The following is a 57671-nucleotide window of genomic DNA, read 5'->3' as shown; positions in this document are numbered from 1 at the left end:
TCACCGTGGTGGCGCGATTGGTCGCGGGCCCGCGCGTGGCGGTCAAGCGCCTGCAGGATGAGGCGCTCGCCACGCTCTACCGGCACTTCGACCCGATCCGGGGCGGCAACGACGGCAACGGATGGCCCTTCGGACGCCCGGTGCTCGCCGGCGAGGTCTACGCGGTGCTCCAGTCGCTGCCCGGCGCCGAGCTGGTCGACGACGTCCTGCTGTTCGAGGCCGATCCGGCCACGGGCGAACGCGGCGAACCGGTGCAGCGGATCGGGCTCGCGCCGTCCGCGCTCGTGTACAGCTTCGCGCACAGCGTCCGCGTGACCTCGGGGGTGTGACCATGCGCGGGATCGTGCACGAGCGGATCAACCGGCAGCCGCTCGCCAACCCGGTGCCGCTCGGCATGCGGCTGCCCGGGATCCTCCAGGAGGACGGGTTCCTCATGCGGTGGACCAGCGCATTCGACGACTCCATCGCGCCCGTCTACGCAGTGCTCGACAACCTCGAGGCCTACGTCCGACCGGCCTCCGCCCCGGCCGACTTCCTCGAGTGGCTCGCCGGCTGGGTCGACGTCGCGCTCGACGACGCCTGGTCGGAGGAGCAGCGACGCTCGATCGTCGCGGGCGCCGCGGCGTTGCACCGGCGCGCCGGCACGCCGGGCGGCATCCGCGATGCGGTGCGACTCGCTGCCGGGCCGGACGCCGAGGTCGACGTCGAGGACTCCGGGGCGTGCGCGTGGTCGCCGACGTCGGGTGCGCCGCTGCCCGGATCGGCCGAGGCGCGGCTGGAGATCACCGTCACCGTGCCGAAGGGCGACCGGGCCGAACTCGAACGTCGATTCGAGCGCGTCGCCGCAGCCGTGGTCCCCGCGCACCTGCCGGTGGGCGTGACGGTCGTGGTCGCGGGCTGAACGGAACGGCGTGCCGGTCTCGGCGCGGTGCCTGCGCCGGGTCCACCGCCGTCCTCCTCAGTCGACGCCGAGCTCGACGCGCATGCGCCGGTAGCCCTCCGCGGCGCGCTCGGCCGCCAGCACGTCGCCCGAGCGGCGCTGCACCTCGACGAGCGTGCGCCAGGCTTCGTCCAGCCATGGGTTGATGTCCACGGCGCGGGTCGCGGTCGCGACCGCGGTGCGAGCCGAGCCGAGGCGCAGTTCGAGGTGCGCGAGGGACGCCGCGGCCTCAGAGGCGCGCAACCGATACCGCTCGCGGGCACCCGTCACCCACTCGGCCGGCCCGTCCTCGGGGAGCACCTCGCCGGTGTAGCGGTCGAGGGCGGAGCGAAGGCCGTGCGCCGTCGACTCCGCATCGCCTCGGCGCTTGGCCGCCGCCGCATCGGCGAGGTGGTCGTCGAAGTCGGCGAGGTCGCAGTCGCGTCGATCGAGGACCCCGAGACGGTAGGCCTCGCCGACGCGCTCGACGATCGAGCTGTCGTCGTCGGCGCGGGGGCGGGGGAGCGCGCGCCGGAGGCTCGACACGCTCACGTGCAGCGCGTGCACCGCGGACTCCGTGCCGAGGTCGCCCCAGAGGATCCCCGCGATGAGCTCGCGATGGACCGGGGCGCCCGAGTTCAGTGCCAGCATCCGCAGGAGGGCACGGGCCTGCGGCCGCACCGTGCGGAGGTCGATCTCGGTGCCGTCGGCGCGCAGGTGGAACCCGCCGAAGCACTCCACCGTGAGCCGCGGCAGACGCGACGCGGTGGTCCCCGGCCAGTCCGACGGCGTCCCGTGAGGCTGCCGCGCGAAGGCATCGGTGACGAGCGACGGCAGCCGGGGCAGCCCGGTCTCGAGGGCGCGTCGCCGCCAGGTGGTGCGCGTGCCCGACCCGGCTCCGGGGCGGTCGGGCGCCAGCGACTGCGCGACCTCGAGCACCGCTCGCGCCCCGTCCGCACCCGAGGACCGGACGGACCCGTCCGCCCGGACGATGAGTTCGCGGGCCTGCTCCGACCCGGATGCCGCCGCGGCGAGCGCCCCGCACGACCGGGCCCAGGCCGCGACGTCGGCGTATCCGATGCGGTCGAAGCGGTCGGCGACGGCCGCCGCCCGAGCGCTGGTGACCTGCCCGCGCCGAAGCCGGACGACGAGGTCCACGCCGGCGACCGACGCCGCGGCCAGTGCCTGCTGCTCCGTGTCGCACGAGTCGACGATGCCGCGCACCGCGGAGGACGGAAGGCCCGCGATCGCTGCGATCGCACCCTGGCAGACCCGTGCGGGCAGGGCGTCCGCCGCCTCGACGCACTCGCGTTCGAGGGCCGCGAGCGCGTCCAGCGTCGTATCGCGAGGGGTCAGCGGTTCGCGGATCACGAGCAGGGCCAGACGTGCCGACCTGGCCTGCGCGGGCGTGCCGCCGTCGACGATGCGGCGGAGGAGCGGGATCGCGCCCACGATGTCGCCGCGGCGCAGCCGCGCGATGGCCGCGCCGACCGGGTCGCCGACGGGTGCCGGAGCGCGGTCGGGTGCGTTCGCGACGTCGGCCGGCGACGGCGTCGGGGACATCACGGGGGGCGAGCTCGCTGCGGCCGATCCGGAGGTCGCGCCCTCGAGCGTCCGGCACTCGCCGAGGTGCCGCCGGAGCACCGGCGGCACGACCCGATGCCCGAGCACGACCTCGTGCATCACCGATCCGGAATCGACCGCGCCGAGCAGGCGGCCCGCGCCCGTCGCTCCGAGCACACGGGCGCAGGCGGTGAAGTCGAGGCGCGGCAGTTCGCTCGTCCGCTCGAGCGCGTGGCGGACCTCGGACGGCAGTGCCTCGAGTGCCGTCTCCAGGCAGCCGGCGGCGAAGTCGGATGCCAGGTCGGCCTCCACCATCGACTCGACGGCGTCCGGGTCGACCCGTCGCGCGCGCCGAGCGAGCAGCTCGATGAGCGCCGGCCATCCCGCGGTCTCCTGCGCGACGCGCGACGCGCAGCCGAGGCCGAGCGGCCGGCCGGCGACCTCGCCGAAGAGGAGGGAGATCTCGTCGATGCGGAGGCCGAGTTCGGGTGCGGTGATCGTCGTGGACCGTTCGGCGGCGGCGTGGACGATCGACGAGGGCAAGGGGAGGCGGGAAGCGAGCACGAGCCGTGGCATCCGCTGCGCACTGCCGAGCACGCGCTCGAGGGCGGCCTCGGCGGGCGTCCCGGCCACGCACCCGGCATCGTCGACCGCGACGGTCTCCACCCCGTCGGCGGCCGCGCCCTCGATCGCCGATCGAAGCCGGTCGGGGTCTTCCTGCGCCGTGGTTGCGGAGACGACGGACGTCCTTCCGAGGGCGGATTCGAGGCGGCCGATCAGCGTCGACTTGCCGGCACCGGCGGGTGCGACGACGAACACGAGCCGCGCCTGCAGACGCGTGACCAACCGACCCGGGATCGTCCCCCCGGGCGGCCGTGCTTCGCGTCCCCAGATCGCCATGGTGCACTGCCGGTTCCCTCGCCATGCTCCCGCACCCGATGCCGGGTGCGCAATCACCGCATCGTCGATGTTCCGGTACCTGCCTACCGAGGGGCCCGATCGCTCGCATCCGTGCAGTCCCTGAGGTGAGGCCGGAGTCGCGCGCATGGCGCTCCTGCCGCGGCTCCGAGCGATAGCATTCAGGCCTGACCTGCCCCCACGTGCCCGACCCGACCCGAACCGGAGCAGCCCCGCCATGAGCGCCCAGACGCCCCCGCCCGTCCCGCCCGCACCGCCGGTCCCGCCCGCGGCGGCGTCGGACGCCGCGACGCTGCCGTACGGGAGCGCGCCGCTCGCCGCGCCTGCGGCACCCGGGCCCGTGGCATCCGCCCCGGCCGTCACCGCGTACGCTCCTCCCGCCTACGGCACGGCGCCCGCTCCCTGGACCCCGCCCGTCACGGCGCCGCACAACGTGCTCGCCTGGGTCGCGTTCGGGCTGGGGCTCGGTGCGCTGGTGGTCGGTCCGATCAGCTCGATCGCCGCGATCGTGTGCGGGCACATCGCCCGCGCGCAGATCCGCCGCACGGGCGAGCAGGGCGCCGGCGCGGCGCTCACCGGACTGATCTTCGGCTACGTCCTGACCATCGGAATGGGCCTCGCGATCGTGCTCTACGTGCTGCTCATCGTGACGATCTTCGCCGGCACGGCGTACTCCTCCGGCGTCCCGACGAGCCTCTGACCGCGCACCCGGCCTACGATTTAACGCACGCGCGCCGAGGTGATATTCTCGTGTGGTTGCCGCGACAGCGGCACGCGCCCCGATAGCTCAGTGGTAGAGCACTTCCATGGTAAGGAAGGGGTCGTCAGTTCAATCCTGACTCGGGGCTCTGGTTCCTCCGGTTTCGCCGGAGAAGCCTCGCGGCGGGGTAGCTCAGGTGGTTAGAGCACACGGCTCATAATCGTGGTGTCGCGGGTTCGAGTCCCGCCCTCGCTACAATGAAACCCCCGGTCGGCCGGGGGTTTTGTCGTTTCTTGATGCGCCGAGTCTTGATTGTCGTCTCGGCGGTGTCGTGGGGTCGAGTGTCGTGCGTGCTCCCAGAATTGCTCGCTGATCTGGAGATTCTCTCGTGTGGGGCGATGTCTGGGGGTCACGCTTTATTCAACGCTTATTCGAATGTCGACCGAGGATTTCCCGAGCTTAGTTTGTCGCGGCGTGGACCCGTGGCCTGGCCCGTGGTCAGGTCGCTATGAAACGCAAACGCGACGGCCGCCTGGTCGCATCGGTCGATGGCGGCTTGAAATGGCCTGCTCAGGCCGATCTTCGGTCCTCGGGTAACTGATTCGCGACGGTTGTGTGCCCTGTTGTGACACCCGAACTTCTGGCCGCGGAGCGTGAGCGCTCATGGCCATGGAGGCCTCTGAGCGCACGGATGACTCTCGCGCGAACTCCCAGTAGAATTGCGTATCCGCAATCGGTTAGGAGGGGCGCTATGGATGCGGCGACCATCGTCAAGCGCATTCGCGCACTGAGCGGCATCAGCCGGAAGGAGCTCGCGGAGCTTGCTGACCTTTCGCCGTCGTCCGTGGGCCGGATCGAACGCGGCGAGATGGACCCCACCTGGGGAACGCTCTCCCGCATCCTGTCAGCAACCGGCTACCGGATCAGCGGCGACACCATCGTCTCGGCGGGTGACCCCTCCGCCGTCGCGGCCGCACGCCCCTGGATCGATGCGGTTCTGACGGCGCTGGAGTCGACCTCCCGCACGCTCACGCCCGGGTTGGTGGGTTCGGCGACAGATCTTGCTGTCGCTGCGATCAGGGACAGTGGGAAGAGTTGGTCCGATGTCTGGAGTTCAACGCTGCAGAATCTCATGTTCCCGCTCAACCCGTTGTCGGCGGTGACGAGCGAGTGGTGGGGGCGCTGGCAGCGCGCGGGCTGGCTCGACGATCAGGCCGACATTGAAGACCTGGTGACGCTCGCGATCTCGGCCGGCAACGCCGCCAAGATCAGCCGGCGAAACAGCGTCCAACGCTCGGTCGGAGCCCCGGAAGGATGGCAGGCGCTCGCTCGCCGACTTGGCGAAGCAAACGTCGACTATGCCGTGTCCGGCCTAGTGGCCGCTCGCGAGGATCGCCCCGTGGCGGATGCGAACATGCCCGTGTTCTACGTTGACGACCCGATCGGCATCGCGAATAGATTCGCGCTTGCACCCGCTCCTCCAGGTCATGGTGTTCTGCTGGTGGAAGCTAGCAATGGTGAGCTCGACGATGTTGAGACCGAGGACGGGATCCGGTTCGTGTCGCGTGCCCAGGCGATCCTCGATGCGTTCGCTGGCTCCGGGCGCGAGCCGGACAAGGCAGAGAACGAACTCCGAAAGCTTCTGGCCACGGCATGAGTGGCCTGTTTCACAACCAGATCGACCCGGATCGCGCGCCGCTCGAACCCGAGATCGTCACCTCGCGTCGCGCCCTGATCGAGGTGATCATCGGTCTTTCGGATCACCGCGAGGCCCTGACCGTGCTCGGCGGCCATGCGGTCATCGAGGTCACCCAGCACCTACCCGCGCTTCCGCCGGACGACACGACCCGTGACGGTGACCTCGGTATCATCCCGCAGCTCCTCGGAGATGACCCGATCCTCGAGCAGCGAATGATTGAGCTCGGCTATGAGACGGCACGAGTGGAGCGTCCGGGAGTCTGGTCGCCCCTCTCACAACGAGATCGCGACATCCACGATCGTGACAGCGTGGACCTGATCGCGCCGATGAGCCTCTCCCGCGGCGAGCTCGAGTCCACGCGGACGATCCGCGCAGCACGAGTCGGCCCGCACGGCGACCGAGTGGTCTCGGCGACGGAAGGCACCGAGCTCAGCCTCGTCGACCGCCATCTCCGCACGCTCCGCGCATTCGACGACGGGCCAGAAGTTGACGTCTACATTGCCGGCCCGACCGCGCTGCTGTGCGCCAAGGCCTACAAGCTGCATGACCGAATGGACCCGAACCAACTCCAACGCAATCCGGACCGGCTCCGCGCGAAGGACTTCGCCGACCTCTACAGGCTGCTGCTCGCCGTGACACCGGAAGACGCCTCGGCGATCTTCACCGCGGGAGCCCAGCGCGAGGAACTTCGGGCGGCTGTGCTTCTGGGCGAAACCTACTTGCTCGAGATCCTGGACGACGCGGCAAATGTCGCGGTGATGGTTGCCGACGCCTGGGGCGACTCGTCGCGTGAGCTCGAGTTCCGCGCCGTCGTTGCCCGTTGGCGCCGTGATTATCCAACTCGATCCGACCAAAGCTAAGCGATGCAGAGCGCCGCGATCCTGTAGGGTCCGGAACGGGATCCGACGAGCGAATCTTTGTTGCTCGACAGCCATCGCACGCCGCGTTCTAAGGCTCGAGTTGCCGTGTGGCGAAGCGGGTCACGTCACAGCTGTGGAACTCGCGGCACCCAGTTTCGCTCCAGCGCGACTGCGGCAAGCGGAGACGGGGCCTCTCGCACCATCGTCGTCTCCGCATGAAGAATCCACTCCGTCGGATACCGTCCCGGTTCCTGCAGGAGGGCTTCCGCCGTTGCCTGATCGAGACGACGTGCGTTGCCCGAGAGCCCGACCAACGAGTCGGTTCCAAGCTTTGCAAGTCCCTCTAACAGAACAGTATCGAGCCTGCCGAGGAGGCGAGAAGCCAGAGCTTCGGCGACTGGCCAGGCGGCGGGTTCCGGGCAGGCTATCTCGACGAGATCGACGTCCGGCACGCCGCCGAGATCGTCTAACCGGTGCCTCTGGTGCTGCCAATGCGCGAGCAGGAGTCTCACCCGCGTGTCGAGTCCCGTTTGTTCGAGGTTCCACGACGAAGGCAGTTTGCGGGCGGAGCCGTTCAGCGCGATGCGACTCGAACTCCCTGCCATCTCCCAGAACTCGTCGTTCGACAGCTCCGATACGACCTGCTCCAGCCGGTCGAGGTTGGACTCGAGAACCTCAATGCTCGCCGTTGCAAGCAGCGCGACCGCCCAAGTGCGGCGGGACAAGGCATCGAGGTATGCGTCGAAGGTCTCTCCCCACCACTCCGTGCCAGGCCGTCTACGGAGCTTGGCAACGAGCGTGCCGTAGTCGACGTTCGCACCCAGCGCTTGCCCGTCAGGGTCGATGGTGCCCGAGCCGCGGAGTCCGACCGCTGCGGCTCCTGTCAGCGCGATCTCGGCAGCGAGCCATGACGGCTCGTGGATCTGCGTCAGCACGCGAGCGGGCTGCTGCCACGGTTCGGTCGTGCCAACCTGCGACTGCTGTCGCCGACGCACTGCGGATCGCAGTTCGGCGTACGCGGGGTTTATCCCGATCAACTTGTCCCAGGCCGAGTTCCGCGCACCTTGGTCCGCTTCACGGAACACCACGTGGGTTTCTTCGTAATTTCGCTGATCGTTGTAGGCGGGCAAACCGCGATGGAACCACTGTGGCTGCATCGCGACGAGAAGGGCCCCAGCCTCGCTCGTCGCGCGACCCCGCACATCGGAGGCTTCTCCGTCCAGAACGCTTCGCAGGAGCGCACGCGCGACAGGCGACTCACCGGCTTCCGCACCCACGGTCAAGGCCGCCACCCTGACCCTGCTAGATGCACAATTGAGTCGTTGCCCGAGGTCAGCCTTCAGCTTTTGGATGCCGAAACGTGCACCGATGGCGAGCCACGCGGCCTCGTTCGGCGAGCCGAGCGCATCCTCGAGCTGTTCGGTCCACCATGCGGTGAACTCCGCTTTGGTCAGGGTGCTCTGATCTCGGAGCATGTCGACTCGAGCGGTAGTCATGGGTTCCGCCGGCGCGCTTGCGATATCCGTTCGCAGCACTTGGCTCAATTGCGTGCCCCCCGCATCCGGCGTCAGCTTGGCGAAGTCCGGCTTGTACTGGTAGTCGCGTGCAAGATGTAGGGTCACGTCGTCAGTGAGAAGGCGGACGACGTCGCGCTGGACTGGCGTGTTCCCCATGAAGACCGCGTCCATGAGCAGCGCCCATGCAGCGACGCGATTCTCAGTCGCACTCCCCGGAGACCGCAGGGCGTCTTCTACCCCGTAGCGCATCCCGGCGAGTTCGTTGGGCGACGCGAATCCGGCATAGAACCGAGCGGTGTTGAGCCAATATGGTCGCCCGAGCAACTCACGAAGCACAGCCTGCTTGGAAAGCGGCTGGATCATGGTGCGACCGCCCCATTCCGCGAGAAACCGCGCCGCGAAGTACTCGCGGACTGGTTGCACAGCGAATCGGAAGAGTCCTTCCGTCTCGCTGGTCAATGCCCAGAACCGGTCGGAGGCCAGGCGGAAGATCTCCGGAGCGCGTTCGTGGTCCGCTTCGATCTCGCGCAGGTAGAGCAGAAGGGTGGTTTCGAGGTCTTTCCGCGCCAACGCTCCGGCGGTCGGCTTCGTTTCCACGCCCGACTGCATGTGCCACCCGATGAACGCGGTGACTTCCTGAACCTGGGGAACGGCGTTGCGATCGATCTGGCCTCGCGCAACCTCCCGGTCCAGCAGGGTCGACATGTAGTCGCTGTACAGCGGCGTCCTCGAAACTGGAACAGCGTCGCCTTTCTTGCTGATGAGGTACAGAAGGATCGCCAGCTGCATCGGGTTGTCAGCAAGCTTCGACACGTGGTCGAGGGTCGTTCGGTCGCGGAAGATGCGCCGAAGCTCATGCCGCTGCGCCCCGTCGATGTGCCGTGCGTCGCACCATTTCACGACAAATTCCGATTGCAGGGCGTCGTTCATCGGTTCCAGCCGCATCCGCTGGAACCGCTCGGAGCTGGGCTCCGGAAGGTTCGTGGCGTTGGGTCGGGCCGTCACGACGATCTGGAACGACCTGAGCCGCCGCTGCGTGCGCCCCATCCGCACCGCCAAGAGCTCGATCTCGTCGACCACGATCCGGCGCAACGACGGGTCCGCGACCTCGTCGAGGCCGTCAAACACGATGAGACACGGGTACCGCTCGAGCAGACTCTGAACGTCCTCGACACTGACGGCTCGGCCGCCGCTCGCAGCCTCGCAGAGTTCGGCGATGTAAGCCTCGGCGCTTCGGGCACCCTGCTTGCGGCGACCTTGGACCTTCGGTCGCAAGTCGTCGAAGGTGTCGAATCCGTCGACCCATGCCGCGTACTCCTTGACATCGATGCGCAACGGAAGCTTGGGCTCACCGATCGGAATCCTGGGCCACGCCGTGTCCTGCGCCGCCTCCGGCAAAATCACCGCGCGATGCACCTGGCAAAGGTACTGGGTCAGCGTCGACTTCCCTTGGCCGGGGACCCCGACGAGGAACGTGAGCGGCGCCGGCGTCCCTAAGAGCGTCTCCACGGCGCCTCGCGGCGGCCCGGTCAGCAGCTTGGGCGTCTGGCGCAGCGCCTCCGCCGCGTTGCGCGGGGGCGCGATTAGCCCGGCCTGGACGTCGACGAAGAGTTCAGCGAGACTGACCCCATCGAGCTCGACCTGGGAGAAGCGCACGCGCGCATCCTCCTCCCATTGCGTCGCCAGGACGCGCAGCATGGTCTCCCGGGTGGCGGCAGCAACTGCTTCCACGTCCGCGCCGAAGATGAGATATCGAATCGCATCGGTCCCGGCGAGCATGGCCTGGTATGACCACTTGATGTTGTCACCCGCGTCGTCGACTTCCGCATCGATCTCGGCCTGCCACCAGCACTCGACAGGGATGCCAAACTCCTCGCCATACGCATCGAGCTCCTGCTGGAGCTTCTCAAGCGTTCCGGCCCCTGTGGAACTCGAGGTACTAGCGACCGAAGTCATCAAGATGTAACGGCTCGCACGTCCTTCCTCGATGAGCTTCTTGATATTCGCCCGTTCACCTTCGATGGTCTGCTTCAGCCAGGTGACGGGATCGCGCTCGAACTTACTCGTCCACTTGACCTGATAGATGATGCTGCCCTGGGCGATGTCTATGCCGCCATCGGACATACCAACAGGGAAGCACTGCACCGGGTCGAACTTCTTCCGGAGCAGGGCCGCGCACAGGCGCTGAAAGTCCTTCTCCGAAAGCCGCCAATACAGGTACCTGAACGTATTGCCCGGCTGTTGCTCGGGTCCCTTGCTTGCGGACGGACGAGGGGCGCGTCGGCCTGCCTGGCTTGTTCGGGTCACGAAACCTCCGAGTCACGATCGCCAATCACGTTAGCGTCAGCCTTCGACATTCAACGGATGGGGCCGCTGCACCGATCGGTGACACCTCATCCGTGATGTCGAGACCGCTGAGAAAATCCCATCGCCGCTCGACCTGCCAGACATGGCGGAGCGGGGCGAGACTGAGCCTAGCTGGGGTACCGATTGGGCAGGCGGGCGAGACCGCGGAGACTTGATGCGCACACGCTTATTCAACGAATATGCACGCGAGCTCACCCGATATGTTCCCAGCTCATCCGAGTAGCATCACTCCCGCAGCATCCGTTCTCTCAAGGAATCCCGGGTCAGTCCGAGATCATTCGAGATTTCCGCATCGCGAGGAAAGACGTCGAGGACGTCCGCGTCACCATCGTGGTGTCGCTGGTTCGAGTCCCGCCCTCGCTACTGAAACCCTCGGTTCGCCGGGGGTTTCGCGTATCCGGTCGGCTGCAATCTTCGACGCGCCGGGCGCGACGATGACGCAGACCGCGGCGCCCGGTCCCGCGAGGTTGACCGCACGACCGCGGGGGCCGCGCCCATCGGCACGACCCCCGCGGCATCGTCGGGCGATGCGTCAGACGCGCGCCGTGCGCCGCACCACGTCGCCGAGCGCGTCGGCGTCGAGCGCGAACAGGTCGCGAGACCCGGCCGTCGCCGGGCCGACGAGGCCGGAGGCCGCCGGGAGCAGCTGCTCGGCGTAGAAGCGGGCCAGCGGCAGCTGCGTCGCGGCGATGGCGTCGCCGTCGAGCTCGCGCGCGGCGAGCGCGGACTTCGCGAGGAGCCATCCGCCGACCACCAGCCCCCAGATGCGCAGGTACGGGCTGGAGCCCGCGAGCACCGAGTTCGGGTCGGAGGCGCCGGTGCTCAGCATCCACGCGGTCGTCTGCTCGAGTTCGTCGAGACCCGTGTTCAGCTGCGCACGGATGGACGAGAACTCGTCGCCGGCGGCCGCCAGCTCGCCGTCGAGCTCGCGCATGGTCGCGATGAACTCGAGGGCGGATGCCCCGCCGCGGACGCCGAGCTTGCGCCCCACGAGGTCGGCGGCCTGGATGCCGTTCGTGCCCTCGTAGATCGCGGCGATGCGCACGTCGCGGTAGTGCTGGGCGGCGCCGGTCTCCTCGATGAAGCCCATGCCGCCGTGGACCTGCAGCGCGAGCGACGTGAGCTCGTTGCCGAGGTCGGTTCCGAACGACTTGCAGATGGGGGTGAGCAGGCCCACGATCTCGTCGGCGCGGGCTCGGGTCGCGTCATCCGGGTGGTGGGTGGAGATGTCCACGTACACGGCGTTCAGCAGCATCATGCGGCGGAGCGCGGCGATGTACGACTTCTGCGTCATGAGCATGCGGCGCACGTCGGGGAAGTCGATGATCGGCGAGTCCTGCGTCGCGCCGATCGCGCGGCCCTGGATGCGCTCCTTCGCGTAGTCGAGCGACTGCTGGTACGCGCGCTCGGCCACGGCGAGTCCCTGCGTGCCCACCGAGAGGCGAGCGCTGTTCATCATCACGAACATGATGCGCATGCCGAGGTTCTCGTCGCCGATGAGGTACCCCGTGGCGTCCTCGTACGACAGCACGCAGGTGGGCGAGCCGTGGATGCCCATCTTGTGCTCGACGCCGAGCGTGTGCACGCCGTTGCGCTCGCCGAGCGAGCCGTCGTCGTTCACGAGGAACTTCGGCACGATGAAGCACGAGATGCCCTTGGTGCCGGCGGGCGCGTCGGGCGTGCGGGCCAGCACCAGGTGCACGATCTGCTCGCTCAGGTCGTGGTCGCCGAACGTGATGTAGATCTTCTGGCCGGTGATGCCGTACGTGCCGTCGGGACGTCTGACGGCCTTCGTGGTGAGGGCGCCCACGTCGGAGCCGGCGTGCGGCTCCGTGAGGTTCATCGTGCCGGCCCACTCGCCGCTGACCATCTTGGGCAGCCAGGCCTGCTTCTGCTCGTCGCTGCCGTAGTGCAGGAGGGCCTCGATCGCGCCCTGCGTGAGCAGGGGCGCGAGCGAGAAGGCCATGTTGGCCTCCATCGTCAGCTCCTGGATGGCGAGTCCGATCGAGCGCGGGAAGTCGCCGCCGCCGTACGCCTCGGGCAGCGGGACCGAGCCCCAGCCGGCCTCGACGTAGGCGGCGTAGGCCTCCCGGAACCCGGTCGGCGTCGTCACCGTGCCGTCGGGGTTCAGGCGGGCACCCTCCACGTCGCCGGCGCGGTTGGTGGGGGCGACGACCTCGGCCATGAAGCCGCCGACCTCCTCGAGGATCTCGGTGACCATGTCGAGGTCTGCGTGTTCGAAGCCCGGAAGCTCGGCGACCCGGTCGTAGCCCACGACGTGCGTGAGCGCGTACGCCAGGTCGGCGACGGGCGGACGGAAATCAGTCATCTTCGGACTGTAGGCGCGGGACTCCGCGTACGGGCCGAATCTGTCGCCATCGACGAAGCAGGTCGGTCGAAGCGGCGCCGCACTTGTGGCACCCGGCAATCGGACGCGTCCACCCGACGTCGTCGGCTTCTGCCGCGCGAGGCATGGATGCCTGCCCATTGGGGCATGGCACTGGCCACGCGGGCTCGAGGTTCCCTAACATCGGTCTCAGGCATCGTGTGCGGTGCGCCGCCGCGACGTCGTGAGCGGGGGGACGGGATGGCCGATCGCATCTGCTGGAACTGCGGTGCGAAGAACGCGCCGGATGCGCGCTTCTGCACCAACTGCCAGTCCTACCTCGGTTGGGACACGGGCTCCGGGGACTCCGGCGGCGATTCCGGCGGCGGCGCGGGCGACGAGGCGAAGACGGCGACGGGGAGCGATACCAGGCCCGGCGGCGAAGCGGCCGGCGCGGGAGTCGGGTCGGGCTCGACCGCGACCGAGGGTGTGCCCGACGTTCACGTTGGGGGCGACGACCGCAGCGGGGATGCGGGCGGCGACGACGATGCCGGCGGGTCCGCCGGGGAGGCCGCCGCGATCGGGACCGCACCCGCGCCCGGCTCGCCCGACGTGACCGTCGCGACGCCCGAGGTCACGCTCAGGCCGGACGGGCCCGCGCGGGTCGAGCTCGCGATCGAGAACCCGACCAAGGTCGTCGACGGCTACGACGTCGAGATGGTCGATCCGCCGGACTGGCTCGAACTGGTCGGCCCGGAGGTCCACCTCATGCCGGGCGCATCGGACGACGTCGAGCTGTCGCTCGTCATGCGACCTGGACCGATGGTCGTGGCGCAGCGGGCCGAGCTGACCCTGCGGATCAGCTCGCAGGAGGACGCGAGGCGATACGCGGTCGCCGACCTCGTGGTCCACGTTCCGGCGTACGGGCCGCGGGTCGGCATCACGGCGAGCCCGGCGCTCATCAGGCTCGAGGACGCCGGCGACGGCTCGTTCACGCTGACGCTGGACAATCGGTCCGCGAACCATCCGCAGCGCCTCACCCTGGCCGGGAAGGATCCCGAGGACGTCGTCGACTTCCGCTTCTCCACGTCGACGATCGAGGTCGGGCCGGGTTCGACCGCCGACGTGCGCGTCGAGTTCTCGGCGCCCCAACCTCCGCCCGGACAGCAGCGGAACCGGCAACTCGCCGTGGCGGCCACGGACGACGAGGGGCCGATCCCGGCGACGATCACCCTCGTCCAGAGCACCGCGGCGGCGCCGGTCGATGCACCGATCACGCTGCGGATCCAGCCGAGCACCATCCGACTGGACGATGCTCAGGATGCCGAGTTCGACGTCCTCGTCGACAACCGCGGCGGGCACTCGGGCGTGACGGTCGCGCTGACCGGGGTCGACCCGGAACAGCGGCTCTCGTTCGCCTTCATCCCCGCGCGGTTCGTCGCCGCGCCCGGGAAGGTGACGAAGGCCAGGGGCCTGGTCCGCGCGGAACCGCCGCCGCCCGGATCGCAGGCGACCCACCCGTTCACCGTCGTGGCCACCGACGGCGCCTCGGATGCCTCCGGCGACGCGATGCTCGAGATGACGAGTTCCGCGGCGGCGATCGCGACCGCGGAACTGCGAGCGAACCCCGAACGCCTCGACCTCGGGCATCACCGTCAGGGGCAGTTCACGGTCGAGATCGACAACCGCCGCGGCGTTCGGCCGCTCAACGTGGCGATCTCCGGACGATCGGACGACGGTGCGGTGCGTGCGATGTTCGCCCCGGCCTCGGTCGTCGTCGCTCCGGGTGCGATCGGGTATTCGAGGGTGTCCCTGACGAGCCCGCATCCGCCGTCCGGGCAGCAGGCCACCCGGAGGTTGCACGTGACCGCGTCCGATGGAAGCCAGGATCTCGAGACGAGCGTCGAGATCGCGCAGGTGCGGCCCAATCGCCGTCCGACCGTCGGCAGATGGCTGATCGCCCTCGGGGCCGCGCTCGTCATCGTCGGAGCCCTGCTGCTGCCCTGGTTCATCGACCTCCCCAGGCCCGAGCTCAACCCGATCGCGATCGCGCAGGACATCCTCACGTCGACCGGACTCCAGTCCGAGTTCGTCGAGGGGCCGCTGCGCATCCTCCTCGTCGTGCTCGCCGTGCTCATGCTCTTCGGCATCGCGGGCAAGGACGGGGGACTGTCGCGCAAGACCGCCGTGCTCATCGTGCTCCTCGCTGCCGGGTACCTCGTCTTCCTCGCCGCCACGCCGGAGATGACGCTCTCCGCGCTCGACATCGGGTTGCCCTTCGTCTGGATCGGAGCCGCGCTCGCCTACGCCGGCGGCATCCTCGTCCGCATGAAGGACTGACGGAGTCCCTCCCGGCGGGAATGCGCAGCGCTCCATCGCGTTGGGCCTCAGTGGGATCGGTCGCGCCTGCGCCGGGCCCGTGAGGAGGAGCGCGTGACCGAACAGACCGCCGTCGGACTGCGCTCCGAGCGCGGGCCCGTGCTGGCCGCCCTGATGCTGTGCACCGGGCTCGTGGCGATCGAGGCGACCATCCTCGCCACGGCGGTGCCGTCGATCGTGGCGGACATCGGGGGGTTCGCCCAGTTCCCGTGGCTGTTCTCGATCTACCTGCTCGCCCAGGCCGTCTCCGTGCCGGTCTACGCCAAGCTCGCCGACACCGTCGGGCGGAAGCCCATCATGCTCGTGGGCATCGGCGCCTTCCTCGTCGGCTCGATCCTCGCCGGCTTCGCGTGGGACATGACCTCGCTCATCGTCTTCCGGGCGATCCAGGGCCTCGGTGCGGGCGCGGTGCTGCCCGTCTCGATCACGATCACGGGCGACATCTACAGCGTGCGGGAACGCGCGCGCGTGCAGGGGTACATCGCGAGCGTGTGGGCCGCGTCATCCGTCATCGGACCCTCGCTCGGCGGCCTGTTCGCCGAGTTCCTCTCGTGGCGATGGATCTTCTTCGTGAACATCCCGCTGAGCCTCATCGCGGCGTGGATGCTGATCCGCAACTACCACGAGACCGTCGAGCGGAAGAAGCACCGCATCGACGTCGCCGGGGCCGCGGTGCTCACGGTCGGGCTCACGCTCCTCATCCTCGCGGTGCTCGAGGGCGGCCAGGCCTGGGCGTGGAACTCGTGGCAGAGCATCGGCGCGTTCGGCATCGCCGCACTGCTCATCGTGGTGTTCGTCCTCATCGAGCGGCGGGCTGCCGAGCCGATCCTCCCGCTCTGGGTCTTCTCGCGGCGACTCATCGTCACGACGTCGCTGATCTCGCTCGGCGTCGGCGCGGTGCTCATCGGGCTGACGTCGTACGTGCCGACCTTCCTCGAGGTCTCGGCGGGAGCGACCCCGATCGTCTCGGGACTCGCGGTCGCGGCCCTCACGCTCGGCTGGCCCATCTCGGCCTCCCAGTCCGGCCGCCTCTACCTGCGCGTCGGATTCAGGAACACTGCATTCCTCGGGCTCGGCATCACCGTGCTCGGGGCGGCCGGGCTCGTCGCCGCCACGTTCGTTCCCAACCCCGTCACGACCGCCCTGGCCTGCTTCGTGGTCGGGCTCGGGCTCGGCCTCGTGGCGTCGCCGACGCTCATCGCCGCGCAGTCCTCGGTGCCGTGGTCGGAGCGAGGGGTCGTGACCGGCGCCAACATGTTCCTGCGCTCGATGGGCAGCGCCGTCGGCGTCGCGATCTTCGGCGCGGTGGCCAACGGCGTGATCGCCGACTCGGGGCTCGGCGCCCATTCGGCCGACGCGATCCGGGCGGCGTCGGCGGCCGTGTTCATCGGGGTGGTGATCGCCGCCGTCGCGACGATCGCCGGCGCCGTGGCAATGCCGCGCGCCCACGTCGACGACATCGAGCACCGACCGGCCGAGGCCGCGGAGGTCGTGGAGCCCACGACGGCGGCCTGACCCGGGTCCCGACACGCCGTGGGCCGGAGGTCCCGACCGGCCCGACCCCGTTCGTGGTCTGATACGCCCGACGAGGGGGTGCGTCGATGGCCAAGACGAGCGCGGCTGCCGCGGAGCGGTGGCGTGAACGCCGGACACCGCGCCGCCCGGTCTCCCGCCTCCTGGAGCGGTGGACCGTGGTCGACGGCGTCGACGTGTTCTACCGGGAATCGCCGGACCCTCCGCCCGACGCCCGGGTCATGTTGCACGTGCACGGGTTCGGCATGTCGGGCCGGTACCTCGTCCCGACCGCCGAACTGCTCGCCGACGAGTTCCACACCCTCGTGCCCGACCTTCCGGGGTTCGGCAGAAGCGGCCGGCATCCCCAGGGGCTCGACATCCCGGACCTCGCCCGAGCGGCCGCCCGGTTCCTCGACGATCGAGGGGTCGAGAAGGCGACGCTCGTCGGGAACTCGATGGGATGCCCCGTGATCCTCGAGTTCGCCACCAGCTTCCCGGACCGCATCGACCGCGCCGTGCTCGTCTCGCCCGCGGGCGGGGTGTTCAACCGCCCCCTGTCGCGGGCGATGCGGCAGCTCGCGCAGGACGGCACGCGCGAGCCGCCGCGGATGGCGCGCGTCGCCGTCCCGGACTACGCGCGGTTCGGCGTGCCGAGCACGCTGAAGCTCTTCCGGGCGCTCACGCAGTACCCGTCGCTCGACCGCCTGCTCGAGCTCCAGCTCCCGTCGCTCGTCGTCCTCGGCGATCGCGACCCGCTGATGCCCGGCCCCGCGCGCGTCCAGGAGGTGGCCGGGCAGATCGACAACCACGTGCTGGCCGTGACGATCGAGGGCGCCGCCCACGCGATCAACTTCAGTCACGCGCGCGCGCTCGCGCACATCATCCGGCGCTTCATGGACGACCTCCCGATCATCGACGACCCGACCCTGACCGACGGCACCCGCGTGGTCGAGATCCACCGCGGCGTGCACCATCCGCCGGCGAAGCGCGCCGAGTCGGGGGACGCCGGGTCGGGGGACTGACGCCATGACCGAGGCGAGCACGTCCGACCGGCTCGACCGGAGCGCCATCGTCACCCTCGTCGCGCTGTCCCTCGGGATCCTCGTCGTCGCGAACGACTTCACCGCCCTCACGGTCGCGGTGCCGAGCATCGAGCACGACCTCGATACGACCCTCAACCGCGCGCAGTGGGTCATCAACGGGTACACCGTCGTGTTCGGCGTGCTCATCGTCACGGGCGGCCGGCTCGCGGACCTCTTCGGGCGGCGTCGCGTGTTCGTGATCGGCGCGCTCGTCTTCGGCGCGTTCTCGCTCCTCGGCGGCCTCGCGCCGAACATCGGACTGCTCATCGCGGCGCGGGCGCTCATGGGCATCGGCGGGGCGATGATGTGGCCATCGGTGCTCGGCATGGTCTACGACATCATCCCGAAAGCCCGGAGCGGGCTCGCGGGCGGCCTGATCATCGGCGTCGCGGGGCTCGGCAACTCGATCGGGCCGCTGCTCGGCGGGATCCTCACCGACACCCTCGGCTGGCGGTGGATCTTCTTCGTCAACGTGCCCGTCGCGCTGCTCGCGGTGCTCGTCGTCATGCGCAACGTGCCGGAGTCGACGCGCGGCGGCGGCGTCCGCGTCGACTACGCCGGCATCGCCAGCCTGTCGGCGGCCGTGGTCCTCGTGCTCGTCGCGCTCGACATCGGCAGCGCGAACACGTTCTCCTCCCCGTGGGTGCTGGGCATGATCGCGGTGGGGGTGCTGCTGCTCCCCGTCTTCGTGCTCATCCAGCGAGGGCAGGGCGACGATGCGCTCGTGCCGCGCCGCGTGGTCGCGAGCCGGCAGTTCAGCGGCGCGCTGATCTCGATCCTGCTCCTCGGCTCGGTCTTCTTCGGCGTGCTCGTCTACGTCCCCCAGTACCTCGAGAAGGAACTGGGCTGGAGCGCCTTCGCGGCGGGCGCCGGCCTGCTGCCGATGATGCTCGTCTTCGCGACGGTCTCGTTCGCGGCAGGGCCGCTCTACCACCGCATCGGGAGTCGCCTCGTGGTCGGCATCGGCGCGGCGTGCCTCACGGGCGGCGTGCTCGTGATCGCCCTGGTCATCGGCACCGGTTACCTGCCGCTCGTGCCCGGGCTCGTGCTCTGCGGGATCGGCGTCGGCCTGTACTTCTCCGCGGTCACGACCGCCGCCGTCACGGCCGTGCGGCCGGAGGACTCGAGCCTGGCCGGCGGCATCGTCTACATGGGCAACGTCGCGGGCGGGTCCCTCGGACTGGGCGTGAACACGGCGATCGTGCTCGCCGCCGCCGCGTTCACGGTCGGCATCCGCAACGCGTTCCTCGTCGACGCGGCGCTCGGCGTCGTGGGCACGATCGTGGCGGTCTCGCTCATCCGCTCGGAGGGCTCGACGACGCGCACGCCGTCGTAGCGGCGCACGATCCGACCGACGATCACGGCGAGCGAGTCGAGCGGGGACCCCGGAACGGCGAAGACGGGTCGGTCCCGCCGAACCGGAGTAAGGCGGGACCGACCCGTCGTCTGCGGCGCCCCGGGGGGCGCGGCGTCAGAGCGCCTGCGGCAGGATGTCGAAGGACACGCGTCCGTCCTCCGCGACGCTGGCGTCGAGCGTCTTGTCGTCGAGCGCGATGGTCGCGCGCTCGCCGAGGTACACCCGGGCGCCCGACTGCTCGACCACGGCGTCGCCCGATTCCGGGGCTGGCGTGATCGAGACGCCGAACTGGGTGGCGTCCTTGTCCTCGGCCTCGATGCGCAGCCCCGATCCCTCGGGCGCACCGTTGCCGGCGACGATCTCCTTCACGACGGTGGCCGCGGTGTCGGTCAGTGTGAGCATGTCGTCCTCCTCTGATCGCGAGTCGGCCACGATTCCAGATCGGGCGGAGGACCGCCACCCCGAGACGCGCGTTTCGCTCGTCGCGTACCCTCGCGCCCGCGCGCGTCGCCTCAGGCCGACGGCCGCGGCTCGCTCGTGCCGCGGAGCAGCACGGGCAGGGTGCGCATCGCGTACGGGGACGCGTCGAAGTCCTCCTCGCGGTTGCCCATCAGCAGCCAGCTCTCGAAGGACCGCTCGTAGGTGTCGACGACGACGCGCACGGCGAGCGTCGGCGACCAGGTGAACCGCCGGTCGAGCTTGGCCATGAGGTCCTCGAAGACGGGGACGAGCCGCTCGACGAACGACCGCTCGGCCGCCGCCGCGGCGTCGCCGCCTCCGCCCTGCGAGGTCAGCGCTCGCAGCCGGCGCTGGGCGCGGATGATCAGGCCGCCGCGATCGAGCGGCCACGAGTCGGCGAGCATCCGCGCGGCGATGCCGACGGGATCGGCGGAGTCGGGGCTCGCCGGGTCGGCGCCGCCCGCCTCGGCGTCGGCCCCGGCATCCGCGAGGTCGATCGCGTCGAACGCGTCGACCGCCGAACGGAGCCGGCTCACGCAGTCGTGCACCAGCTGCTCGTTCACCGCATCGAGCAGCGCGTCGTCGGTGGCGAAGAACCGGCGGAACGCGGTCGGGTGCACGCCGTTCTGCTCGCAGATGTCGGCGATCAGCCGGTCGTCGAGCGCCCGCCCCGATCCGAGCGCGACGCGCGCCGCGCGCGTCAGCCGGTCGATGGTCACCTGACGCTGCTCGCTCCCTCGGCTCACGCCCGGCCTCCGCTTCCGTCTCGTCCCGATCCTCGACGAGCGTACTCCCCGCTGCTGCGCCGCTCGGCGGCTCCGCGTAGGCTCACGGTTCGTGCAGGAACCCTCGGCTCACGACCCGGCGGCGCCGACGGCGCCGGCCCCGCTCGGCCTCGGTCTCGCCGCGCTCGGCCGACCCGCGTACATCACGGCCGGCCGCGACGCCTCGTTCGGCGACGACCGCGGCATCGACGCGATGCGGGGGCGTGCGCACGAGATGCTCGACGTGGCGTGGGCCCGAGGCATCCGCTTCATCGACGCCGCCCGGTCGTACGGGCGCGCCGAGGAGTTCCTCGGGTCGTGGCTCGCCGCGCATCCCGAGCGCCGTGCCGAGCTCGCGATCGAGTCGAAGTGGGGCTACGCCTACGTCGGCGGTTGGCGCATGGACGCCGAGGTGCACGAGCGCAAGGAGCACTCGCTCGCCATGCTCGACACGCAGTGGCCCGAGTCCCTCGCCGCGCTGGGCGGCGCACCCGACCGGTACCTCGTGCACTCGCTGACCCCGGAGAGCCCGGCGCTCGCCGACGACGCGCTCCTCGACCGGCTGCGCGAGCTCGCGGCATCCGGCATCGCGGTCGGCATCTCGACGAGCGGACCGCACCAGGCCGACGCGCTCGACGCGGCCCGAGTCCTGCCCGACTCGCCCTTCGCCACCGTGCAGGCGACGTGGAACCTGCTCGAACCCTCGGTCGGCCCCGCGCTCGCCCGGGCGCACGCCGACGGCTGGTTCGTCGTCGTGAAGGAGGCGGTCGCGAACGGCCGGCTGACGGCCGCGGGCGATGAGGCGGATGCCGCCGCGCTCGCCGCGGCCGACGGCCAGGCGCTCGACGCGCTCGCGATCGGCGCCGCGCGCGCCCAGCCGTGGGCCGACGTCGTGCTCTCCGGGGCGGTGGAGCCCGCGCAGCTCGACGCGAACCTCGCCTCCCGCGCTCCCGCGTCCGATGCCGCGGCGCTCGCTTCGCTGGCCGAGGATCCCACGGCGTACTGGGCCGCGCGGAGCGCGCGCGCCTGGTCGTAGTCGCTCCGGCGCGCCATCCGTCACCGCATGGGGCGGTTGCACAGGGCCGAGGTCTACCCTGAAGCGTGACTTCCGACGACATCGCCATCGAGGCAGAGGCTCCCCAGGAGCCCACGACGCCCACCTTCGCCGACCTCGGACTCGAGGGGGCGGTGCTGCGGGCGCTCGACGACGTCGGCTACGAGACGCCTTCGGCGATCCAGGCCGCGACCATCCCGACGCTTCTCGAGGGGCGCGACGTCGTCGGCCTGGCGCAGACCGGCACCGGCAAGACGGCCGCGTTCGCGCTGCCGATCCTGGCCCGCCTCGACACCTCCGATCGCAGCCCGCAGGCGCTCGTGCTCGCCCCGACCCGCGAGCTCGCCCTCCAGGTCTGCGAGGCGTTCGAGAAGTACGCGGCGCACCTGCCCGACCTGCACATCCTGCCCGTCTACGGCGGCCAGGGCTACGGCGTGCAGCTGTCGGCGCTCCGCCGCGGCGTCCACATCGTCGTCGGCACGCCCGGACGCGTGATCGACCACCTCGACAAGGGCACGCTCGACCTCTCGGGCCTCAAGTACCTCGTGCTCGACGAGGCCGACGAGATGCTCAAGATGGGCTTCGCCGAGGACGTCGAGACGATCCTCGCCGACACCCCGGAGGAGAAGCAGGTCGCGCTGTTCTCGGCGACCATGCCCGCCGCCATCCGGCGCATGTCGGAGCAGTACCTCACCGACCCCGAGCAGATCACGGTCAAGACGAAGACGCAGACCTCGGCGAACATCACCCAGCGCGTGCTCGTCGTCGCGCACGCCCGCAAGGTCGACGCGCTCACCCGCATCCTCGAGGTCGAGGACTTCGGGGGCGTCATCATCTTCGTCCGCACCAAGAACGCGACCGAGGAGCTCGCCGAGAAGCTCCGCGCGCGCGGGTACGAGGCGGCGGCGATCAACGGCGACATCGCCCAGGTGCAGCGCGAGCGGACCGTCGAGCAGTTGAAGAGCGGCAAGCTCGACATCCTGGTGGCGACGGATGTCGCGGCCCGCGGCCTCGACGTCGAGCGCATCACGCACGTGGTCAACTACGACATCCCGACCGACCCCGAGCCCTACGTGCACCGCATCGGCCGCACGGGTCGTGCGGGGCGCACCGGTGACGCGATCAGCTTCGTGACGCCGCGCGAGCGCGGCCTGCTGGCCCGCATCGAGAAGACCACCAAGCAGCGCATGACGCCCATGGACCTGCCGAGCGTCGACGAGATCAACGAGTCGCGGCTCAGCCGCTTCGACGACCGCATCTCGGCCGCGCTCGAGCAGGCGGAGCGCATCAGCGGGTTCCGCGACATCATCGCCCACTACGTGCGTCACCACGACGTGCCCGAGACGGATGTCGCCGCGGCCCTCGCCGTCGTCGCGCAGGGCGATTCGCCGCTGCTCATGGAGCCCGAGCCGGAGCCGGCGCCGCGCGAGCGCGGCCGCGACCGGTTCGACCGCGACGACCGCGGCCGCGACCGGTTCGACCGCGACGACCGCGGCGGCCGCGACCGGTCCGACCGCCAGCCGCGCGCGGGCATGGCGATGTACCGCCTCGACGTCGGCAAGCGTCATCGCGTGATGCCCGGGCAGATCGTCGGCGCGCTCGCCAACGAGGGCGGACTCGCGCGCGACGACTTCGGCGCCATCCGCATCCAGGCCGACTTCTCGCTCGTCGAGCTGCCCGCGAACCTGCCGAAGGACGTGTTCGATCGGCTCGCCGACACGCGGATCTCCGGGCGCCTCATCGACCTCCGGCTCGACACCGGTGGGCGGCCGCGCCGCCAGTACGACGACCGTCGCGGCGGCGGGCGCGGGTACGACCGCGACCGCGGCTCCGACCGTGGGCACGGCGGCGGCCGCGGGTACGACCGCGACCGCGGATCGGGCGGCGGTCGTGGGTACGACGACCGCGGTCACGGCAGCGACGCGGGGGACGGGCGCAAGCCGCGCAAGCCGCGGCACGGCAAGTCCTGAGCGCTCACGAGCGGCGGGCGAGTTCCTCGCTCCGCCAGCGGTCGTAGCGGTTCCACGGGTCCTCGCCGCCTGCGGCGAGCTCGGCGACGTGCCGGACGAGCGGCTCGTCGAAGCGGAACCACTCACGTCCGGGCCAGCGGGATGCCGCGAACTCCGCGTGGCGGCGCTGCTCGAGGGCTCGCCCGCCGCGCTCGAACGCGAGCACCTCGTCGTGCGGGATCGTCGCGAGCCGCCGCCTGGGGTTCGATGACGTGCCGATCTTGACGCGCTCGCGCCAGCGGACGTAGTACACGACGTCGACGCGCGGCGGCGGCAGCTCGGCATCCGGCACGTCGCCCAGCCGCCATTCGCAGATCGCGCACACCCACCCCGACGGATACCGCACGCCGACCCGCGAGCCGCAGGCGAGGCACGCTCCGGGAAGCACGTCGGTCGCCCCGTGCGAGCTCGTGACCCACTCGTGGGCCGCCAGCAGGTGCATGGTGCACAGGCGGAGCGGCGCGCCGGGTTCGGCGGGAGCGGCGCACGGCCCGCGCTCGTCGACGGCCGTGCAGGCCGCGGCATCCGTCGTCATGCGTCGCACGCTACGCCGGCCGTCCGACAGGCCGTCCGAGTGCGACTCCTGCGGTGGAGTGCGATTCGAGATCGACCTCCACCGCAGAAACGGTACTTCGACGGGGGAGGCGGGATCCGGCGCGCGCCCGCGGCTCAGCGCCGCGGCGTCGTGCTCGCTCGCACGACCAGTTCGGGCTGGAAGACCGTCTGGCGCGGGATCAGCTCGGGGTCGGCCGTCTCCTCGAGGAGGATCCGGAGTGCGGTGCGTCCGATCATCCGGCTCGGCTGGCGCATCGACGACAGCGGCACGGCCGCCGCGGCGGCGAACGAGATGTCGTCGAACCCGATGAGGGCGATGTCGTGCGGGACGAGCATCCGACCGTCGACGATGAGCGCCTGCAGCAGCCCGAGCGCGAGCAGGTCGTTCGCCGCGAAGATCGCGTCGGGTCGCTCGGAGCGCGGACGGGCGATGATCCGCGCGCCGGCGGCCGCCCCGTCGGCGACGGTGAGCGCATCGGTGGCGACGACCTCGAGGTCGACGTGCTCCCGAGCGTTCTCGGCTGCGGCCCGGGCCCCGGCGAGGCGGTCCGTGACCTGGCGGATCTCGAACGGCCCGCCCACGAACGCGATCCGGCGGCGACCGGTCGCGATCAGGTGCTCCACGGCCATACGCCCGCCCGCGACGCTGTCGACCGAGACCGAGCTGAACCGCCCGTCGCCGCTGAACCGGTCGACGAGCACGGCCGCGATCCCTCGGGCGCGCAGCCGCTCGAGTCGCGGGTTGATGTCGCCGTACGGGGAGATGAGCACGCCGCGGACCTGCTGCTCCTCGAAGAGGTCGAGGTACGTGCGCTCGCGCTTCGGGTCCTCGTCGGTGTTGCCGTAGAGGATCGCGATGCCCGACTTGGACCCCTCGTCCTCGGCTCCGCGCACGACGTCGCCGAAGAAGGGGTTCTGCCCGTCGAGCACCACGAAGCCGACCGTCGTGCTCACCCCGGCGCGGAGCTTCCTCGCCGCGTCGTTGCGCACGTAGCCGAGGGCCTCGATCGCCTCCTGCACGCGGCGCACCGACTCGGCGGACACCTCGCCGGGCCGGTTGAGGACGTTGGAGACCGTGCCCACCGAGACGCCCGCGTGCTGGGCGACGTCGCGAATGCTGACCGCGGCCATCCTGCTCCTTCGCAATCGAACTTCGAGGTCATCCGTCCGGGTCGGACTTGACCCTCGCCGATGTCCTCCATAGAGTATGCCTGAATCGAGCCTGAATCGATTCATAAAGTTTTCACCTCAAGGAGGAGGACGTGACCGTGGAGCAGACCACCACGACCCCCGCGCCCCCGGCGCTCGAACTCGCGAAGGTCGTGAAGTCGTTCGGCGCCGTCGTCGCCCTCCGATCGGGCACCATCACCCTCGAGCAGGGATCGATCCACGCACTGATCGGCGAGAACGGCGCGGGCAAGTCGACCCTCGTCAAGATCATCGCCGGCCTCTACCGACGCGATGCCGGCACGTTCCGGCTCCGCGGTGAGGAGGTCGACTTCCACTCGACCGCGCAGTCGAAGGCCGCGGGCATCGCCGTCATCTACCAGGAGCCGACGCTCTTCCCCGACCTCTCGGTCACCGAGAACATCTTCATGGGTCGCCAGCCCACCAACCGGTTCGGCCGCATCGACCGGAAGGCCATGCGCACCGAGGCCGAGGAGATCTTCGCGCGGCTCGGCGTCTCGATCGACCCCGACCGCATCACCGACGGCCTGTCGATCGCCGACCAGCAGATCATCGAGATCGCCAAGGCGATCTCGCTCGACGCGCGAGTGCTCATCATGGACGAGCCGACGGCCGCCCTCTCCGGCGTCGAGGTCGAGCGCCTCTTCGCCGTCGCGCGGAGCCTCCGCGACGAGGGCCGGGCGCTCATGTTCATCTCGCACCGGTTCGACGAGGTCTTCGCACTGTGCGACACCGTCACGGTCATGCGCGACGGCAGCTACATCGCCACCGAGCCGATCGCCGAGACGAGCGTCGACGAACTCGTCCGCCAGATGGTCGGCCGCGACGTCGCCGAGCTCTTCCCGAAGCTGCCCGCCGAGATCGGCGACGACGTGCTCGTCGTCGAGGGGCTCACCCGGCCCGGCGTCTTCCACGACATCAGCTTCACGGTCCGAGCCGGCGAGATCGTCGGCCTCGCGGGGCTCGTCGGTGCGGGCCGCAGCGAGGTCGCCCGCGCGATCTTCGGCGTCGACCCGTACTCCTCCGGTTCGGTCCGGGTCTCCGGCACGGCGCTGCCGAAGGGCAACCCGAACGCCGCGATGACGAGGGGCCTCGCGCTCGTGCCCGAGGACCGGCGCAAGCAGGGCCTCGTGCTCGACGAGTCCGTCTCGCGCAACATCACCCTCGCCATCCGCTCGACCCTCACCAAGGGCGGGCTCCTGACCGACCGGGCCCAGAACACCGCGGCCGCGGTGTGGGCGAGTCGGCTCGAGGTCAAGACGGCCGCACTCGACGCCGAGACGGGCACCCTGTCGGGCGGCAACCAGCAGAAGGTCGTGCTCGGCAAGTGGCTCGCGACGGAGCCGACCGTGCTCATCGTCGACGAGCCGACCCGAGGCATCGACGTCGGCACCAAGTCCGAGGTGCACCGCCTGCTCTCCGTGCTCGCCCAGCAGGGCATCGCGATCCTCATGATCAGCTCCGAGCTGCCCGAGGTGCTCGGCATGGCGGATCGCGTGCTGGTGATGCGCGAGGGTTCGCTCACCGGGGAGTTCCCCCGATCCGAGGCCACGCCCGAGGCCGTCATGTTCGCCGCCACCGCCGACAAGGAGGACGCGAAGTGACCGCGACCACCGCCCCGCCCGCCAAGCCCGCCCAGCCGGGCTCGTCAGCCGCGACGCGAATCGTCTCGCACATCTTCAAGGCCCGCGAGACCGGCATCCTCATCGCCCTGCTCGCGGTGATCGTCGTCGCGACCGCCGTCAACCCGAACTTCCTGTTCTCCTCCGACGGGTTCCGCGACCTGCTCCTGACGCCGTCGCTGCTGCTGCTCGTCGCCGTCGGCCAGGCGATCGTGATCATCACGCGCAACGTCGACCTCTCGGTCGGCTCGGTCCTCGGGCTGACCGCCTACCTGACCGGCCGGCTCTTCATCGACATCCCCGGCATCCCGGTCATCGCGGTGTTCCTCGCCGGCATCGCCTTCGGCGCGATCCTCGGCCTGATCAACGGCGCGCTGGTCGCATTCGCGCGGGTGCCCGCGCTCGTCATCACGCTGGGCACGCTGTACATCTACCGCGGCATCAACGTCGCGTGGACGGGCAGCGACCGGATCAACGCGTCCGACCTCCCCGCGGCGTTCCGCGGGCTCGGCACCGGCCAGATCCTGTTCATCCCGATCCTCACGATCATCGCCGTGATCGTGCTCGTCATGGCCGCATGGGTGCTCCGCAACCTGCGCAGCGGCCGCGAGTTCTACGCGATCGGCTCCGACCCCGACGCCGCGCACCTCTACGGCCTTCGCGTGACCCGACGCATCCTCACCGCGTTCGTGCTCAGCGGCGCGCTCGCCGGCCTCTCCGGCGTGCTCTACGCCGCGCGCTACGGAACCGTGAGCTCGGGTGCGGGCACCGGCCTCGAACTCCAGGCCATCGGCGCCGCCGTCATCGGCGGCGTGGCGATCTCGGGCGGCGTCGGCACGGTCTGGGGCGCCGCGATCGGCGCCTACCTGCTGCTCACCATCAACCGGGCGCTGCCCATCGTCGGCATCCAGGACTTCTGGCAGCGCGCCGTGGTCGGCGCGCTCATCATCGGGGCGATCGTGCTCGACCGGGTGCTCGCGCTCCGACAACACCGCAAGCTCATCGAGGCCAGGGAGGACGTGCGATGACCGCCACGGCACCGGCATCCGTTCCGGACACCCGTTCCGCCCGCACCTACGCGGCGTACTCGCGGCCGCTCTGGCGCCGCGTGCTCCTCACACGCGAGTCCGCCATCATCGGGCTGCTCATCGTGGTCATCGCGGTGTCGCTCGCGGTCGTCCCGAACTTCGACAGCCCGCTCACGGTGACCTACCTGCTGCGCGACATCGCGCCGATCCTGCTGATCGCCCTCCCGATGACGCTCATCATCATCACCGAGGAGATCGACCTGTCGGTGGCGAGCGTCGTGGGCCTCTCCAGCGTGATGACCGGCATCCTCACGCAGGCGGGCTGGCCCTTCGCCCTCGCCGCGATCACCGCGATCCTCGTCGGCACGATCGCCGGCGTGGTCAACGGGTTCCTCGTCACCGTCGTCGGCCTGCCGTCGCTCGCCGTCACGATCGGCACGCTCGCGCTGTTCCGCGGCATCGCCGTCGGGCTGCTCGGCACCACCGCGGTCACCGACTTCCCCGAGTTCTGGTCCGACCTCGCGAAGGACAACATCCCGGGGACCCCGATCCCGGGCATCATGATCCCGTTCGTCGTGCTCGCGATCGCGTTCGCGATCCTGCTGCACTTCACGCCGTTCGGCCGATCGCTCTACGCCATCGGCCTGAACAAGGAGGCCGCGTCGTTCTCGGGCATCAACGTCGGGCGCACGAAGTTCTGGCTGTTCGTCATGAGCGGCGCCATCTCCGGCTTCGCCGGCGTCTACTTCACGCTGCTCTACAGCAACGCCCGCGGCGACAACGCGACCGGCCTCGAACTGCAGGTCATCGCGGCGGTCCTGCTCGGCGGCGTCTCGATCTTCGGCGGTCGCGGCGCCCTGCACGGGGTGATCGCCGGCGTCCTGCTCATCGGCGTGCTCGGCAGCGCGCTCCGGCTCGCCGGGGTGACCTCCGACATCATCAACGTCATCACGGGCGTGCTGCTCGTGCTCTCCGTGGTGTCCGCAAGCCTCCTCGCCTGGCTCCGCCGTCGGCGGATCTCGGCGATCGGGAAGAAGAAGGAGCGAGAGCTGGCGGCATCGTCGTCCTGATCGCTCCACCTGGAATCACACACAGTCGCCTCACCGGCACCAAGGAAGGAAACAACGATGTTCACCAAGCAGCGTTCGCGCCGTTTCGGCGTGGCGATCACCGCGGCGGCTGCCGCGACGGTCCTGGCCCTGACGGGCTGTGCCTCGAGCGGGGATGGCGGGGGTGATTCCGGGGGTGATGGCGGTGACGCGAACCTGTCGGTGACGTTCCTGCCGAAGAACCTGGGCAACCCGTACTTCGACACCTCGTCCGCGGGTGGGCAGGAGGCGGTCGAGGAGTTCGGCGGCGAGTTCGCCGAGGTCGGCCCGACCGAGGCGTCGCCGACGTCGCAGGTCTCGTTCATCCAGACCGCGGCGCAGCAGGGCGTGGGCGCCCTGGTGGTGTCCGCGAACGACCCGGAGGCGATCTGCGATGCCCTGGACGAGGCATCCGGTGCCGGGGTGAAGGTCGTCACGTTCGACTCGGACACGAACCCGGAGTGCCGCGACCTGTTCATCAACCAGGCCACCGCCGAGGGCATCGCGAAGGTCCAGGTCGACCTGATCGCGGAGCAGATCGGCGACGAGGGCCAGGTCGCGGTGCTGTCCGCGTCGGCGAACGCGACGAACCAGAACGCGTGGATCGAGATGATGGAGGAGGAGCTGGCCGCCAGCCACCCCGACATCGAGCTGGTCGAGGTCGTCTACGGTGACGACGACGACCAGACCTCGTTCGACAAGACCGCGGCGCTGCTGCAGACCTACCCGGAGCTGAAGGGCATCATCTCGCCGACCACGGTCGGCATCGCGGCCGCGGCACGCTACCTGTCGACCTCGGAGTACCAGGGCCAGGTCGCGCTGACCGGCCTGGGCACCCCGAACCAGATGCGGGAGTACGTCGAGGACGGCACCGTGACCGCGTTCGCGCTGTGGAACCCGGCCGACCTGGGCTACCTGGCCGCGTACGCGGCGCAGGCGCTGATCACGGGCGAGATCACCGGTGAGGAGGGCGACACGTTCGAGGCCGGCAAGCTCGGCTCGTACGAGGTCGGCGCCGACGGCACCGTCCTGCTCGGCGACCCCTACGTCTTCGACGCCGACAACATCGGCGACTTCGACTTCTAGGGAGTCACCGCGTCAGGGGCCATCGCCTGGACGCGAACGGGCCCGGGGCGTCCGCCCCGGGCCCGTTCCGCGCGCGGCGGTTCAGGCGTCGCCGTGCGAACGCCGCTCCATCTGGTAGATCGCGGCCTGCGTGCGCCGCTCGAAGCCGAGCTTCGAGAGCAGGCCCGACACGTAGTTCTTCACGGTCTTCTCCGCGAGGCCGAGCTGTTCGCCGATCTGGCGGTTCGTCAGGCCGTCGGCGATGAGCGCGAGCACCTGCCGCTCACGGAGGTTCAGCGCGCTGAAGCGCGGGTCGTCGTGCTCGTCGGCCTTCGCCTGCTGCGACACGCGGGCCGCGATGGACCGGTCGATGAGCGAGCGGCCGGACGCGACCTTCCGCACGTCCTCCACGATGGTCGTGCCGCGGACGTTCTTCAGCACGTACCCGGCGGCGCCGGCCAGCACGGCCGACATCGCGGCCTGGTCGTCGTCGTAGGCCGTGAGGATCAGGCAGGCGAGCTCGGGATGCCGCGACCGGAGTTCCCGACAGAGGTCGATGCCGTCGCCGTCGGGGAGTCGCATGTCGAGCACCGCCACGTCCGGACCGGTCGCCTCGATCCGGGCGAGCGCCTGGGCCACGGTGCCGGCCTCGCCCACGACCTCGAGGTCGTGCTCGCGGTCGAGGAGCTGCGCGACGCCGCGCCGGACGATCTCGTGGTCGTCGACGAGGAACACACGGGTCATGTCGTCGGGTCTCCTTCCGGGGTGATGATGGGGGCCGTCCACCGGGCTCGGGTCCCGGCCGGGCTGCTGTCGAGGTCGAATGCGCCCCCGAGCCGCTCGGCCCGGACCCGGAGGTTCTCGAGGCCGCTGCGCCTGGCCGCATCGCCGATGCCGCGTCCGTCGTCGGACACCTCGGCGGTGACGCGTGCGTCGGCCGCGGTGATGGAGAGGGTGACGGATGCCGCACCCGAGTGCTTCACGGCGTTCGAGAGCAGTTCGCGGACCGACGCCGTGAGCTCGTCGGCGAGCGCCCCCTCGGAGAGGAGGTCGACCGGGCCCGCGAACGAGACCGCGACGGGCTGGGGGAGGTGCCGTGAGGCGCCGCCCGCGAGGTCGAGCACGCGGTGTCGCAGCGTCGGCGCTCCGCCGTCCTGGGGCGTCAGCGCGAACACGATCGTGCGCACCTGGGCGATGGCCTCGTCGATCGCCTCCACGGCCGATCCGAGTCGTTCGGCGACGGCGCCGGGATGGTCCGCCGCTGCGGCCTCGAGGTCGAGCCCGGCGCCGTAGAGCTGCTGCACCACGTGGTCGTGCAGGTCGCGCGCGATGCGCGCCCGGTCCTCGAGCAGGAGGCCGCGCTGCTGGGCCTCACGGGCCGTGGCGAGCTCGCGGGCGAGGGAGACGCGGTCGGCGAGGTCTTCCGCGATGCGCATCTCGGCGGTGGTGAAGTGCGGCGCCCCGGGCTGGCGGGCGGCGGCGATCACGGCGCGCGGAGTCCCGGCCGACCGGAGCGCCGCGAACAGGACCGGGCCGCAGGACCCGTCGTGGCTGAGCGCGAGGGCGTCGGGCGGCTCGACGCGCCCGCCCGGGGTCGCGCGTGTCTCACCGCCCTCGAGCACCACGGCGCCGAGCGTCCGATCCGCGTCGATCACGGTCCCGGCGAGGCAGTCGTCCGCGTCCTCGCCGCGCACCTCGAGGACGCGCACCGACGTGCGGTCGTCGCCGACGAGGATGGCGACGCGATCTGCGGCGCCGCGGTCGACGAGCTCGTCGGCGAGGAGTGCCGCCGACCCCTCGACGGAGGAGGTCAGCAGGGCCGAGACGACCTGGGCGGATGCCGCGGCCCACGCCTCGCGGGTCCGGGCCTCCGCGTATCGACGGGCGTTGTCGATCGCGAGGCCGGCCGCGGTCGCCAGTGCGGAGATGAGCTCGACGTCCTCGTCGCTGAACGTGCCGCCGCGGCGATTCGTCAGGTAGAGGTTGCCGAAGACCTCGTCGCGGACCCGCACGGGGACGCCGATGAAGTCGGCCATCGGCGGGTGGCCCTCGGGGAATCCGACCGATCGCGGGTCGTCGGCGATCGTGTCGAGGCGGATGGGGTCGGGGTGGTCGATGAGCGCGCCGAGCAGCCCGCGCCCCTCGGGCAGGTGCCCGATCCGCTGGACCGTGTCCTCGGGCATCCCGACGTGGACGAACTCCTCGAGCCCGCCCTGCGGGGCGAGCACCCCGAGCGCGCCGTACTCCGCGTCGACGAGTTCCACGGCCGACGTGACGATGCTCCGCAGCACCTCGTCGAGCTCGATCTCGCCGATCACCGACCGCGTCGCATTCAGGAGCGCGCGCAGCCTGCCCTGCGTGCGCATGACCTCGCCCGCGCGCTCCACGAGGTCGCTGAGGGCGCGGTCCAACTCGGATCGCGGTCCCTCGGGGAACGACAGCGGCGCGGGGTGCGGCATGCCACCTCCATCAGGCGGATGGTGCGAATCTACCACCCGGCGTGTCGCGGTCGGGCGAGGGACCAAAGGCCCCGGTACGGGGGCCACCGGCGCGGATGCTGGACCCATGACGATCGTGGTCGGCGCCGACGGGAGTGTCGCGAGCCGTGCCGCCGTCGAATGGGCGGCCCGGCGTGCGCAGCGCACCCGTGACGCGCTCGTCCTCGTCACCGTCGTCGACGACGGCTGGGGCAGCCTCGGGGGGTCGGCCCTCGTCGAGCTCCGGGCGACCGCGGAGGATCGAGCCGAGCGCGAGGTGGACGTCGCGCGGCGGACCGCGCCCGAACTCGAGGTCCGCGGCGTCGTCGCGGTCGGGAGCCCGATCCTGACCCTCGCCGAGGCATCCCGCGACGCCGACCTCGTCGTGGTCGGCACGCACAAGGTCGGGTACTTCCACGGCCGTGCGATGGGCTCGCGGAGCCTGCAGCTCGCCGCGGTCGCCGCGTCGCCGAGTGCGGTGGTCCCGGTCACGTCGTGGCGCGGCCGTTCGGGCGTCGCCGTCGGGGTGTCGGAGGGGCCCGACAGCGACGACGCCGTCCGCTTCGCGGCGGAGGAGGCCGGCCGGCTGGGGGAGCCGATCGTGCTGCTGCGCGCGGCGGACGGCGACGAGGTCGACGAGCGGGCGCTCGAGCGGGCGGCGGAGATCGTCGCGGAGCGTGCGCCCGACGTCCAGGTCGATGTCCGCAGCACGGGCGGGGACGCCGCCGAGGCGCTCATCGCGGTGTCCCGCAGGGCGGTGCTCACCGTGACCGGGCGCCGCGTCGCGAGCCGGGGGTTCCTGCCGCTCGGCCGCACGAACGCCGACCTGCTCATGAACCTCGCCGGGCCCGTCGTCGTCGTGCCCCAGGTGGCGGTCGAGGCGTACCTCGTCGGCTGGGCGGTCGCCTGACCGGTTCGTCGATCAGCGGATGCCGCATCCGGCAGCGCAGGTCGAGACCCCCCGTTCGGGAGGTGCCGACGCCGTTCCGCAGGTATGCTGCTGCACTGCGACAGTACGACGGACGAGGCGATGGACGGCATGGAAGACCCGGGGGCGGGCCAAGGTGCAGGGCGGCGAGGCCGTCACGCGGCCCCACCCGTCGGAGCGACCGGTCCGCTGAGCCGGGCCGTCGCCGCGGTGGGCGCCGCCGCGGCGGCCGCACTCGCAGCTGTGGGCGACGCGGTCGCACGGTTCCGGGCCGGCCCGGTCCTCCCGTGGATCTCCGCGCATCGCCTGCTCGTGCTCATCGCCGGCGCGCTCCTCGTCTCCGGCACGGCGTTCGCCACGACCGCCGCGGTGATCTCCATGCCTCCGGTCGCGGAGGGCGGCGGAACGGTCGACGACGAGGCCACGCCGCGACCGAGCTCGGGGTTCGTGATGCCGAGCCCCGTGACCGACCGTCCGACGGCGACGACCGCACCGCCGACCACGCCCGCGACCCCGACCACGCCCGCGCCGACCGTTCCGGCCGACGATGCGCCGATCGAGTCGGAGCCGACGACGGGCGTCGAGCCGACGACCGCCCCGGAGCCGACCGAGGAGTCGAACGGCAACGGCCGGCCGGATCCGCCCGGCGCCGAGAACCGCCCCGACAAGACGAAGGACTGACCGCCGGAGCTCCGTCGCGGCGCCAGTCCCGTTCAGCTGCGTCACACTCCGCAGTCACCTGTCGTTCGGATCGGCGTGGTGCGCTAGCGTCGTGTCCACCCGGACGCACCCCGCAACGATCGGAGCCCACGTGAGCACCCGGCAGGCCGAGCACCCTCGGCCGTCGCACTTCCTCCTGCACGTCAGCGACACGCACCTGCTCGCCGGAGGCGGGCGGCTCTACGACCGCGTCGCGGCCGACCGGCACCTGCAGGAGCTCTTCGAGCAGTTCGAGGCATCCGGCGGGCGTCCCGACGCCATCGTGTTCACCGGCGACCTCGCCGACCGCGGCGAACCCGAGGCGTACGAGCTGATCCGGCGGATCGTCGACCCCGTCGCCGCGAGGCTCGGCACGCGCGTCATCTGGGTCATGGGCAACCACGACGAGCGCGACGCGTTCCGGCGCGGCCTCCTCGGCGACGGCATCGGCGGGCAACGTCCCGTCGACCGCGTCGACGACGTCGACGGGCTGCGCGTGATCGCGCTCGACTCGACGGTGCCCGGCCACCACCACGGCGAGGTCTCGGGCGACCAGCTCGACTGGCTCGCCGAGGAACTCGCCATCCCCGCGCCGCACGGCACGATCCTCGCGATGCATCACCCGCCCGTGCCGAGCGTGCTCGACCTCGCAGTCTCCGTCGAGCTCCGCGACCAGTCCGCGCTCGCCGAGGTGGTCGCGGGCAGCGACATCCGCGCGATCATCGCCGGGCACCTGCACTACTCCTCGACGGCGACGTTCGCGGGCGTCCCGGTCTCGGTCGCCTCGGCGAGCTGCTACACGCAGGACCTCACGGTGCCCGCCGGCGGCACGCGCGGGTGGGACGGGGCTCGCGCCTTCAACCTCGTGCACGTGTACCCGACGACCGTGCTGCACTCGGTCGTGCCGCTCGGCGACCACGCGCCGCTCGACTTCATCGACGCCGACGAGTCGGCGCGTCGCCTCTCCGCCGACGGCATCGTGATCCCGGATGCTGCCGCGACGCCTGCACCGGCACCCGACGCCGCGTCGTCCGTCGCCGGACTGCCGCCGCTCGTCGCACCGCCGTCGACCCTCTCGCTGCGTCCGTAGGCGAACGCCGGGCGCCCACGTCGTCAGGCGGTCAGGCTCGGCCGCTCGTCCGTCGCGGCCGGCGCCGAGGCATCCGGCCGGGGCTTCTCCCAGGGTGCCGCGAACGGGAAGTAGCGCTCGAGGAAGTCGATGACCGCCTCGGTGCGTTCCTCGACCGAGATCTCGGGGAAGCTCCCGTCGTTCAGGCAGAACATGTCCATGTCGCGACGCTTCAGCAGCCGCTTCATCCCGGGCAGGGCGCGCTGCAGCGTCGTCTCGATGTACTTGACCTTCGCGTCGGTCTGCACGACCGCTCGTCCGGTGAGCAGTGCGAAGTAGTGGTACAGCGAGTTGGTGACGGAGATGTCGGTCGCCGAGCGGAATCGGCTCGCCGCGGTGCGGCGGAACTCCTCGGGGAAGGTCGCCTCGAGGTCGGCCATGACGCTCCGGCGGAGCGGTGCCGCGCAGTGCTCGAGGTGACGCGTGGTGACCTTGCCGAACCGCTCGTGGAGCAGGGCGCGGTTCACGCGCGCGGCGTTCTCGAAGCCCGACCGACTCGGGTCGGAGTCGCCCAGGCCGATCCGCGTCCCGGCCTCCACGAACTTCGTCACGCCGCCGGGCGAGAAGAAGAGGTCGGGTGAGACCGGCCGGCCGAAGAACATGTCGTCGTTCGAGTAGAGGAAGTGCTCGGCGATGCCGGGGATGCGGTGCAGCTGGCTCTCGACCGCGTGCGAGTTGTACGTCGGGAGCACGGACGTATCGGCGAACATGTCCTCGGCGCGCACGACCGTGACCTTCGGGTGCCTCGCGAGCCATGCCGGCGGGCGCGAGTCGGTGCAGATGAAGATGCGGCGCACCCACGGCGCGAAGAGGTACACCGAACGGAGCGCGTACTTCAGCTCGTCGATCTGCCGGTAGCGGGCCTCGGAGTCGTCGCCCTCGCCCACGACGTAGGTCTGCATGCGCCGGGCGCGCTCGCGGAGGAACTCGACGTCGGACCCGTCGACCCACGAGAACACTATGTCGATCTCGAAGTCGACGTCGCTCGCGAGCGGCTGCCACATGTGCTCGAGCGTCCGCCAGTCGCGGCCGTGCAGGTGCACGGTCTCCTCGACCGCCTCGCCGCGCGGGAGCGTGCGGCGCATCAGCGCGTTCTCGATCGGGGCTTCGATCACGTCGTCGCCGAAGCGCCAGAACTCCAGCTGGACCGCGGACTCCGCGCCGTAGCGCAGCCGGCCGACGGGTTCGATGCGCGGCCGGTAGAGGCGCACGGCGTGCGGCTTGCGCACGGTGGAGAGCGTGCCGTCGGCGACGAGCACGTCGGGGGCGTCCGTCGCCTTGGCGGGCACGAGCGTCGCCGAGTAGAACGGCTCGTTCGCGAACGCGGTCGAGAGGGCGCGGACGACGCGCTTGCGGTCGCGGCGGTCGACCGTGATCACCGGCCGGCCGCCGTCGCGGCGCACGAGCAGGTAGTCGATCCGGCCGGCGTCGAGGGCGGATGCCACGGCGAGGAGGTCCTCGACCATCGACTCGTGCGGGGTCGCATGTCCGTTCCGCAGCGCGAACTGGCCGCGGCGCACCACGAGGTCGTCGCGACGGAATCGCGCGTGCTCGGCATCGGGGGCGACGAGGACGAGCTCGGGGACCCCGCTCAGCTGCAGTCCGCGATCGTCGGGGGTGCGCCGGTGGAAGGCGTCGCCCTCGATCGGGGTGCGTTCGTCGCGGGGCTGGTCGGGCTCGTTCGTCGTCACGTCGTGGGGTGCTCCGGTTCCGGTGGGCGGATGGCGCGAGTGCGCCGGATGGGTCAATCGTACGTCCGCGGGGGAGCGCGCTCGCGGCGCTCGACGGCGCCGCCGTATTGCGCCGCGTGTCGCGCGGTGACGCGCGGTGACGGGCTGCCGTTGAGGCGCCCGCCCGGGCTTCCGTAGCCTCGACGGACCCGCCATCCAGGAGGCGTCATGACCAGCACCGCGACCACCGTGCCCGCTGCCGCACCCGCCGCGTCGGGCGCGCCCGCCGACGCCCGCGCGATGCGCGTCGCGCCCGGCCCGCTCGCCGAGCTCGTCGACGTCGGCCTCGAGGTGCCGGTGCTCGGCGGGGGCAGGGTGCGGCACGTGAACCTCGACATCGCGGCATCCGCCCCTGCCCTCTCCGCGGTCGCGGCGCACGTCGCCGCCGTGCTGCCCTACTACGCGAGCGTGCACCGCGGCACGGGCTACGCGTCGCAGGCGTCGACCGCGCTGCTCGAGGACGCCCGCATCGCGGTGGCGCGGCACGTCGGCGCCCGCCTCGACGACCTCGTGGTCGTCACGCGCAACACGACCGATGCGCTCAACCTGCTCGCCGGCGCCGTGCCCGGCGAGACCGTGGTCCTCGACATCGAGCACCACGCCAACCTGCTGCCGTGGGAGCGGCGCGGGCGACGCGTCGTCGCGGCGCGCCCCACGTTCGCGGCGACGCTCGACGAGCTCGCCGCCGAGCTCGCCCGCCGCCCGGCCGCACTGCTGTCCGTCACCGGCGCGTCGAACCTCACGGGCGAGGTGCTCCCGCTCGAGGCGCTGGCCGACCTCGCGCACGCCCACGGTGCGCGGCTCGCCGTCGACGCCGCGCAACTGCTGCCGCACCGACGCGTCGACCTCGCGGCATCCGGCATCGACTACCTGGCCTTCTCGGGCCACAAGGCGTACGCGCCGTTCGGGGCGGGCGCACTCGTCGGCCGCGCCGACTGGCTCGATGCCGCGGCCCCGCACCTCGCCGGCGGCGGCGCCGTCGAGTCGGTGTCGATCGAGTCCGCCGAGTGGAAGACCGGACCGGAGCGGCACGAGGCGGGGACGCCGAACGTCGTCGGCGCGGCGGCCCTCGCGCGCGCCCTCGTCGAGCTCGAGCGGCTCGGCGACGACGCGCGAGGCGCCCACGAGGACGCGCTCGCAGCTCGGCTGCACCACGGGCTCGCGGCCCGGCACGGCGTGCGCGTGCTGCGCGGGTTCGACGACCTCGACGACCGGCTCGGGATCGCGACCATCGAACTCGAGCGCGGATCGGTCGGGCTCGTGGCCGCCGCGCTCGCGGCCGAGCACGGCATCTCGGTGCGAGCCGGGCGCTTCTGCGCGCACCCGTTCTTCGACCGCCTCGCGACCCGGGCGAACGGCCTGCGGGTCAGCCTCGGCGCGGGATCGTCGGCCGACGACGTCGACCGCTTCCTCGATGGCCTCGCCCGGCTGGTCGCCGACGGCCCGGCGTTCGCCTACGACCGAACGCCGGCCGGGTGGTGCCCGCGGACGGACGATCGGCCGCGCCCGAGCTTCGCCTGACGGCGTGCGCCCGGTGCTCGCGGCGACGCGCCTACACTGGTTCGGGTCGAAGGGGGGTCGGATGCGTCCGCTCAGCGAGGACGAACTCCGGTCGTCGTTCGTGAACGCGACCGACCGGGAGATCGAGGAGCTCGAGCTGCCGCTGGAGTACCTGCTGGTCGACTGGGAGCACGTCGACGCGCTCGCCTGGCGCGACCGCAAGGCCGGACGACGCGGCTACCTCGTCACGCTGATCGACGACGAGCCCGTCGGGATCGTGCTCCGGGCTGCGGACCCGCCTTCGTCGCGGTTCCGCGCCGGGATGTGCAACCTCTGCCACACGCAGCAGCCCGCGAACCAGGTCACCATGTTCTCCGCGCGACGCGCGGGCGAGGCCGGTCGGAACGGCAGCACGGTGGGCACGTACGCCTGCAGCGACCTCTCCTGCCAGGAGAACGTGCGCCTGCACGCGCCGCTCGCGCCGGCAGAGGTGCGGAGCGGCTCGCACGCGTGGTCGCGCATCGACGGGCTCGCGCGCCGCACGCGGGCGTTCGTCCAGGGCGTCCTCGCCGACTGAGCCCGCCGGCGTGCGGCGCGCGGTATCCGTCAGGCGTCGAGCGCGACGGGCTCGAGCGTCGGACGCTTGGCCGTGCGACCATCGCCCGAGGACCGCCCGGTGAGGCGGCGGCCGATCCAGGGCAGGACGTACTCGCGGTAGTACGTGGCGGTGTTGCGGCTCTTCTGGCCGGCGGGCGCTGCCGCCACCTCGGCGACGCCCCACTCGTCGGGCACGGGCACGCCGAGCGCGGTGAGCACGTTCGAGGCGACCTTCGCGTGCCCCAGCGAGTTGAGGTGCAGCTTGTCTGCCGACCAGTAGCGGATGTCGCGGAGCGACCGGTCGCCGAAGTTGTCGACGAACGTGACGCCGTCGAGCTGCGCCAGGTCCTGCAGCGCGACCGTGAGGCGCGCGCCGCGCGCGTCGAACACGCGGCCGAGCGGGAGGTGGTCGGTCGGGTTCGCGCCGCTCAGCATGAGCACGTGGATCCCGGCGTCGCGGATGCGGTGGATCGCCAGCCGGAAGCGGTCCGCGACCACCTCCTCGGGCATGCGCGGGCGGAGCATGTCGTTGCCGCCGCCGTTGAAGCTGATGACCTCGGGGCCGAGCGCGATCGCCGCATCGAGCTGCTCGTCGATGATCGGGCCGAGCTTGCGGCCCCGGATCGCCAGGTTGGCGTAGCGGACCGGCTCGGGCGCGGCCGCCTTCGCGAGCCCGAGCGCGACGAAGTCGGCCCAGCCGCGGGAGACGCCGTCGGGCAACTCGTCGCCGACGCCCTCCGTGAAGCTGTCGCCGATCGCCGCGTACGAGTGGAACATGGCCTCCACGCTATCGCGACGCATCCGCCGCCCCGACCGCGCGCCGGCGCCGGCATCGCACCGGCGGACCGGGGTCAGTGGGCGTGCTCGAGCTCGCAGTCGGCGCCCGGATAGAGCAGTGCCTCGTGTCCGTCGTCGAAGCGCACGAGGTAGGGCGGACCGCCGTCGGCGCCGCGCACCTCGAGGACCTCGCCGTGCTTCTCCGCGCTGCCCACCTGCTTGCCGTGGATGACCAGCCGGTCGCCGACCGTCGCCTGCATCGCGAACCTCCTCGTCCTCCCGTCAGGGTACGCCGACGCGCCCGGGGCCGGTAGGGCCTCCGGCCCCCGGCCGCACGGCGGCGTCAGTCGGTCGCGAGCAGCGCCGCCCAGAGGTCGGCACGGGCGTGGAATCCCGAGAGGTCGCGACCGAGCAGCTTCTCCGCGAGCGCGATCCGGCTGCGCACGGTGTGACGGTGCACGCCGAGCTCCTGCGCGGTCGCGTCGAACTGCCCGCCGTGCTCGAGCCAGGTCCGCGTGGTCTCGAGCAGCGTCGTGCCCTGCTCGCGGTCGTACTCGATGAGCGGCTCGAGCGTCGCGCGGGCGACCGCACGCGCGTCGGTGCGGGCGAGGAACGCGAGGACGCCCTGCCGGCTGATGTCGTCGAACCACACCACTCCGGGTGCGGTCTCGCGGGCGCGCTCGACGGCGCGCAGCGCCTGCTCGTGCAGGCGAGCGAGTTCGGCGAGCGATGCCGCGTCGGAGACGCCGACGGGCACGTCGAACTCGTTCGCGAGCTCGTCGGCGACCTCGCGGTCGTCGTCCTGGCAGACGACGACGACCGACTCGCCGTCACGTCCGAAGAAGAGCCGGCCGTCGCGGTCGTCGACCCGGAGCTCGAGGAACTCCGCGAGCCGATCGGCGTGGTCGGGCGGCAGGTCGGCCACGGCGACGCGCACGGGTTCGGCGGGCAGCGGGCCCCACATCTCCGCGGAGACCTCGGCCGCGAGGTCGACGTCACCGGCGAGCATCGACCGCAGCAGGCCCGAACGGAGGTGCCCGCGCGCCCGGTCGAGGTCGCGGTTCTGCTCCAGCGCGAGCCCGGCGAGCGCGATGACCGCGGTCACCACCTCCCGGCCCGCCTGGTCGAGCTCGGGGGAGTCGCCGATGGCGAGCACGCCGCGCAGCGCACCGCCGGCGCCGAGCGTCTGCAGGGTCATCCGCTGCGCCCTGCCCACCGAGGCGCCCGCCTCGAGCGTGCGACTCGCGCGCTGCCCGCGTCGGAGCATCGTCCGCGCCTCGCCGACGACCTCGCCGAGTGCGGGCTGGCCGAGGCCGCCGACGGGCGCCTCGCGGTCGAGGGCGCCCGCGGCATCCACCAGCCCGACCCACGTGCCGAGGCGGTTGCTCAGCTCGCTGAGCGTCGCGCCCAGGCCGTCGGGCCGGAGTGCGGCGAGCGAGATCGCCCGCTGCGCCTGGAGCGCCCAGGCCTGGCGGGCGTTCGCGTCGGCCGCGTTGAGCTCGGCGATCGTGCGCGCGACGCGGATGAACGGGGTGCGGTACGGCACCTCGAAGAGGGGCACGCCATGGCGTGCGCAGGCCTCGACGAGGAGTGCGGGCGTGCCGTCGCGGACGACCTCCGTGCCGAAGCCGAGGGCCGAGACCCCGGCGCCCGCGAGACGCGCGACGTACGCGTCGAAACCGGCCGGGTCGTCGCTGCCGCTGTCTGCGCCGAACTGGGTGCCGGTCGTGAGCAGGACCTGCCCGGGCTCGATGAACGGCGCCGGATCGGCGAGGTCGGAGCTGTGGACCCAGGGCACCGCGGCGTCGAGGGCATGCGCCGGCAGCGACGCCGCGTCGGTCAGCAGCGTGAGCGCGAGGTCGTCTCGGCCGAGCAGGGTGCGCACGGTGGGCTTCATCGGTGATCCTCGCCTCGGTCGAGAATGTACGTCGAGTCGAACACTCAGCGCCGAGTGTACAGCCCGGTGATTCGACCCGCCCTCAGGTGACGGCGCTTCGGTGCGCGAACCGTGGCTCGCGCCAGACCTCGCTCTCCAGCACGTCGTGGAGCGACTCGACCGCATCCCACACGTCAGCATGCGTGACGTAGAGCGGGGTGAACCCGAACCGCATGAGGTCCGGCGCCCGGAAATCACCGATCACGCCGCGCTCGATGAGCGCCTGCATGACCGCGTAGCCGTCCTCATGGCGCAGGGCGACCTGGCTCCCGCGCCGCGTCGATCGCCGTGGCGTCACCACCTCGATCGGCCACGCGCCGAGCCTGCGGTCCACGAGCGCCATGAAGAGCTCGGTGAGCCTGAGGCTCTTCTCCCGCACGAGCGACATGTCCACCTCGGCCCAGATGTCCAGGCTCGCCTCGAGCGCGGCGAGCGAGAGCAGTTGCGGCGTGCCCACCCGGAACCGGCCGATCCCGCTCATCGGCTCGTATCCGATCTCGAAGTCGAACGGCCTGGCATGCCCGTGCCAACCCGTCACCGCGGGCCTCGCCGCCTCGTGGTGCCGTGATGCGGCCCACATGAACGACGGCGATCCGGGCCCTCCGTTCAGGTACTTGTACGTGCATCCGACCGCGAAGTCCGCGCCGGCCGCCCCGAGGTCGATCGGCACCGCGCCCACGCTGTGGCAGAGGTCCCAGACCATGATCGCGCCCGCCTCGTGCACGCGCGCCGTGACCTCGGCGAGATCGTGCATCCGCCCGGTCCGGTAGTCGACGTGCGTGAGCACGACGACGGCGACGTCGTCGCCGAGCAGCTCGTCGAGCGCCGGACCCCCGTCGCGCACGAGCCGACGCTCGAGCGGCGTCGCGCCGCCCGCCATCGACTGGACGGCTTCGATCACGTAGAGGTCGGTGGGGAAGCTGCCGTGCTCGGCCACGATCACGTTCCGGTCGGGTCGGAGGCGTGCGGCCGCCGTGACCACCTGGAACAGGCTCCCCGAGGTCGAGTCCCCGAGCACGACTTCGCCCTCCGCCGCGCCGATGAGCGGAGCGATGCGGTCCCCGACCGATTGCGGCTTGGCGAACCATCCGGCGTCGTTCCAACTCCGGATCAGGCCGATGCCCCACTCCTCCGCGATGACCCGGTCGACGTGCGCCCGCGTGGCGCGGGGCAGCGCGCCGAGCGAGTTGCCGTCGAGGTAGACGATCCCGTCGGGGAGGTCGAATCGCTCGCGGAACGGTGCCAGCGGGTCGGCCGCGTCGAGCGACTCGCACGTCGCGCGGTCGATCGTCGTCGGGCCGGGGGCCGTCGAGTCCGGGTGCAGCATGATCGGTCCGCCTCTCGGGTCGGTCTGCGTGGTCACAGCGCGAGGAAGCGCCGCGCGTTGTCGTGGAGGATCGCGGCCCGCTCGGCATCGTCGAGGCGATCCGAGCGCGCGACGACGTCGCCGACGGGGGACTCGCCCAGCGGGTAGGGGTAGTCGCTGCCGAGCATCACCTGCGACGCGCCGAGTGTCTCGACCAGCAGGTGCAGCGCCGCCGGATCGAAGACGACGGAGTCGACGCTGAAGCGCTCGAGGTACGCGGACGGCGGCAGGTCGCTGACGCCGACGAGGTCCGGTCGGCGATGCCACGCGTTCTCGAAGCGACCGAGCCAGAACGCGAAGGAGCCTCCGCCGTGCGCGAAGGCGATGCGCAACGACGGCGGGACGCGATCGAACACGCCGCCGAGGATCATCGCGATGATCGACAGGTGGGTCTCGGCCGGCATCCCCGTCAGCCAGCGGGCCATCCATCGGTCGAGTCGGGGCGACTCGGGCATGTCCCACGGGTGCACGAACACCGGCACGCCCTGCGCCGCACAGTGCTGCAGGACCGTGACGATGCCCTCGTCGTCGAGATCGCGATCGCCCACGTGGTTCCCGATCTCGATGCCGCGGTGCCCCGACTCGATCGCGCGGTCGATCTCGGCGCACGCGGCGTCCGGGTCCTGCAGCGGCACCTGCGCGAACGGGACCAGGCGTTCGGGCGCCGGTGCGCAGACCTCGAGCGCGAGGTCGTTGAAGATCCGGGCCACCGCGGCAGCGCGATCGCCCGGCTGGTCGTACGAGAAGAAGACGGGCGTCGGCGAGATGACCTGGATGTCCACGCCGTCGCGATCCATGTCCGCCACGCGCGCCCCGGCGTCCCAGCAGTTCGCCTCGATCCGACGGAACTCGCTCGAGCCGACGAGGATCATGGCCTCGCGCTCGGAGTCCACGCGCAACGACGGCCAGGTGCCCGGCCCGACGCGGGCGGTCAGGTCGGGCCAGCCGTTCGGCACGAAGTGCGTGTGGACGTCGATCGACCCCACCCGGTCAGCCCTTGCCCGGGTGGACGGTGCCGCACTTCGGGCACGTGCGGCCCTCCTCGCTCTCGTAGAAGTCGCGGAAGACGGGCGGAAGGTCCTCGACGATGTCTCGCACCTGCAGCTCGACCTCGTGCACCTTCGTGTCGCAGTTCGGGCAGAACCAGGCGAACCTCTCGAGCGTGCCCTCCTCGCGGATGCGCTCGATCACGATGCCGATCGAGCCGGCCTCGGGACGCTGGGGGGAGTGGTACACGTTGCCGGGGAGCAGCCACATCTCGCCCTCGCGGATGTCGATCCGCTGCAGGCCCTCGTCGGTCTGGATGTTGACGTGCATGTTCCCGCGGTACTGGTAGAACCACTCCTCGTACGGGTCGAAGTGGAAGTCGGTGCGCTGGTTCGGACCGCCGACGACCTGCACGATGAAGTCGCCCATCGGCTCCCATGCCTGCTTGTTGTTGACCGGCGGCTTGAGCAGGTGCTCGTGCTCGCGGATCCAGGCGGCGAAGTCGATGACGGGTGGGATGGTGGTCACGGTTCCTCCTCGGTGGTGGTGGTGGTGGTTCGTTCGGCCTCGTCGCCGACCGGGTGACGGGCGACGGCCTGGATCTCGATGCGCAGGTGCGGATGCGGGAGCGCATGCACCGCGACCGTGGTCCGGGCCGGTCCGGATTCGTCGAAGTACTCCGCCCAGACGGCGTTGTACGCGGCGAAGTCGTTCATGTCGACGAGGTAGGCCGTCGCCTGCACGAGGTCGCCGAGCCCGCACCCCGCCTCGGCGAGGATGCCTCGGATGTTCTCGAGGACCGCGCGGGTCTGCGTCGCCGCGTCGAGCCTCGTCGCGCCGAACTCGTCGGCCTCGGCGCCCTCGATCGTGTTGTCGGGGCGGCGGCTGCTCGTGCCGGAGACGAACACGAAGCCGCCGGCGAGCCTGGCGTGCGGGAAGCGTCCGCGGGGCGTCGCCTTCCCGTCCACGGTGATGGCGTCGGCGGTCATCGCGTCTCCTCCTCGTCCACGCGCACCGAGACCCGCCCGAGCCCGGCCACCTCTGCCGCGACGGAGCCCCGCGCGGGCGCCGGCACGGCGGCGGTCGCGGCGCCCGCGAGCAGCACCATGCCCTCGCGGAGCTCGAGCCCGCGCCGGCGCGCGAGGCGCTGCGCGGCGGGGATGGCGCGGAGCGGGTCGCCGAGGATCGCCGCGGTCGAGCCCACCTGCGCCTGACGGCCGCCGAGCTCGAGGGCGACCGCGCGGTTCGCCAGGGTCGCGGCGGCGTCGGCGGCCCGCCACGGACCGATCGCGAACGCCGAAGCCGACGCGTCGTCGGCGATCACGTCGCCGAGGTCGAAGCGGAAGTCCCGGTACCTCGAGTCGATGACCTCGAGTGCCGGCGCCACCGCGGCGATCGCGGCGGACGCCTCGGAGTCGGGATCGGCGATCCCCGGTCCCAGCAGGAACGCGATCTCGGGCTCGACCCGGGGATGGATTCCGCGGCCCGCGGGGACGGCGTCGCCGTCGACGACGCGCATCGCGTCGGTCAGGCTCCCGATGATCACGTCGTCGACGCCCATCTGCCGCGCCTTCTCGCGGCTGGTGAAGCCGAGCTTCACGCCCACGACGCGCTCGCCGCGTGCGGTGCGGAGCGACACGAGCGCGCGTTGGACCTCGTACGCCGCGTCGAGGTCGAGCGGTCGATCGTCGGAGGGCCGTGCGATCGGGAGCGCCCGTCGTTGCGCCTCGTCGAGCGCGTGGGCGAGGCGCGCGGTCCGGCCGGGTGCGGTGCGGGGCGCTGGTGGAGCGGATGCCTCGACGGCGAGGTCCTCGGTCATGACGCACCCCCGGCGGCCCCCGCGCGTGCCGCGGCGAGGTCGAGCGCGACGTCCACGATCATGTCCTCCTGGCCGCCGATCATCCGGCGGCGCCCCAGTTCGACGAGGATGTCGCGGGCGTCCAGCCCATGGCGCTCGGCGGCGCGCTCGGCGTGCAGTAGGAAGCTCGAGTAGACGCCCGCGTAGCCGAGCGTGAGCGTCTCGCGGTCCACGCGCACCGGGCGGCGCTGCAGCGGGCGCACCAGGTCCTCCGCGGCATCCTGCAGGGCGAAGAGGTCGGCGCCGTGGGACCAGCCGAGCAGGTCGGCGACCGCGACGAACGCCTCGATCGGGCAGTTGCCGGCGCCCGCGCCCTGCCCGGCGAGGGACGCGTCGACCCGGGTGGCGCCGTGCTCGACCGCCGTGATGCTGTTCGCCACGCTCAGGGAGAGGTTCTCGTGCGCGTGGATGCCGATCTCGGTCGCCGGGTCGAGCACGTCGCGGTAGGCGTCGATGCGGTCGGCGACGTCGCGCATCGTCAGGCGTCCGCCCGAGTCGGTGACGTAGACGCAGTCCGCGCCGAAGGACTCCATGAGCCGAGCCTGCTCGGCGAGCCCGCGCGGGTCGTTCAGGTGGCTCATCATGAGGAACCCCGAGACGTCCATGCCCTGGTCCTTCGCCCAGGCGATGTGCTGCTCCGCGACATCGGCCTCGGTGCAGTGGGTCGCGACCCGGACGCTGCCGACGCCCAGGTCGCGCGCGCGGGCGAGGTCGTCGATCGTGCCGATGCCGGGGAGGATCAGCGTGGTCAACCGCGCTCGCCGCAGCACGGAGGCGGCCGCCTCGATCCACTGCTCGTCGGTCCTGGCTCCATGCCCGTAGGCGACGCTCGACCCGCCGAGCCCGTCGCCGTGCGCGACCTCGATCGCGTCGACGCCGGCCGCCTCCAGCGCCGACGCGATCTCGCGGACCTCATCGGTGCCGTACCGGTGGGCGATGGCGTGCATGCCGTCGCGGAGGGTGACGTCCTGGAGGTAGACCCGTGGCGTCGTCGCGGTCATGCCGGTACTCCCGTCCGGTCGGCGATGAGGTGCTCGGCGGTGCGCAGTGCCGCCGAGGTCATGATGTCGAGGTTGCCCGCGTACTCCGGCAGGTAGTGGCCGGCGCCGGCGACCTCGAGCAGGATCGTGACGCGGGTTCCGCTGAACGGTCGCCCGAGAGCCGGCACGAAGGCCTCCTCGACCCGATCGAACTGCACGTCCTGCTTGAGGTCGTACCCGCCGACGTACGTCCGCACGTCGGCGGCCATGGCGGCGACGGACGTCCGCACGGCCCCCCGATCGAGCTCGCCCGAGACGAGGCAGTACACCGTGTCTCGCATGATGAGCGGGGGGTCGGCGGGATTCAGCACGATGATCGCCTTGCCGCGCTCCGCGCCGCCGATGACCTCGATGGCACGCGCCGTCGTCTGCGTGAACTCGTCGATGTTCGCCCTGGTCCCCGGACCGGCGGACCGGGACGCGATGGAGGCGACGATCTCGGCGTAGGCGACCGGCGCCACGCGCGAGACCGCTGCGACCATCGGGACCGTGGCCTGGCCGCCGCAGGTGACCATGTTGACGTTGGTCGCGTCGAGGTGGTCGCCGAGGTTCACGACCGGCACGACGTAGGGGCCGATCGCGGCGGGCGTGAGATCGACCACCAATCGCCCGAGGTCCCGCACGACGGCGTCGTTGCGTGCGTGCGCCGCGGCCGACGTCGCGTCGAACACGAGCTCGACGTCGGCGAACTCCGGCAGCCGCACCAGGCCGTCGACGCCTTCGTGCGTCGTCGCGACCCCCAGGCGGCGAGCGCGGGCGAGTCCGTCCGAGTCGGGATCGATGCCGGCCATCGCGACGACCCTCAGGTGCGTCGAGAGCCGCTTCACCTTGATCATCAGGTCGGTGCCGATGTTGCCCGAGCCGATGATGGCGACGTCCGTGGTCATGCTGCTCCTCCGTCGGTCGTGGTGGGCGCATCCACCGCCGGTGTCGTCGCGGCGCGTCCGGTGAACTCGGTGCGCACCTCGCCCAGGCCGTCGAGCCGGGCGTGGAAGTGCCCGGGCGTCGCGGCGACCATGGGGCCGAGGGCTCCCGAGAGCACGACCTCGCCCGCACGCAGGGGTCGTCCGTGCCGGGCGACCGCCCGTGCCAGCCAGGCGACGGCGATCACGGGGCTCCCGAGGCACGCGGAGCCTGCGCCGGTCGAGGCCGGTTCGCCGTCGCGGTCGAGCCGCATGCCGACGCCGGCCAGGTCGAGCCCGTCGAGCCGGTGGGGGGTCGTCCCGAGGACGACCGCGCCGCTCGAGGCGTTGTCGGCGATGGTGTCGGCGATGCGGATGTCCCAGCCGGAGATCCGCGAGTCGACGACCTCGATGGCGGGCAGGACGAACTCGGTGGCGCGCATCACGTCGGCGACATGGGTGGTCGGGGAATCGAGGTCGCGTCCGAGGACGAACGCCACCTCGGCTTCGACGCGCGGTTGCAGGAACCGGCCGAGGTCGAGCGGCTCGCGGTCGTCGGCGATCATGTCGTCGAGGAGCACGCCGTAGTCGGGCGTGGAAACGCCGAACTGCGCCTGGACGGCCGGCGAGGTCAGTCCGACCTTGCGACCGACGATCCGTGCGCCTGCCGTCACCCGACGGTCGATGCCGAGGGACTGGACGGCGTAGGCCGCCTCCTGGGTGTCCTCGCCGAGCAGGTCGCGCACGGGCGCGCAGGTGACCCGGGCGCACGATGCAGCATGGAGCCGCGCCTGGGCGGCGTGGATCGCTTCCGGGGTTCCGATCGCGTCGGTCGTCGCGGTCTGCGGGGAGCTCACAGTTGCACGCAGACGTTGGTGGGCTCGGTGTAGAACTCGAGCGAGTGCATTCCGCCCTCTCGACCGATGCCGGAGAGTCCGACGCCGCCGAACGGGCTGCGGAGGTCGCGCAGGTACCAGGTGTTGACCCACGACATGCCGACCCGCATGCGCTGGGCGACCCGGTGGCCGCGCGCCAGGTCGGTCGTCCAGGTGACCGCGGCGAGGCCGTACTCGGTGTCGTTGGCGAGCGCGATCGCCTCCTCCTCGGTGTCGAAGGGCATGACGACCGCGGCAGGTCCGAAGATCTCCTCGCGCACGGTCCGGTTCGAGTTCCCCAGGCCGGTCCAGAGGGTCGGCTCGATCCACGAGCCCGCGTCGAGTCCGTCGCCGAGGGTCGGGATGCCGCCGCCCGCGAGGAGCTCGGCACCCTCGTGGAGCGCGAGGTCGTAGTAGGAGAGGACCTTCTCGCGATGCGCCGCCGAGACGAGCGGACCGGTCGTCGTCGCGGGGTCCTCGGGGCGACCGAGTCGGAGGCGCCGGGCGTGGTCGGCGAGGCCGGCCGCGACCTCGTCGAAGACCGAGCGCTCGACGTAGATGCGCTCGGTGCAGAGGCAGACCTGACCGGTGTTCAGGTAGGTCGAACGCGCGAGGCCGGCGACCGCCGCGTCGAGGTCGGCGTCGGCGAACACGATGGCGGCGTTCTTGCCGCCCAGCTCGAACGAGACGGGCCGGACGCGCGGGGCGACCGCTCGCATGATGGCCGAGCCCGTGCTGGACTCGCCGGTGAAGGTGACGCCGTCGATGCCGGGGTGGGTCGTGAGGTGCTCGCCGGCCGATCCCGGGCCGAAGCCGTGCACGACGTTCACGACGCCGTCGGGGACGCCGGCCTCGGCGATGATCTCGGCGAGCAGCGTGGCCGATGACGGGGTCTCCTCGGACGGCTTCACCACGACGGTGTTGCCGGACGCGAGTGCCGGAGCGAGCTTCCAGGTGAGCAGGAGCAGGGGGAGGTTCCACGGCACGATCACGGCGACCACGCCGAGCGGGGCGCGCACCGCGTAGTTGAGCGCTCGGCGACCGTCGTGCAGTTCGGTGAGGTAGGAGTCGAGGCCGGCCGCCGAGGCGGTGTCCGCGAACGAGCGGAAGTTCGCCGCGGCGCGCGCGACGTCGAGGTCGCGGGCGAGCGTCTCGGGCTTGCCGGTGTCGCCGACCTCTGCGGCCACGAGTTCCTCGCTGCGACGTTCGACGACGTCGGCGACCCGCCGGAGCAGCCGGGCGCGTTCGGCGACGGGCATGCGACCCCACGGGCCCTCGAGCGCCGCCCGCGCGGCGGCGACCGCGCGGTCGACCTCCCGTGGTCCGGCCTCGTGCACCACGGCGATCGGCGTGCCGTCGACCGGGTCGATCTTCTCGAAGGTGCCCACCCCGTCGACGGACTCGCCGCCGATCACGTTTCGGAGCTCGCGGGGGGTCGAGCTCCGCGTCGGGAGAGGGGCCGTGAGCGGTGCCGGCGTCGTCGGGGAGGGCATGCGTTCAGGCTAGGAATGCGAAGCGATGCCGACAAATGCTCTTGTGATGCACTGCCATGCCCATACGGCTATAGTCCGGGCCATGGTCACCGATCGACTCCTGGACGGCCGGCTCAAGCTCCGGCATCTCGTGCTCATCACCGCCATCGCCGACGAGGGCACGCTGGTGCGCGCCGCCGAGTCGTTGCACATCACCCAGCCCGTCGTCACGCGCGGCCTCCGCGAGGTCGAGGACCTCCTCGGAGTGCAGCTGTTCGAGCGGATGCCGCGGGGCGTCGCTCCCACGCAGTACGGCGGGCCGTTCATCGAGCGCGCGCGGTCTGTGCTCGCCGAGCTCCGCGCGGCCGACGAGGAGGTCCGCCTCATGCAGACGGGCCAGCTCGGCACGGTCACGGTCGGTACGCACCTCGCGGGCTCGAACCTGCTCCTGCCTCGAGCCATCGCCGCGCTGAAGTCGGATCACCCGCGCCTCACCGTCGTCGTCCGCGAGGGCACGCCCGACACGCTGCAGCAGCTCCTGCTCTCGGGCGACCTCGACCTCACCGTCGGCCGCCTCTCGCCGACGGTGCCCGTGCGTCTCGAACAGGAGCGCCTGCACCACGAGCCGATCCGACTCGTGGCCAGGGCGGGCCATCCGGTCCACACCGGCACGCGGGGGACCTCGCTCGCCGCGCTGCTCGCCTTCCCGTGGATCTTCCCGGTCGCGCAGACGGCGCTCCGGGCCGAACTCGAGGCGGTGTTCTTCCACGAGGGGCTCCCGCTGCCGGCGGACCGGGTGGAGTGCACGTCGATGCTGACCCTCCGGAGCCTGCTCGTGTCGACGGATGTCATCGCGGCGCTGCCCATGTTCATCGCCGTCGACGACCGGGACGTGAAGATCCTGCCGACGCCGCTGAGCTCGATCCGCCGATCGGTCGGGGTCACGCTCCCGAAGGATCGCGCGCCGTCACCCGCGGCCGCCGCCCTCCTCATGCACCTCCGGGAGGAGGGGGCTCGGCTCGCGGCGCTCGAGCGCGAGTACGCCACGGCAGAGGCCGCGCCATTCCACTGATATGCCCATATGGTCATGGCAACGAGCCGTATAGATATTGGACAGCATCGATCCGGCCGATGACGCTGAAGGGGTCGACGCGTGGAGGCGTCGAACCCGATTCTTCTCCCGACCCTGGAGGCGTCATGGCCGGATCCCCCTACGTTCCCGATGCGAAGAAGTACCGCCCGGAGGACTTCGAGCGAGTCGCAGGCGAGCCTGCCGACCCGGCGCCCGGGACGTGGGGGATGCAGCCCGACGGCACCTTCGTGCCGCCGGCGCACACGCCCTCGGTGCCGCGTGACGTCTTCGTCGACTGGCCCGGCCAGCTCGACTACCGCGACCCCGAGACCTACGCGCTGAACGCGACCGCCGAGGCGTTCTACCCGATCGTCGTGAACACGAGCCACTCGTGGCAGTGCATCTACGACATGGACGGCACGCGCTACATGCTGCACTACGGCGGAGGCAACCACTGGAAGCTCTACGACATCACCGACCCCCGCGACCTGAAGGTCGTCGACGAGGAGCAGTGGGGCTGGGGCGACCCCCGCCCGCAGTTCGGCGCGACGACGGTGCAGTGGAACGAGAAGCTCGGCACGCACCTCGCGGTCCAGGCGAGCGAGACGCCCCGCTACTTCCTCAAGGGCCGCGTCGCGAACAAGTGGACCGACGACACCGTCGAGGGCCAGCTGCTCGAGTGGGAGGGCCTGCGCGGCTTCCGCACGTTCCGGATGAACGGCCCGAGCCCGCGCGACTGGATCCTCATCAACGAGACCTCGACCGACCCGAACCACGGCCCCGACGAGATCCAGGAGGGCAACGGCGTCCTCGACCTGCCCGTCTACTACGGCGACAGGTACCTCTTCGTCGCCACCGCGCCCGACAACACGTTCACCAACCAGCCCTACAGGACGACGCTCTGGACCGCGGGCCACGCGGCCTACGACATGACCGACCCGGAGAAGCCCGAGCTGCTCTCGACCTGGTGGGTGCCGGGCTCGCGCGCCGGAGAAGAGGACGCCTCCGAGTACCTCGCGGGCAACGACCGCTGGAACAACAAGACCTCCTGGTTCGGCTCCCGCATGGGTGTGTTCATGCCGCGTTCGGTGGAGTCGGGCTACCGCTACGCCTACGCGGCCCAGGGCGGCCAGGGGTTCTTCGTGCTGGATGTCTCCGACCCGTCGGACATCCACCACGTCGGCTGGTGCGAGCTCCCCTCCAGCGTCGCCGGCACCGAGGGCGACAACGTCGACACGACCCAGGTCGAGGAGACCGGCTACGTCTACGTCTCCGGCTACCCCATGAACACCGACTGCTACGAGCCCGCCAAGGAGATCTACCAGGTCGACGTGAGCGACCCGACGAACCCGCGCGTCGTGCGCACCATGCCCCGCCCCATGCCGCCCGCCGAGGCGAAGTTCACCGACTGGGCACAGCGTCGCGGATCGTTCGGCCCGAAGCGGTCGGGGTACTTCACGAACACCGGGACCCCGCACGGCGGCGTGATCCCCTACGCGTTCTACGCGGCGGGCCTGCAGATCTTCGACGTCCGCGACCCCGAGGACCCGAAGGTCGGGGCGTACTTCGTGCCGCCGATGGGGCTCAAGGACGACGACGACCTCGCGGCCCCCGTGCACGGCATCTTCGTCGAGTGGGATCGCAACCTCATCTGGCTGTTCTCGAACCACGGCATCTACGCGGTCTCGACGCCGCTGCTCGGAGATCCGGTCGTCGGCCTGCCCGGCGCCGAGTCGTCCGCGGCGAGCTGAGCCGAGACATCCCTCACCCGGAAGCGGACCTCATGAATCAGATCACCAGGCCCTGGCCGGCGCTGTGGGCGCTCGTCATCGGGTTCTTCATGATCCTCGTGGACACGACGATCGTCTCGATCGCGAACCCGGCGATCATGGCCGACCTCGAGGCCGACCTCACCGCGGTGATCTGGGTGACGAGCGCCTACCTGCTCGCCTACGCGGTTCCCCTGCTCATCACGGGCCGACTCGGCGATCGATTCGGGCCCAAGCGCGTCTACCTCGTCGGGCTCGTGGTGTTCACGCTCGCCTCGCTCTGGTGCGGGCTCTCGGGCGACATCACGATGCTCATCGCGGCGCGCGCCGCGCAGGGGCTCGGCGCCGCGATGATGACGCCGCAGACCATGGCCGTGATCACGCGGGTCTTCCCGCCGAACCAGCGCGGCGCGGCGATGGGCCTGTGGGGCTCGGTCGCCGGCGTCGCGACCCTGGTCGGCCCGATCCTGGGCGGCGTCCTCGTCGACACGCTCGGGTGGGAATGGGTGTTCTTCGTGAACGTCCCGGTCGGGATCATCGCCTTCATCGCGGCCTGGCGGCTCGTGCCGAGCCTCGCGACGCAGACGCGCCGCTTCGACTGGCTCGGCGTCGTCCTCAGCGCGGTCGGACTGTTCCTCATCGTGTTCGGAATCCAGGAGGGTGAGACCTACGACTGGGGCACGATCGTCGGTCCGATCACGGTGTGGGCGGTCATCGCCGCAGGTGTGGTCGTGCTCGCGGCCTTCATCGTCTGGCAGGCGGTCAACCGCGCCGAGCCGCTGCTGCCGCTCAGCCTGTTCCGCGACCGGAACTTCGCGCTCTCAAACGTCGCGATCTCGCTCGTCGGGCTCGCGATGACGGCGATGCCGTTGCCTCTCGCGTTCTACTTCCAGGTCGCGCGCGGGCTCACGCCGACGCAGGCTGCGCTGATGCTCGTCCCGATGGCGGTCGTCTCGGGCGTGCTCGCCCCACTCGTCGGCCGCCTGAGCGACCGGGTCGACCCGAAGTGGGTCGCGTTCGCGGGGCTGACGGTCGCGGCACTCGCGCTCGGATGCTACGTCGTCGTGATCGGTCCCGACGTCCCGTTCTGGCTCCTGCTGCTCCCGTCCGCGCTGCTCGGCCTGGGCATCTCCGGCGTCTTCGCCCCGCTCGCATCGACCGCCACACGCAACCTGCCGCGGTCGAGCGCCGGTGCCGGATCGGGCGTGTACACCCTGACCCGGCAGGTCGGGTCGGTGCTCGGATCGGCGGCGATCGCCGCGCTCATGAGCGTCAGCATCGCCACCCAGCTCCCGGGCTTCGATGCCGAGGGCGCTCACCCGGGCGTCGGCGCGCTGCCGGACGCGTTCGCCGCCGGATTCTCGACCGCGATGGCCCAGTCGCTCGTCCTGGCAGCCGGGGCGTTCGCGCTCTGCGCGGTCGTAGTGCTGTTCTTCGCCAAGCCGAAGGTCACCGTCGGCTGGGGCGAATCCGACCCGAGCCGCCGCGGCGACGTCTCCGGCGAACGTGCCGCAGTCCCCGGTGACGGCGCGCTGTCCACCTCGGGCGGCGACGGCTGATGCGCGCCACGGCGCCCGGACGGGCACCCGTACCTCCAAACTGGATCCAGAATACAGAATCTCGCGAAGGAGGCCGTCAGTGACGACGCACCACATGACCGCAGCAGACGGAGGCGGACGCCTCGTGGTCGATGCGCTCGAGAAGCACTACCAGCTCGACGGCGCCGAGGTCCCGGTCGTCAAGGGCGTGAGCTTCACGATCGAACCCGGCACCTTCACCTCGTTGCTCGGGCCCTCGGGGTGCGGCAAGACGACGACGCTCAGATGCGTCGCCGGGCTCGAGACGAGCGACGGCGGCGTCATCTCGCTCGACGGCAAGGTGCTCTCGACGGGGACCCGGCACGTCTCTCCCGACAAGCGCGACGTCGGCATGGTGTTCCAGAACTACGCGATCTGGCCCCACATGAGCGTGTTCGCCAACGCCGTGTTCCCCCTGCAGGTCGCCGCCGGCAGGCTGCCGAAGAAGGAGGCGCGCACGCGCGCCATGGAGGCGCTCGAACTCGTCCAGCTCGACGCCTACGCGCATCGCCCCGCCACGGCGCTCTCCGGCGGCCAGCAGCAGCGACTCGCGCTCGCGCGGGCCCTCGCGCACCGGCCGAAGCTGCTCCTGCTCGACGAACCCCTCAGCAACCTCGACGCCAAGCTCCGCGACACCATGCGCAACGAGCTCCGGAGCCTGCAGCAGCGACTCGGCATCACCGCCCTGTACGTCACGCACGACCAGTCGGAAGCGCTGTCGATGTCCGACCGCGTCGCGGTCATGAACGGCGGACGCATCGTCCAGGAAGCCGCGCCGCGCGACCTGTACTTCGCACCCGCCGACCGGTTCGTCGCCGACTTCGTCGGACGCGTGAACCTCATCCCGGCCGTCGTGCGCGACCGCGACGCCAACGGCGACGCCCTCGTCGAGGCGTTCGGCACGCGGCTGGTCACCCCGTGCCCGGTCGAGAGCGGAACCGGGGCGGACGTCACGGTCACCTTCCGGCCCGAGAGCGTGCGCTGGCACGCGGCACCGGTCGACCGGCCGAACCTGCTCCCCGCACGAGTCGCACGCGTCGAGTTCCTCGGCGAGATCGTCGAGTACGAAGCGGAGATCCTGGACGGCGCGACCACGGTCGGCCGGGTCATCGCACGAGGTGCGCCACTGAACTCGCCCACCGAGGGAAGCACCGTGTTCCTGGAGCTCGCCCCGCAGGCCTGCCGCGTGCTCGCGGCATAGTTCCACCCCACCCACCAAGAGATCCACCGTCAGAGAGGACACCCGGATCATGCATCCACGCACCGTCAGGGGCGGAACCATCGCCCTCGCCGCAGCAGGAACGCTGCTGCTCAGCTCATGCGCCACCACCCAGGCCGACGCGCCCGACGCACTCGAGCCGGTCGGCGACGCCGCGACCGGCGCGGCGTGCGACGCCGTCCAGATCGGCGCCTTCACCAGGTGCGAGAACTTCTACGAGGACTTCTGGCCGGAGATCGACCGCCAGATGGACGCGCTCTACGAGCAGGCGAAGGAGACCGACGGCGGTCGGCTCGTGGTCTGGGACTGGTACGAGCTCGCACCCGAGGTGATCGCCGAGTTCAATTCGCGCTACCCCGACATCGAGATCGAGACGCGCGGGCTGACCTACAACCTGCCGTCCGCCGTCATCTCGGCGCAGGCGACCGGCGCGCGCAACACCGACGTGCTGTCCGGCTCGCTGCTCTCGGCGGCGGCCATGACCGACGAGGGCTACTGGGACGAGGTCGACTGGACGCAGTTCGGCATCCCGGAGGAGTTCCTCGAGCTCGGCAGCCCCGGCATGCTGCCTGACAGCATGAACGGCTCGCTCATGCAGGTCAACACCGACGAGATCGAGGCGCCCGCATCGCTCGACGATCTCCTCGCACCCGAGTACGAGGGCAAGGTCTCCATCGCCAACTACAACCCGATCGTCTTCTCCGGATACGGCATGGCCGAGGGCGAGGACGCGATGGTCGACCTGATCGGCGAGCTGAAGACGTCCGGAGCGCTGCAGGTACTGGAGGACCAGAACTCCCCGCTCTCGAGCGGCGACGTTCCCATCGCGCTCAACCAGACCCTATTCAACCCGAACCCGAGCCTCGCAGCCCAGCCGTTCGAGCACTCCGGCGTGTTCGCACAGTTCTCCGGCGTGAACATCGACGCCGACAACAAGCCCGGCGCGATGCTGTGGGCGCTGTGGAACGCCTACGACCCCGACTGGCTCGAGCTCCGCATGACGGACGAGCAGTTCTCGACGACCCAGGTCCCCTACCCGGGGCTGCCGTCCTCGCTCTTCGATCAGGCGACCGGCCTGATGGAGAAGAACGCCGATGCCCTGCTGCAGAGCATCGGCGACGGTGCCGAGACCGAGACCGAAGCGACCCGCGACGAGTGGATCGCCCTCACGAACGCCGCCGACGCGGCACTGAACGGATAACCATGTCCAGGGTGGAACGGACCACGAGGGCCGGACGAACCCGGCCGACCGGGATGACCGTCGCGACCGTCATCGCAGGCTCGGTGATCTTCCTGCTGCTCGCGATCCCGCTTGCGGTGCAGGTGATCACGGCGTTCCGTGGTCCGTTCCTCCCGTTCGGCGTCTCGACGGCACGATGGTCCACCGAGAACTTCGTGACCCTCTGGGGGCTCCGCGACGACTTCTGGGACGTGCTCGGCGCGACGGCCGCCTTCGTCGGGGGCTCGACCGTGCTCTCCCTCCTGATGGCGTTCGGGTTGGCGTGGGTGACGGTGCGCACCGATGCCCCGTTCCGGCGCATGATCTCGGTGCTCGTGATCGTGCCGTTCATCGTGCCGTCGATCGTCAAGGCGCAGGCGTACCTCCTGATGCTCTCGCCGGAGTCGGGCGTGCTCAACCAACTCCTGCGCCTGCTGCCCGGCGACCTCGTGATCGACCCGTACGCGTTCTCCACGATGGTGGTGATCCAGTCGCTCACCAACGTGAC

The 57671-nt window shown here is 71.2% G+C and carries 48 protein-coding genes and 2 tRNA genes (2 of these 50 only partly in view); 28 read left to right on the top strand and 22 right to left on the bottom strand.

The window, feature by feature from the left end:
• On the top strand, positions 1 to 329 hold the end of the coding sequence (locus tag GJR97_RS05915) for a putative baseplate assembly protein (RefSeq protein WP_154345581.1). The gene continues 1615 nt to the left of window position 1, outside the view; the window shows 329 of its 1944 coding nt (coding positions 1616-1944); its start codon lies beyond the left edge, outside the window; it ends in the stop codon at positions 327 to 329.
• A gap of 2 nt (positions 330 to 331) precedes the next feature.
• A complete protein-coding gene (locus GJR97_RS05910) occupies positions 332 to 901 on the top strand; it encodes a phage tail protein (RefSeq protein ID WP_154345580.1) in 570 nt (189 codons plus the stop codon).
• Positions 902 to 958: 57 nt separating this feature from the next.
• Here the strand turns inward: GJR97_RS05910 and GJR97_RS05905 are convergent, their stop codons facing one another.
• Entirely contained in the window at positions 959 to 3328 is a 2370-nt protein-coding gene (locus GJR97_RS05905) for an AfsR/SARP family transcriptional regulator (RefSeq protein WP_195760620.1), read from the bottom strand.
• A gap of 289 nt (positions 3329 to 3617) precedes the next feature.
• Between GJR97_RS05905 and GJR97_RS05900 the strand changes: the two genes are divergently transcribed.
• The 5 genes from GJR97_RS05900 (at position 3618) to GJR97_RS05880 (ending at position 6659) form a co-directional block, all read left to right on the top strand.
• Positions 3618 to 4100: a DUF4190 domain-containing protein gene (locus GJR97_RS05900; protein ID WP_154345578.1), complete on the top strand. Its 483-nt coding sequence runs from the start codon at positions 3618 to 3620 to the stop codon at positions 4098 to 4100.
• 76 nt (positions 4101 to 4176) lie between these two features.
• Positions 4177 to 4248, top strand: a tRNA-Thr gene (locus tag GJR97_RS05895).
• Between the two features lie 33 nt (positions 4249 to 4281).
• Positions 4282 to 4355, top strand: a tRNA-Met gene (locus GJR97_RS05890).
• Between the two features lie 496 nt (positions 4356 to 4851).
• Positions 4852 to 5757: a helix-turn-helix domain-containing protein gene (locus tag GJR97_RS05885; protein WP_154345577.1), complete on the top strand. Its 906-nt coding sequence runs from the start codon at positions 4852 to 4854 to the stop codon at positions 5755 to 5757.
• The gene (locus GJR97_RS05880) at positions 5754 to 6659 is read left to right on the top strand and encodes a hypothetical protein (RefSeq protein ID WP_154345576.1); all 906 of its coding nucleotides are present in this window, start codon (positions 5754 to 5756) and stop codon (positions 6657 to 6659) included. The genes GJR97_RS05885 and GJR97_RS05880 overlap by 4 nt, the downstream gene beginning before the upstream one ends.
• Positions 6660 to 6784: 125 nt before the next feature.
• On the opposite strand, the gene GJR97_RS05875 is transcribed toward GJR97_RS05880, so the two are convergent.
• Together GJR97_RS05875 and GJR97_RS05870 are read right to left on the bottom strand one after the other, a co-directional pair.
• Positions 6785 to 10483 (bottom strand): NACHT domain-containing protein, encoded by a 3699-nt coding sequence (locus tag GJR97_RS05875; RefSeq protein ID WP_154345575.1) that lies wholly within the window; start codon positions 10481 to 10483, stop codon positions 6785 to 6787.
• A 592-nt stretch (positions 10484 to 11075) separates the two neighbouring features.
• The gene (locus GJR97_RS05870) at positions 11076 to 12872 is read right to left on the bottom strand and encodes an acyl-CoA dehydrogenase (protein ID WP_154345574.1); all 1797 of its coding nucleotides are present in this window, start codon (positions 12870 to 12872) and stop codon (positions 11076 to 11078) included.
• A gap of 258 nt (positions 12873 to 13130) precedes the next feature.
• Here GJR97_RS05870 and GJR97_RS05865 point away from each other — a divergent pair, with 258 nt between their 5' ends.
• From GJR97_RS05865 to GJR97_RS05850, 4 genes are all read left to right on the top strand, one after another.
• Positions 13131 to 15209, top strand: a complete 2079-nt coding sequence (locus tag GJR97_RS05865; RefSeq protein ID WP_154345573.1) for a zinc ribbon domain-containing protein — start codon at positions 13131 to 13133, stop codon at positions 15207 to 15209.
• A 153-nt stretch (positions 15210 to 15362) separates the two neighbouring features.
• Positions 15363 to 16763 (top strand): MFS transporter, encoded by a 1401-nt coding sequence (locus GJR97_RS05860; RefSeq protein ID WP_154345669.1) that lies wholly within the window; start codon positions 15363 to 15365, stop codon positions 16761 to 16763.
• A gap of 86 nt (positions 16764 to 16849) precedes the next feature.
• Complete coding sequence (locus GJR97_RS05855) at positions 16850 to 17785, top strand: alpha/beta fold hydrolase (protein ID WP_154345572.1); 936 nt, start codon at positions 16850 to 16852, stop codon at positions 17783 to 17785.
• A gap of 4 nt (positions 17786 to 17789) precedes the next feature.
• Positions 17790 to 19181 carry an MFS transporter gene (locus GJR97_RS05850; RefSeq protein ID WP_154345571.1) on the top strand — a complete coding sequence of 464 codons (1392 nt, stop codon included), beginning with the start codon at positions 17790 to 17792 and terminating at the stop codon, positions 19179 to 19181.
• A gap of 135 nt (positions 19182 to 19316) precedes the next feature.
• Here GJR97_RS05850 and GJR97_RS05845 read toward each other — a convergent pair whose 3' ends face one another.
• On the bottom strand, positions 19317 to 19604 hold the full coding sequence (locus GJR97_RS05845; RefSeq protein ID WP_154345570.1) for an iron-sulfur cluster assembly accessory protein: 288 nt from the start codon (positions 19602 to 19604) through the stop codon (positions 19317 to 19319).
• A 110-nt stretch (positions 19605 to 19714) separates the two neighbouring features.
• Complete coding sequence (locus tag GJR97_RS05840) at positions 19715 to 20407, bottom strand: hypothetical protein (RefSeq protein ID WP_154345569.1); 693 nt, start codon at positions 20405 to 20407, stop codon at positions 19715 to 19717.
• Between the two features lie 91 nt (positions 20408 to 20498).
• On the opposite strand from GJR97_RS05840, the gene GJR97_RS05835 reads away from it, so the two are divergent.
• On the top strand, positions 20499 to 21461 hold the full coding sequence (locus tag GJR97_RS05835) for an aldo/keto reductase (RefSeq protein WP_324613208.1): 963 nt from the start codon (positions 20499 to 20501) through the stop codon (positions 21459 to 21461).
• A gap of 65 nt (positions 21462 to 21526) precedes the next feature.
• Entirely contained in the window at positions 21527 to 23449 is a 1923-nt protein-coding gene (locus GJR97_RS05830; protein ID WP_324613207.1) for a DEAD/DEAH box helicase, read from the top strand.
• Between the two features lie 4 nt (positions 23450 to 23453).
• On the opposite strand, the gene GJR97_RS05825 is transcribed toward GJR97_RS05830, so the two are convergent.
• Positions 23454 to 24023: a GIY-YIG nuclease family protein gene (locus GJR97_RS05825; RefSeq protein WP_154345568.1), complete on the bottom strand. Its 570-nt coding sequence runs from the start codon at positions 24021 to 24023 to the stop codon at positions 23454 to 23456.
• A gap of 134 nt (positions 24024 to 24157) precedes the next feature.
• On the bottom strand, positions 24158 to 25174 hold the full coding sequence (locus GJR97_RS05820) for a LacI family DNA-binding transcriptional regulator (protein WP_154345567.1): 1017 nt from the start codon (positions 25172 to 25174) through the stop codon (positions 24158 to 24160).
• 131 nt (positions 25175 to 25305) lie between these two features.
• Between GJR97_RS05820 and GJR97_RS05815 the strand changes: the two genes are divergently transcribed.
• From GJR97_RS05815 to rhaS, 4 genes are read left to right on the top strand one after another with little or no spacing between them, the layout of a single operon-like run.
• Positions 25306 to 26835, top strand: a complete 1530-nt coding sequence (locus GJR97_RS05815; protein ID WP_407643576.1) for a sugar ABC transporter ATP-binding protein — start codon at positions 25306 to 25308, stop codon at positions 26833 to 26835.
• Positions 26832 to 27881, top strand: coding sequence for an ABC transporter permease (locus tag GJR97_RS05810; protein WP_324613206.1), 1050 nt, complete (start codon positions 26832 to 26834; stop codon positions 27879 to 27881). The genes GJR97_RS05815 and GJR97_RS05810 overlap by 4 nt, the downstream gene beginning before the upstream one ends.
• Positions 27878 to 28951 (top strand): ABC transporter permease, encoded by a 1074-nt coding sequence (locus GJR97_RS05805; protein WP_154345566.1) that lies wholly within the window; start codon positions 27878 to 27880, stop codon positions 28949 to 28951. The genes GJR97_RS05810 and GJR97_RS05805 overlap by 4 nt, the downstream gene beginning before the upstream one ends.
• A gap of 57 nt (positions 28952 to 29008) precedes the next feature.
• Positions 29009 to 30055: a rhamnose ABC transporter substrate-binding protein gene (rhaS, locus tag GJR97_RS05800; RefSeq protein WP_154345565.1), complete on the top strand. Its 1047-nt coding sequence runs from the start codon at positions 29009 to 29011 to the stop codon at positions 30053 to 30055.
• Positions 30056 to 30136: 81 nt separating this feature from the next.
• Here the strand turns inward: rhaS and GJR97_RS05795 are convergent, their stop codons facing one another.
• Positions 30137 to 30778, bottom strand: coding sequence for a response regulator transcription factor (locus tag GJR97_RS05795; protein WP_154345564.1), 642 nt, complete (start codon positions 30776 to 30778; stop codon positions 30137 to 30139).
• The gene (locus GJR97_RS05790) at positions 30775 to 32493 is read right to left on the bottom strand and encodes a GAF domain-containing sensor histidine kinase (protein WP_154345563.1); all 1719 of its coding nucleotides are present in this window, start codon (positions 32491 to 32493) and stop codon (positions 30775 to 30777) included. Before GJR97_RS05790 ends, GJR97_RS05795 begins: the two co-directional genes overlap by 4 nt.
• A gap of 106 nt (positions 32494 to 32599) precedes the next feature.
• Between GJR97_RS05790 and GJR97_RS05785 the strand changes: the two genes are divergently transcribed.
• The 3 genes from GJR97_RS05785 to GJR97_RS05780 all read left to right on the top strand — a co-directional run bounded on the left by GJR97_RS05785 (position 32600) and on the right by GJR97_RS05780 (position 35228).
• On the top strand, positions 32600 to 33421 hold the full coding sequence (locus tag GJR97_RS05785) for a universal stress protein (RefSeq protein WP_195760619.1): 822 nt from the start codon (positions 32600 to 32602) through the stop codon (positions 33419 to 33421).
• A 120-nt stretch (positions 33422 to 33541) separates the two neighbouring features.
• The gene (locus tag GJR97_RS18130) at positions 33542 to 34120 is read left to right on the top strand and encodes a hypothetical protein (protein ID WP_229276020.1); all 579 of its coding nucleotides are present in this window, start codon (positions 33542 to 33544) and stop codon (positions 34118 to 34120) included.
• 130 nt (positions 34121 to 34250) lie between these two features.
• Entirely contained in the window at positions 34251 to 35228 is a 978-nt protein-coding gene (locus GJR97_RS05780) for a phosphodiesterase (protein WP_324613205.1), read from the top strand.
• A gap of 23 nt (positions 35229 to 35251) precedes the next feature.
• Here the strand turns inward: GJR97_RS05780 and GJR97_RS05775 are convergent, their stop codons facing one another.
• Positions 35252 to 36862, bottom strand: a complete 1611-nt coding sequence (locus GJR97_RS05775) for a stealth family protein (protein WP_229276029.1) — start codon at positions 36860 to 36862, stop codon at positions 35252 to 35254.
• Between the two features lie 303 nt (positions 36863 to 37165).
• On the opposite strand from GJR97_RS05775, the gene GJR97_RS05770 reads away from it, so the two are divergent.
• Both GJR97_RS05770 and GJR97_RS05765 read left to right on the top strand, forming a co-directional pair.
• Positions 37166 to 38518, top strand: a complete 1353-nt coding sequence (locus GJR97_RS05770; RefSeq protein ID WP_229276019.1) for an aminotransferase class V-fold PLP-dependent enzyme — start codon at positions 37166 to 37168, stop codon at positions 38516 to 38518.
• A gap of 61 nt (positions 38519 to 38579) precedes the next feature.
• Positions 38580 to 39074: an FBP domain-containing protein gene (locus tag GJR97_RS05765; RefSeq protein WP_154345560.1), complete on the top strand. Its 495-nt coding sequence runs from the start codon at positions 38580 to 38582 to the stop codon at positions 39072 to 39074.
• Between the two features lie 29 nt (positions 39075 to 39103).
• On the opposite strand, the gene GJR97_RS05760 is transcribed toward GJR97_RS05765, so the two are convergent.
• The 12 genes from GJR97_RS05760 to GJR97_RS05705 all read right to left on the bottom strand — a co-directional run bounded on the left by GJR97_RS05760 (position 39104) and on the right by GJR97_RS05705 (position 50328).
• Positions 39104 to 39871, bottom strand: coding sequence for an SGNH/GDSL hydrolase family protein (locus GJR97_RS05760; protein WP_154345559.1), 768 nt, complete (start codon positions 39869 to 39871; stop codon positions 39104 to 39106).
• A gap of 74 nt (positions 39872 to 39945) precedes the next feature.
• Positions 39946 to 40131, bottom strand: a complete 186-nt coding sequence (locus GJR97_RS05755) for a DUF1918 domain-containing protein (RefSeq protein WP_129235638.1) — start codon at positions 40129 to 40131, stop codon at positions 39946 to 39948.
• Between the two features lie 83 nt (positions 40132 to 40214).
• On the bottom strand, positions 40215 to 41768 hold the full coding sequence (locus GJR97_RS05750; RefSeq protein WP_154345558.1) for a PucR family transcriptional regulator: 1554 nt from the start codon (positions 41766 to 41768) through the stop codon (positions 40215 to 40217).
• Between the two features lie 82 nt (positions 41769 to 41850).
• Entirely contained in the window at positions 41851 to 43170 is a 1320-nt protein-coding gene (gene kynU / locus GJR97_RS05745) for a kynureninase (RefSeq protein WP_324613204.1), read from the bottom strand.
• On the bottom strand, positions 43167 to 44159 hold the full coding sequence (locus tag GJR97_RS05740; protein ID WP_324613203.1) for an amidohydrolase family protein: 993 nt from the start codon (positions 44157 to 44159) through the stop codon (positions 43167 to 43169). The genes kynU and GJR97_RS05740 overlap by 4 nt, the downstream gene beginning before the upstream one ends.
• Positions 44160 to 44163: 4 nt before the next feature.
• The gene (locus GJR97_RS05735; protein ID WP_129235361.1) at positions 44164 to 44688 is read right to left on the bottom strand and encodes a 3-hydroxyanthranilate 3,4-dioxygenase; all 525 of its coding nucleotides are present in this window, start codon (positions 44686 to 44688) and stop codon (positions 44164 to 44166) included.
• Positions 44685 to 45149 carry a RidA family protein gene (locus GJR97_RS05730; RefSeq protein WP_129235362.1) on the bottom strand — a complete coding sequence of 155 codons (465 nt, stop codon included), beginning with the start codon at positions 45147 to 45149 and terminating at the stop codon, positions 44685 to 44687. The genes GJR97_RS05735 and GJR97_RS05730 overlap by 4 nt, the downstream gene beginning before the upstream one ends.
• Positions 45146 to 45979 (bottom strand): 2-keto-4-pentenoate hydratase, encoded by an 834-nt coding sequence (locus GJR97_RS05725; protein ID WP_195760616.1) that lies wholly within the window; start codon positions 45977 to 45979, stop codon positions 45146 to 45148. Before GJR97_RS05725 ends, GJR97_RS05730 begins: the two co-directional genes overlap by 4 nt.
• On the bottom strand, positions 45976 to 47019 hold the full coding sequence (gene dmpG / locus GJR97_RS05720) for a 4-hydroxy-2-oxovalerate aldolase (RefSeq protein WP_154345557.1): 1044 nt from the start codon (positions 47017 to 47019) through the stop codon (positions 45976 to 45978). The genes GJR97_RS05725 and dmpG overlap by 4 nt, the downstream gene beginning before the upstream one ends.
• A complete protein-coding gene (locus GJR97_RS05715; protein ID WP_154345556.1) occupies positions 47016 to 47945 on the bottom strand; it encodes an acetaldehyde dehydrogenase (acetylating) in 930 nt (309 codons plus the stop codon). Before GJR97_RS05715 ends, dmpG begins: the two co-directional genes overlap by 4 nt.
• Positions 47942 to 48817 (bottom strand): 2-keto-4-pentenoate hydratase, encoded by an 876-nt coding sequence (locus tag GJR97_RS05710; RefSeq protein ID WP_324613202.1) that lies wholly within the window; start codon positions 48815 to 48817, stop codon positions 47942 to 47944. The genes GJR97_RS05715 and GJR97_RS05710 overlap by 4 nt, the downstream gene beginning before the upstream one ends.
• The gene (locus tag GJR97_RS05705) at positions 48814 to 50328 is read right to left on the bottom strand and encodes a 2-hydroxymuconic semialdehyde dehydrogenase (RefSeq protein WP_154345555.1); all 1515 of its coding nucleotides are present in this window, start codon (positions 50326 to 50328) and stop codon (positions 48814 to 48816) included. The genes GJR97_RS05710 and GJR97_RS05705 overlap by 4 nt, the downstream gene beginning before the upstream one ends.
• A gap of 82 nt (positions 50329 to 50410) precedes the next feature.
• Between GJR97_RS05705 and GJR97_RS05700 the strand changes: the two genes are divergently transcribed.
• From GJR97_RS05700 to GJR97_RS05675, 6 genes are all read left to right on the top strand, one after another.
• Positions 50411 to 51379 (top strand): LysR substrate-binding domain-containing protein, encoded by a 969-nt coding sequence (locus GJR97_RS05700; protein ID WP_154345554.1) that lies wholly within the window; start codon positions 50411 to 50413, stop codon positions 51377 to 51379.
• 125 nt (positions 51380 to 51504) lie between these two features.
• A complete protein-coding gene (locus GJR97_RS05695) occupies positions 51505 to 53130 on the top strand; it encodes an LVIVD repeat-containing protein (protein WP_165307390.1) in 1626 nt (541 codons plus the stop codon).
• A 32-nt stretch (positions 53131 to 53162) separates the two neighbouring features.
• On the top strand, positions 53163 to 54707 hold the full coding sequence (locus GJR97_RS05690; protein WP_154345553.1) for a DHA2 family efflux MFS transporter permease subunit: 1545 nt from the start codon (positions 53163 to 53165) through the stop codon (positions 54705 to 54707).
• Positions 54708 to 54786: 79 nt separating this feature from the next.
• Entirely contained in the window at positions 54787 to 55926 is a 1140-nt protein-coding gene (locus tag GJR97_RS05685) for an ABC transporter ATP-binding protein (RefSeq protein WP_154345552.1), read from the top strand.
• Positions 55927 to 55975: 49 nt separating this feature from the next.
• Positions 55976 to 57145: a type 2 periplasmic-binding domain-containing protein gene (locus GJR97_RS05680; protein ID WP_129234046.1), complete on the top strand. Its 1170-nt coding sequence runs from the start codon at positions 55976 to 55978 to the stop codon at positions 57143 to 57145.
• A gap of 11 nt (positions 57146 to 57156) precedes the next feature.
• On the top strand, positions 57157 to 57671 hold the 5' end (the start) of the coding sequence (locus GJR97_RS05675) for an ABC transporter permease (RefSeq protein WP_195760615.1). The gene runs 1369 nt beyond the window's last position; only the first 515 of its 1884 coding nucleotides appear in the window; its start codon is at positions 57157 to 57159; its stop codon lies off the right edge, out of view.

The organism is Agromyces kandeliae (genome assembly GCF_009674665.1).
In the GTDB taxonomy this organism is placed as follows: Bacteria; Actinomycetota; Actinomycetes; order Actinomycetales; family Microbacteriaceae; genus Agromyces; species Agromyces kandeliae.
Note: the sequence above shows the minus strand (reverse complement) of the source record. Positions and strands in the feature narration are given on the sequence as shown.

Excerpts from the sequence above, each read along its gene's own strand:
- GJR97_RS05910 (WP_154345580.1), top strand. The coding sequence starts at position 332 with ATGCGCGGGATCGTGCACGAGCGGATCAACCGGCAGCCGCTCGCCAAC.
- GJR97_RS05900 (WP_154345578.1), top strand. The coding sequence starts at position 3,618 with ATGAGCGCCCAGACGCCCCCGCCCGTCCCGCCCGCACCGCCGGTCCCG.
- GJR97_RS05885 (WP_154345577.1), top strand. The coding sequence starts at position 4,852 with ATGGATGCGGCGACCATCGTCAAGCGCATTCGCGCACTGAGCGGCATC.
- GJR97_RS05880 (WP_154345576.1), top strand. The coding sequence starts at position 5,754 with ATGAGTGGCCTGTTTCACAACCAGATCGACCCGGATCGCGCGCCGCTC.
- GJR97_RS05870 (WP_154345574.1), bottom strand. The coding sequence starts at position 12,872 with ATGACTGATTTCCGTCCGCCCGTCGCCGACCTGGCGTACGCGCTCACG.
- GJR97_RS05865 (WP_154345573.1), top strand. The coding sequence starts at position 13,131 with ATGGCCGATCGCATCTGCTGGAACTGCGGTGCGAAGAACGCGCCGGAT.
- GJR97_RS05860 (WP_154345669.1), top strand. The coding sequence starts at position 15,363 with ATGCTGTGCACCGGGCTCGTGGCGATCGAGGCGACCATCCTCGCCACG.
- GJR97_RS05855 (WP_154345572.1), top strand. The coding sequence starts at position 16,850 with ATGGCCAAGACGAGCGCGGCTGCCGCGGAGCGGTGGCGTGAACGCCGG.
- GJR97_RS05850 (WP_154345571.1), top strand. The coding sequence starts at position 17,790 with ATGACCGAGGCGAGCACGTCCGACCGGCTCGACCGGAGCGCCATCGTC.
- GJR97_RS05845 (WP_154345570.1), bottom strand. The coding sequence starts at position 19,604 with ATGCTCACACTGACCGACACCGCGGCCACCGTCGTGAAGGAGATCGTC.
- GJR97_RS05825 (WP_154345568.1), bottom strand. The coding sequence starts at position 24,023 with ATGACGACGGATGCCGCGGCCTGCACGGCCGTCGACGAGCGCGGGCCG.
- GJR97_RS05820 (WP_154345567.1), bottom strand. The coding sequence starts at position 25,174 with ATGGCCGCGGTCAGCATTCGCGACGTCGCCCAGCACGCGGGCGTCTCG.
- GJR97_RS05805 (WP_154345566.1), top strand. The coding sequence starts at position 27,878 with ATGACCGCCACGGCACCGGCATCCGTTCCGGACACCCGTTCCGCCCGC.
- rhaS (WP_154345565.1), top strand. The coding sequence starts at position 29,009 with ATGTTCACCAAGCAGCGTTCGCGCCGTTTCGGCGTGGCGATCACCGCG.
- GJR97_RS05795 (WP_154345564.1), bottom strand. The coding sequence starts at position 30,778 with ATGACCCGTGTGTTCCTCGTCGACGACCACGAGATCGTCCGGCGCGGC.
- GJR97_RS05790 (WP_154345563.1), bottom strand. The coding sequence starts at position 32,493 with ATGCCGCACCCCGCGCCGCTGTCGTTCCCCGAGGGACCGCGATCCGAG.
- GJR97_RS05785 (WP_195760619.1), top strand. The coding sequence starts at position 32,600 with ATGACGATCGTGGTCGGCGCCGACGGGAGTGTCGCGAGCCGTGCCGCC.
- GJR97_RS18130 (WP_229276020.1), top strand. The coding sequence starts at position 33,542 with ATGGACGGCATGGAAGACCCGGGGGCGGGCCAAGGTGCAGGGCGGCGA.
- GJR97_RS05770 (WP_229276019.1), top strand. The coding sequence starts at position 37,166 with ATGACCAGCACCGCGACCACCGTGCCCGCTGCCGCACCCGCCGCGTCG.
- GJR97_RS05765 (WP_154345560.1), top strand. The coding sequence starts at position 38,580 with ATGCGTCCGCTCAGCGAGGACGAACTCCGGTCGTCGTTCGTGAACGCG.
- GJR97_RS05760 (WP_154345559.1), bottom strand. The coding sequence starts at position 39,871 with ATGTTCCACTCGTACGCGGCGATCGGCGACAGCTTCACGGAGGGCGTC.
- GJR97_RS05755 (WP_129235638.1), bottom strand. The coding sequence starts at position 40,131 with ATGCAGGCGACGGTCGGCGACCGGCTGGTCATCCACGGCAAGCAGGTG.
- GJR97_RS05750 (WP_154345558.1), bottom strand. The coding sequence starts at position 41,768 with ATGAAGCCCACCGTGCGCACCCTGCTCGGCCGAGACGACCTCGCGCTC.
- GJR97_RS05730 (WP_129235362.1), bottom strand. The coding sequence starts at position 45,149 with ATGACCGCCGACGCCATCACCGTGGACGGGAAGGCGACGCCCCGCGGA.
- GJR97_RS05725 (WP_195760616.1), bottom strand. The coding sequence starts at position 45,979 with ATGACCGAGGACCTCGCCGTCGAGGCATCCGCTCCACCAGCGCCCCGC.
- dmpG (WP_154345557.1), bottom strand. The coding sequence starts at position 47,019 with ATGACCGCGACGACGCCACGGGTCTACCTCCAGGACGTCACCCTCCGC.
- GJR97_RS05715 (WP_154345556.1), bottom strand. The coding sequence starts at position 47,945 with ATGACCACGGACGTCGCCATCATCGGCTCGGGCAACATCGGCACCGAC.
- GJR97_RS05705 (WP_154345555.1), bottom strand. The coding sequence starts at position 50,328 with ATGCCCTCCCCGACGACGCCGGCACCGCTCACGGCCCCTCTCCCGACG.
- GJR97_RS05700 (WP_154345554.1), top strand. The coding sequence starts at position 50,411 with ATGGTCACCGATCGACTCCTGGACGGCCGGCTCAAGCTCCGGCATCTC.
- GJR97_RS05695 (WP_165307390.1), top strand. The coding sequence starts at position 51,505 with ATGGCCGGATCCCCCTACGTTCCCGATGCGAAGAAGTACCGCCCGGAG.
- GJR97_RS05690 (WP_154345553.1), top strand. The coding sequence starts at position 53,163 with ATGAATCAGATCACCAGGCCCTGGCCGGCGCTGTGGGCGCTCGTCATC.
- GJR97_RS05680 (WP_129234046.1), top strand. The coding sequence starts at position 55,976 with ATGCATCCACGCACCGTCAGGGGCGGAACCATCGCCCTCGCCGCAGCA.